The sequence below is a fragment of the Rhizobium sp. 10PS4 genome, assembly GCF_032464805.1.
GTDB lineage: Bacteria > Pseudomonadota > Alphaproteobacteria > Rhizobiales > Rhizobiaceae > Rhizobium > Rhizobium laguerreae.
Genome location: NZ_JAWDIW010000025.1, coordinates 1 through 45,838 on the forward strand (window position 1 = coordinate 1; position 45,838 = coordinate 45,838).

The window sequence follows — 45,838 nt, forward strand, 5'->3', positions numbered from 1 at the left end:
CACCGGGCTATTTAGTAATGCGACAGTTGGGCCAGTTAGAGATGCGACAGTCTCGCCTCTCGACGTACTGGTCAAAGCCAACGTTGGGAGCAAGGATGACGATCTTCAGCCTGGTCGAGACCATGAGCGGTCGGAGTCGTCATGTCCTTTATGATCACCATGTCGCAGAAAGAGTTGCATCGCCTCGAAGTCGTTCCCTCACAGCCGCCGGTACGCTTCGGGGCGCAAGAGCGCCTTTTGCTTTTATTTCCGGCGGCTTTCAAATTGGGGCTGGCAACTTACACCGGAAAGGAGAGGCGAAAACGGATCATTCCCTCCTCTGGGCATGAAACATCCGCTAAGCCCGCATGCAGCCGCATGATGGCATCGACGATCGCTAGACCCAGTCCGTGCGAAGACGAGCTGCCGCTGCGGGCCGCGTCTACCCGGTAAAAGCGGTCGAACAACCGGTCCAACTGGTCAGGTGACAGGCTCACTCCCTCGTTCTCGACCTCGATGATCGCCTTATCACCAGCACTGGCTGCCCGCAGCCGGACCGTTGTACCCTCCCGGCCATGACGAATGGCATTGACGACAAGATTGCCCACGGCCCGGCGAAAAAGGTCAACACTGACATTTGCAACGCCCGCAGCCTCGATACTGAAGCGCATATCGCGCTCTAATGCCAGGCCTTCGAAATAATCGGCAATCTTGTGAAGTTCACGGTCCATGTCGACCGCGACCTTATCGACCGGCTGTCGTCCCTCGTCCGCCCTTGCAAGGAAAAGCATATTCTCGCTCAAGCGGTTGAGGTGCTCGAACTCCTCGAGGTTCGATTCCAGCACGGACTTATATTCATCTACAGTCCTTGGCTGGGCAAGCGTGACCTGGGTCTGGCCGATAAGGACGCCAAGAGGTGTACGGATTTCGTGCGCGAGATCGGCGGAAAACTGCGACAAGCGTTGGTAACCGTCGGTAAGCCGGTCCAGCATCGCGTTAAACGCGCCGGCCAAGGCACGCAGCTCCGTTGGGGCGTGAAGGACATCCAGCCGCACATGCAGCTGCCCTGGATGAATCTCGGCAGCTCTAGTGGCCATATCCCGGACCGGCAGCAAGCCACGCCGCAAAAGGCCATAGGCGATCGCGGTTGCAACGATGACACCAGCAATGGTCGCCATCAGGAAACGGTCGCGGAACGTCGCCAGCATGGCCTGTTCGTCGGTCATCGGGTGTCCGGCCACAACCTCGATCGGTTCGTTCGTATCCAGTGCTTTCGTCTGCACCGAAGTCCAGTAGACCTCAATACCGGCGCGGGTGACTGTTCTGGCGGTGGACGACGCAGCGGCGGCGGGCGGAGGAAGTGAGATCCCGTCTGGATTGACCTCAATCATGACCTCTCCCGAGGGATGGCGGAAAGCAAGGACGTCGCGCTCGGCGCCAAGCATCTTTGCAATCAGCAACGGCCGCTCCTTCAATTCGCCGAGAGGATACATCTCGCTGACAAGCCGAGCATAATAGCTGGCCCGGCCCGAGACGATCGTCTCTATGCGCTGTTCCTGTGAGGAGCGCACCGAGTGATAGAAATAAATGCCAAGCGCACCAGTCAGAACGCAAAGGACTGAGACATAGGAGGCCATCAGCCGCAGGATGAGCGAGGATGATCTTTGACTGTTGCGGATCATGCATCGAGGCTCAGGCTGTATCCGACACTTCGGATCGTGGAAATCAGTTTTCGCCCGAAAGGCGCATCGACCTTCGCTCTTAGCCGCTTGACTGCGACGTCCACGACATTCGTATCGCTGTCAAAATTCATGTCCCAGACTTCAGAAGCGATCTGCGTGCGCGACAAGACCTCGCCTTGGCGCTTCATCAGCAGGTGGAGAAGCATGAATTCCTTGTTGGTGAGCGCAATTTCGACCCCGTCTCTCGTCACTTTGCGTCGCAGCACGTCCAGCCGCAGGTCCGCTACCTCGAAGACATCGCTTTCGCGCGTCAGGCCGCGACGCAGGATCGTACGGACGCGCAGTTCCAGTTCGACGAAAGAGAAGGGCTTCACCAGATAATCATCGGCTCCGAGCCGTAAGCCACGAATGCGATCGTTCACATCATCACGCGCAGACAGGAAGATGACGGGCAGATCGCGCTGTTCACGAATGCGGCGGATGATCTCCCAGCCGTCGATGCCCGGGAGCATGACATCGAGAAGGATCAGGTCATAGACCTGCTGCATCGCCAGATGCACACCATCGGTGCCGGTACGGGCCAGATCCACGGCGTAACCGCTCTCCCTCAGCCCCTTGCGGAGATAGTCACCGGTCTTTGGATCGTCCTCGATGATCAGGATTGCCATTTTTTCCCGCCCCCTGCCCCTCTATCTCAGATCATTGTCTTCTAGCAATTCACGCGGGGCAATTCGGTGAAGGATGAATGACGAAATTGTCATTCTGGCGTCACCGCAGAGAGCCGACCGCCGGTCTAGTTTCACTCCATCCCTTTCAACTGGTAGCGAGGTTCTTAAAACAATGCATCATTCCATGAAATCGACTTTCCGGTCGGCAGCACTAACGATCACACTGCTCACCACCTTGGCCGGCACTGCCAGCGCGGCAGATCCGGTGCGCGTTCGCGGCGCCATCACGGAGGTCACGGAGGATGCGATCCATGTCAAGGCGCGAGACGGCAAGGACGTTGCCGTGAAGCTTTCGGCCGGCACCATGGTCATATCCGTCGCGCTCACCGATCTGAGCGCGATCAAGGCCGACAGCTACATCGGCACGGCTGCCGCCCCGCAGCCGGATGGAACGCTGAAGGCTCTTGAGGTGCACATCTTTCCCGCCTCCATGCGTGGCGTCGGCGAGGGCTCCAGACCATGGGACGGCGCCAAGGACAGTTCGATGACCAATGGCGCGGTCGGCAGCATTCTCGGGACCGACGGCCGCACGCTGACGGTCAAGTATAAGAACGGCGAGAAGAAGGTCTTTGTGCCTGCCGATGTTCCGGTCGTCAGCCTCGAGCCGGGCGACCGCTCGCTCCTGGCAACCGGCGCGAAGCTTGTTCTGCTCGCCACAAAGGCCGAGGACGGCTCGCTGACGGCGGTATCCATCAGCGTCGGCGCTAACGGCATAGCGCCACCGATGTGAGGCGCAGGATGCGACAAGAAAAGAACGATCCACGGTCGGCAGGTCATCCTGTTGTGGTTCGCCTCACGCACTGGATCAACGTCTTTGCGATGGTGTGTATGGTGATGAGCGGAATGGGCATTTACAATGCCCATCCCATCCTACCCTTCCGCTTCCCGGAGGAAATGACGCTTGGCGGCTGGCTTGGCGGATCCACGGCCTGGCATTTCGCGGTGATGTGGCTCTTTGTCGGCAACGGCGTCGTCTATCTCGCCTTCGGCACGGCAAGCAATTATCTGCGTAAACGCATGCTGACATTGCGCCTCGGCGATCTCCTGCGCGATCTTGGGCTCGCACTGACTTTCAGCCTCCGGCATGAAGCTCACGGCTACAATGCCATTCAGAAGGTCATGTATCTTGGGGTTCTTCTTCTCGGCGTGTTGATGGTTGGGTCTGGATTGGTCCTCTGGAAGCCCATCCAGTTTGGCCTGTTAACGGCGCTCCTTGGCGGCTTCGACTCCGCCCGTATCGTGCATTTCACAGGTATGGCGGCTCTGTTGGGATTTCTCGTCATCCACGTCGCTATGGTTGCCCTTGTTCCGAAAACACTGCTGTCCATGACTGTTGGTGCGAGACTTTTGAAGAGAAGAAAGGAAAAGAGTGATGGCGGAGCAGCCTGAGCCGAAAAAAGTGGCACCCGCCACTCTATTGGGGCGCAAACAACAAAAGAGCGGAGTTGTGCTCGGTGACCATCGTCCTCAATTGGAAAATATCAGCCGACGCCTGTTCTTTCGCCAGGGCCTCTCCTTGGGCGCGCTGACGGTGCTGACGGGCTGCACTCTCCAGGACGACACAGCTGTCGACAAGGTACTTTGGGCGATGTCCCGCTGGAACGACCGGGTGCAGGCGCTCCTGTTCGACCGCAGTCGGCTCACACCGACCTACCGGCCAGAAGACATCACGGACCCGTTTCCGTTCAATGCTTTCTATCCCGAGGACAGCGCGCCGGAGATGGACCTCCTGGAATACAGGTTAGAAGTCTCCGGACTCGTCGACAAAAAAGCACCGTGGAGCCTTGATGATCTTCGCCGTTTGCCGCAGGTCTCCGAGATCACGCAGCATATCTGTATCGAGGGCTGGAGCGCGATCGGTGAGTGGAGCGGCGTTCCCCTGAGCGCCTTCCTCCGGCGTGTTGGTGCGGACATGACAGCCAAATATGTCGGCTTTAAATGCGCGGATCGCTACTATTCCAGCATCGACATGCCGACAGCGCTGCATCCGCAAACCATCCTGGCGCTCGACTTCGGCAAGAACCCGTTGCCGCTGAAATATGGCTCACCCATGAAGCTCAGGGTGCCGACCAAACTCGGATTCAAGAACCCCAAGCATATCGTTGAGGTGTTCGTTACCAATGACTATCCGGGCGGCTACTGGGAAGACCAGGGCTACAACTGGTTCAGCGGGCTTTGAAGAGCTGCCGCCCACCCGGGCGGCTCTAAACTTCCACAATCGACTGATAGGCTGTTGACTCGCGGTGCGATCCAGGATGTTCGATCGTATCATGCGATGTTCGCCTGCACGGCCGCCGGTTCCTGCATTAGCATCATGCCGCGCACTGTGCTCAACCTGATGCGCCATACTGCTTCCGTTGTCGAAAAGCCGTTGATAACAGCCGATACCCGTCTCGCTTGACGGCCTGGCTTTGCGACACCGGCCTTCGTTGAGTTCGGCGATACGCTCACCCAGTTCTCGGGCATCAAGGAAGAGGCTATGCGGCAGTCTGAGACAAACACGACCGTTGCCGCGGCCATTGTGCTGGCTATCGGCATGGGTTTGAGCCTTTTCCTCTCTTAAGCCTGCTGCAGGTATCGAACCGGCTCCGGCCTTTCCGGCTGAGGCTGTTCATGCGTCTCAGACGCCACCGTCATGAAAGCCTGAAGTGCCGCAGAAAGATATTCATCGCTCCGCGTCACGAAAACAGTCGGCGCTGTTCGCAGACTGTCGGGAAGCTGGTGTATCATGACTCGTCCGTCGGCCGCCGCCGCCTGAACCACACCGCGAGGCAACATGGCCACGCCGACACCGGCGGCAACGCAGCCGATGATTCCGTCCATAGTTCCGAGCTCCATCCAGCGCACATTCGTTACCCCACATGCAGCCAGGAACATGTCCATGCGTCGGCGATAGGAACAGCCCGATCGAAAGGCGAGGACCTTCAGGGCTGGGGATGCGGCCAACGCCTTCAGATCCGCAGGCTCGTGAATCCGCGGTGAGGAGATGACAACGAGCTCCTCTTCGATGATCGAAAGGCTTTGCAGTTCGGGATGAGCGATGGGGCCGGAGACGAACGCGCCATCCAGTTTGCGAGCGACGACCTCGCTGACGAGCTGTTCCGTCGGTGAAGCCTCCACCAGGACGTCGACCTCTGGATATTCTTCAGCATAACGGATCAGGATGGGCGGAAGGCGTAGCGCTGCAGTGGTCTCCATCGAGCCGATCCTGAGTAGACCGCTCGGCGTACCATGGTCTGTAACAACGCGCTTGGCTTCCTCCAGAAGCTCTCCGATGCGCTCGGCATAGGGAACGAGCTGAATGCCGGTGGCTGTCAGCGTAACCCCTCGCCTGGAGCGGTGAAAAAGCGGCGCGCCGATTTCTTCCTCAAGCGATTTTATTCGTGCGGTGACGTTGGATTGGACGGTGTGCAGCACACCGGCCGCCCCCCCAATACTGTTTGCCCTCACCACCGCCTGGAAAAACTTGAGATCGACGCTGTTCATCAGCCATCTCCTTTTCTGATGGAAAACATCTGATCTAATCGTTTGTCATTCGTCAAGCGTCACCATAGCGTCAAAGAAAATAACCGGGACATTCTGCAAACTGGGAGAAGTACGATGACGATACGGACGCGTCTGACAGAGTTTTTCAATATTGAGCACCCGATCATCCTGGCACCGATGACCCCGGCAGCGGGTGGCGCGCTTGCGTCCGCCGTCGCCGATGCCGGCGGTTTGGGTCTTTTGGGCGGCGGATATGCTGATCGTCCATGGTACAAGACGGAATCATCACTAATCACCAACGAACGCGTCGGCTGCGGGTTCATCACCTGGGCAGTTGAGTCCGACCTTGATCTGTTTGATCGTGCGCTCGCAGAGCGTCCTTCCGCGATGATGCTCTCCTTTTCAGATCCGGCGAAGCTCGCGGCACGGGTCAAGCAGGCAGGTGTCCCACTGATCTGCATGATCCACACGCTCGAACATGCCCGACGTGCAATAGACGTTGGCGCCGACGTTCTTGTCGTTCAAGGGACCGAGGCCGGCGGCCACGGTCTGGTCGCGCGTTCGACCATGCCCTTCGTTCCCTCGGTCGTGGATCTTGTGGCCAAGGTTGCGCCTTCCGTCATTGTCGTGGCCGCTGGCGGCATTGCCGACGGCAGGGGCCTTGCCGCTTCGCTGATGCTCGGAGCAGACGGGGTCCTGATGGGAACGAGGTTCTGGGCAACGCGCGAGTCGCTCATCCATCAGGCCGCCAAAGACAAGGTTGTCGCCGCTTCTGGCGACGAGACAATCCGTACTTCAGTTTACGACATCGTCCGTCAGAAGGCCTGGCCCGCTGGCTATACCGGCCGGCTGCTCAAAAACGGCTTCATCGACAAATGGCATGGCCGTGAGGAAGAGCTGCGCACGCTGCATTCCGAAGAATTGTCGAAGGTCGAGGCCGCTTGGGCCTCTGGGGACTACGACACGGCCAACGTAACCGTCGGCGAGGCGGTGGGCCTTATCAATGATCTGCCGTCGGCGAAGGACGTCGTCCGCCGAACAGTGCGAGAAGCAAGCGAAAGACTTGGCCTCTACGCATTCGATCAGCGCATCGCGAGCTGATCCACCACGGCCCAAAAGGGCCGACAGCATTCAAAAACAAAAAAGGGGACTGCAGCATGCAACAGCTACAGGAAAGGGACGATTCCGTCCGCAAACCAGGCATCTGGACCGTCGTTCTCGCATCGAGCGCCGGCACGGTCATTGAATGGTATGACTTCTACCTCTACGGAAGCCTGGCCATCTTTTTCTCGACACTCTTCTATCCAGCCAATGAGCCGACTGCAGCCGTTCTGATCAGCGTCGCGACCTTCGCCACGGGTTTTGTCGTTCGCCCGTTGGGAGCCCTGCTGTTCGGCAGCATCGGTGATCGCTTCGGACGCAAGAGCACGTTCTTGATGACGCTCATTTTGATGGGCGTTGCGACCGCGCTCGTCGGCATCTTGCCAACCTTTGAGACCGCAGGATATTTCGCGCCGATCGCGCTCGTCGTACTTCGGCTGATCCAGGGATTGGCAATCGGCGGTGAATACGGTGGGGCCGCCGTTTACGTTGCAGAATATGCACCGGCAAACCGGCGCGGTTTCTTCACGAGCTTTATCCAGACAACGGCAACCGTTGGCTTTTTTCTGGCGATTATCGTCGTGCTTACATGCCGGCTGTCGCTCGGCGAAGAGATCTTCAAGCAATGGGGCTGGAGAATCCCCTTCCTGCTATCATCGGTTTTGATCGTCCTGTCGCTTTATTTGCGCCTCAAGCTGAGCGAATCCCCGGTTTTCGAGGAGCTTCGCAAAGACGGAAAGACTGCAAAGAGCCCGATCCGCGAGAGTTTCGCCACCGGTCATGGTATGCGCTATGCAGCCTTTGCGCTGTTCGGGGCGACCGCCGGCCTGGGTTGCGTGTGGTATACCGGGCAATTCTACGCCCTCTATTTCCTGCAGAGCGTGCTGAAGCTGGACTTTCTGACAGCAAACCTTTGCCTCGCGGCTGCTTTGGTGATCGGAACGCCGCTCATCGTTTTCTTCGGCGCCTTGTCGGACCGGGTCGGCCGCCGCAAGTTGATTGTCACCGGCTTCATTCTCGCAGCCGTATTTTATGTTCCGATCTATCAGGGTATCGCCGCCGCCGTCGCTGCGCATAATTTCGTCCTGGTCACAGCGCTGATCGTCGCCCAACTCGTCTTCGTCGGCCTGGTCTACGGGCCGATGGCAGCCTTCCTCGTCGAGCTCTTCCCGGCGAAATTGCGTTACACCTCGCTCTCGCTTCCCTATCACATCGGAACAGGCGTGTTTGGCGGCTTTGTTCCTCTCATCAGCCTGTCGCTGGTTGCCTATACGGGCAACATCTATGCGGGCCTGGCCTATCCCATCGCGATCGCGATCATGAGCGCGGTCGTGAACCTGCTCTGCTTCCCCCGTGCCCTGTCTGTCGATACCCAACCCGCCACAGCCGCCTTCCCGGCGGAAGCAAACTAGATGCACGCGGGGAACGGCAGGCCGTTCCCCGCTCTCCTTCCCCCCCGAGGATGAGCCATGCCGCTGATAAAAATCAATCTTATGAAGGGCCGATCGCCAAACGATCATGAGAGGATACTCAACTGCATCCATGAGGCGGTCGTCAGCGCTTTTAATGTGCCGAAGGCAGATCGTTACCAGATTCTGTATGAGCACGAGCGAACCCATGTCCGTGCAGAGGACACTGGCCTCGGAATTTCTCGGAGTGACAGGCTGATTATTATCGAGGTGATCTCGCGAGCACGGTCCGCCGAAGACAAGCAGGCCTTCTATCGTTTCGTTACCTCGGGGCTTTCGAATGCGTGTGCGATCGACCCTGCAGATGTCCTAGTCAGCATCGTGGAGAATGGCGACGCGGATTGGTCCTTCGGCCTTGGTCGAGCTCAATTCATAACCGGCGAACTTCGCTGAATCAGGCATCCGCGGCGGTGAAAAGGACATCAACGCCCAATGCCAATCCGATACGACCGCGCCATCAACTTTGACCGGCCGACCGCAAATTCAAACAAGAAAGAGAGCAGCTATGAAACAGCTATACCGAACCGTTGCCGCGTCACTGGGAGTGCTGATGACAACCTTTTTAGTTTCGGCGCAGGCCACGGAGACCATCGTCAAACTTAAAGTCGGAGGCCAGACAATCGTAGCGACGATGGTTACGCCGGATGATGTTGCCAAGCCCCCTGTCGTCCTGATGCTTCATGGCTTCACCGGCAGCCGCAACGAATGGAGTTCGGACGCAGTGAAGGAAGGCCTGTTCGGGCGCGCTGCGCCGGTGCTCGCGAAGAACGGCATCGCTTCGCTTCGGATTGATTTTCGCGGCAGCGGTGAGAGTGACGGCAAATTCGAAGACATGACCGTTGAAACCGAGATAACGGACGCACAAGCGGCGCTCAACTTCCTATCGACGAATGACAGCGTCGATGGCAAACGTATTTCATTGATGGGAATGAGCCTGGGCGGCGCGGTCACGACCGCGGTCGCCGGCCGGACGAAAACGCCTTTAAAGTCTGTCGTGCTCTGGAACCCCGGTATCAATCTTCCCGCGGCGTTCATTTCGATCTTCGGCGAGAAACAAATGGCTGAAGCTGTGAAAGCTGGCGATAACGTCTATCCGGCGAAGCGCCTCGGCGATGGCAAGGATATCCCGTTGAAAGGCCGCTTCTTCGAGAGCCTATACGCGGTGCAGCCTGCCGGCGAGATCTCGCGCTACAAGGGTCCGCTGTTCCTGGCGGTTGGCACGCGCGATAGCATCGTCTTTCCCCAGCCCGTTCTCGCCAAGTCGCTGCTATCTTATCACGATGGCCCGGAGGAACTGTGGACTGAATCGGTTGATCACGGTTTCGGCGTCGAACGGAGTGCTGAGACGGTGGACAAGCTGATTTCAGCGACGGTCGCCTTCCTGAAGTCCAACGGCCAATGACCGTGGGGGGCGGATGGCCGGCATCGCTCGACGCATAGACGAAGATCGCTGGCCTGAAGCGATATACCTCCACTTATCCGACGATGACGTGCGGCACGAAACGCGATAGATTGGCGGTTATGCGCGAGCGGTCCTCGCGGACGGCAAGACCGCAGGCGCGATCACCAACGATCCAGCTGCCGAGCACGGCGAAGCCGCCATCGCTTTCGAAAAGCGGGGCATAAGCCTGGACGATAAAGCCTTCCTCACCATAATCGCCGGGGGCGGAAATCAATTCCCGGCCATCTCGGAATATCGTGACGTTCTCGCCTTCTCGCGACAGCAACGGTTTGCGCACATAGTCCGTCAAGGTCGAGGCCGCCGGGTCGTCGGTGAAATAGCTGGGCAGCAGGTTGGGATGATTGGGGTGGCGCTGCCAGAGCAGAGGCAGAAGCCCCTTGTTGGAGAGCACGGACTTCCAGGCGGGCTCGATGAAAACATCGCCCGAGCGCACGAGTTGACGGGCGAACGGTTCGCGCAGCATGAACTCCCAGGGGTACAGCTTGAAGCAGCGGTCGATCACCCGATCCTGGAGGTCGGTGTAGCGACCCTGCGCATCGATGCCGATCTCGCGTATGTCCAGAAGCTCGACGCGATGGCCGGCCTGCACTGCACAGTCCATCAGATAGACCGTCGTGCCGCGATCCTCCTCATTGTCGGTCATCGCTGCGAAGTGGAAAATCGGCTCCTTGGAAAATTGCTCGAACGCCTCGACGAGGCTTTCCTGCAAGGAATTATACTGGTCGGCATCATTGGGCAGGATACCCAAAGCCACCTGGTCGGTCAGCCAATTGAACTGGAAATAGGCTGTCTCGAACACCGAAGTGGGGGTATCGGCGTTGTATTCGAGCAGTTTGGCCGGACCAGTGCCGTCGTAAGCAAGATCGAACCGGCCGTAGAGGTGCCGGTCGCGGCGCTGCCAGGAACGCTGCACCACATCGCGCAGGTCCTCCGGAATGGCTAGCCTGTCGAGCGTCTCTTCGCTTCTGACGATATCGCCGACCATATCCATGCACATGTCGTGCAGTTCCTGGCTCGGCCCTTCGATCTGCATCTCGATCTCATCGAGCGTGAACGTATAGGCGGCATCGTCGAGCCAATAGGGCTCGCCATACATGACGTGAAACCCGAAGCCGACGGCGCGCGCCTTGTCAAGCCAATCAGGACGCGCCGGAAGTGTGATGCGCTTCATGTCAGCCGCCGAAACTGAAGGACGAACGGCCCCCGAAGCCTTGACGGGCAACGGTGCGAGTATTGACGTTGACCGGCTTGACAGTCTGGCGCGAGGGCGCGATCGCGGTGTCGTTGCCGCCCGAGCGAACAGTCGTTGTCACCGTTTGCCCCGAGCGATTGCGATAAATCGGTGTCGAGCCGTAGGAGCCACTCTCCTCCTGGCGCCGGCGATAATTGTAATAGTCGCCGATGTTGTTGAGTGTGGAAGACAGCACGTAGCCTGTCAGGAACGGCACGAAAAAGCTGCCGCCTCCGCCGGTATTGTTGGGGACGGCACTGGCCGATTGTTCAGTGCACTGGCCGGTGCCGTATTCGGCCTCGCAGGCGGCCATGCCGTTGAAACGCGGCGCAGCCGCGAGATGGGCGCGCATGGCATCCTGATAGCCGGCCTGGCAGACCTGCCGGTCCATGCCGGAAGTCACGCATTGGTCGACCGAGGTGAACATCGTCTCCGAAGGAGTCTGATCGCCGCAACCCGACAGCGCCAGGGTCGAGGCGGCGATGGTACCGAGGGCCAGGAAAGGTCGCTTGTGCCCGCTCTTACGTCTGCGCATCATTCCCTCCCCTCAATAGGTCATGCAGGCGGCGTTGAGAATACCGATGACCAGCGCGATGCCGCCGCCCCATATGCCCGCGGCGATATCGCCGGCAGTGATCTTTTCATGCAGATCCGTCATGGTGAAATTCGCAATATAGTAAGCCAGGATCTGCGCCAGAATGCCGACCACCGCCCATATGATGTAGTCGACGATGCTGACCGAATTGGCTGCGGCCGAAGCCAGAGGCAGGCTGAAACCAACAAGCGCGCCCAAGAATGCCGTGACGGCGGCAAGATTGCCTGCGCGAATAAGTTGGACTTCCTTCTGCGGCGTCAGGAATGTGTAGATCACCGCGAAAACGCCGTAGGCGGCAAGACCGACGGCGAAATAGCCGAGGAAGGCAGGCAGACCCGCCACATAATCGAGCATTGAAAAAGTCCTCCGTTGAAATTGATAGGATCCCCTCAGACGCGGCGAACATCGGCCGGAGCGAGTCCGTAGCCGATCAGAAATTCCACCGAACTGCCCGCCTGGCTCTGTCCGAGATCGAGGTCGCGTTCGACATTGATCAAAAGCATTTCGCGCGTCGAGCCAAGCGGGCGATAATAAAGCATGCAGGTCTGGTGAATGGAGCGCTGCGCCTCACCGTCGTCGACCTTCTCGACAAACTCCGCCAATGGGGTGCGTTCCGGGCCTTCGCCCCAGAAGCGGCTATAGAGGATGCCGTCGGCATCGTAGGTTGGCTGGCCGATCAGGCCGTCCTGCCCGGTCCAGCGGTTCCATTCGCCCTGCCCGGCAGGCACGACGCTGTCCCAGGGCTGATAAAAGCTGATGTCGTCGACATCACCCGGCTGGCCCGACGTCGACATCACCTGAATCATCCGATGGTCTTCATCGTAGTAGCGCGACAGAACCGTCGCGGCATCGAGCGAAACCTCACCGTAGGCGGCAATGATGAACGGGCCACTCCGTGGCAGCGGCATCGCCGGCTGGCCGGCCAAAGCCTCGGCTTCGAGGGAGAGGAAATCGATCTCCAACGCCCCGCCGATGGCGGCGCTCAACGGGCCAAGTTCTTTGGGTAAGGGCCTTTCGTTCTTGTCTCTGCCGAACCACCCGATCATGATACGTCTCCCATTCGAGCCCAAGCGAAGGCAGCGGGATCTAGCCGCATTCCGCTGATGTAGTAAAGGGTCTCGCCGCCCCGAAGCGGCGTCTCGTCTCGGCAATTGAGGTCGGTCACGCCCTGGCTCAGCATGCCCACCAGCGTCACATTGTGCTGACGTTTGAGGCTTAAAAACACGTCCCCATAGAGTAGCGGGGTTTGCAAGGGCGGTACCGGCAGGGAAAAGGCCGTGTCGGTGGAGGCGGCCGACAGCAGCCGTGCGGCGATTTCCGAAGAGCCCGGATCACGGGCGGAACGCGACAGCAGCTCCTCGGCGAGCGAGCCCACTGCCTCGACGCGCGGCCGGCGTTGTTTGACCATCTGTGCCGTGCGGTCGTCGGCGAAATAGGCCACGATATGGGCATTGGGGGCGTGGTCTTCGGCAATCAGCACGGCGGCCAGCGTCTCGTCGTCATTTGCTCCGCGCGCGATGATCGCGCGCGCCTTCGCCACTCCGGCCCGCACCAGAGCGTCGGCATCGGCAAGCCGCTCGGTTCTGATATAGTCGGCGTAATTGCTGGCGGGATTTTCCGGCAGGTCCTTGGCAACCAGAACACTCATCGGTTCATTGGCCTGTCGTTCGGCGTACAGCAGCCGCAGCGTCTGATATGTCTGCCCCTCTTGCCAGCCCAGGACGATGATATGGCCGGCGCGTTCGCTGTAATCACCCAATCCACGCATGCGGTTCCTCCAGATCGTACCGATAGTTGTCAACAACTTGCCAAGAACAGCGGTGAAGATGGCAATGCCGCCGGGAAGAACGAACAGGACGGCAATTAATCGGCCGAGCCCCGATTTTGGAGAAAGATCGCCATAGCCGACAGTCGTTGCCGTCACCATATAGTAATAAAGAAAGTCGACCGGACTGCCGACGAGATCGCTTTCGCCGGCCAGCATGAAGAGCAGGTAAGAAGCGATCAGGTGGATTACGAGGATAACAAAAAGGGCTGACCAGGCCAATTCGCTGAGCGAGAGATATACACGCCGCATCAATGAAGCGATAAATGGCAAGCGATTCGCCCCCGTTCCTAACGCGTACCCTAGCGAAATTTATTTAGCGCACCAGATCTTTAAGTTGCAAACCGATTACCCAAATATTTTGACGTTCCAACCGATGGAGGACTTTTTGGAGACCTGGAACCTCACCACCTTAACGCGCCTGTTCGCCGCCGATCCCGACGCCCTGGGCGATGTGGATGTAGCCGTACCCGAACAAGGCGACGTCATATGTGTGACTCTTAGGGAAAAAGGCGATCTCGACGTCTTCGTCGCAGTGAGCGGGGAGCGCGACATCCTTGTCAGCGCAGTTCTGGTGCCCTGCAAGGACGTGCCCAATCGAGAAGCCTTCGAACGAATGGTGCTGAAGACCCACAAGTTCGTGCCGCTCTCCAGCTTCGGCATCACCACGATCGACGGTGAGGAATGGTATGAATTGTTCGGCTCGCTGTCAGCACGCTCGCCGGCCGAGACGGTGGTCGAGGAAGTCGCGATTCTGGCTGCCAATGCCGTCGATGCGGCGCACATGATTGAAGAATGGAAAAGCGGGGAGATTGCAGCGTGAGCACCTGGGGAAAGATTTTCACCGCCATTCGCGGCGGCATCAACGAGGCAGCGGAAGCGGCGGCCGACAGCCAGTCCATGCGCATTCTTGATCAAGAAATCCGCGACGCCGAACAGTCGCTGCGTGCGGCGCGATCCGATCTGGCCGGCATTATGGCGGCCAACAAGAGCGTGATGCGCCGACTTGACGAAAACCGCGCCAAGGAGACCAAGGATACCGACAGCGCTCGCGCCGCGATCTCCGCGGGCCGCACGGATCTGGCTCAGGGTCTCGCTCAGCGTATCGCCAGTATCCGTGGCGAAGTGCAGCGCGATCAGGAAGAGCTTGATCGGCTGCTGCCCCGCCAGCAGCAGATGCTGCGCACGATCCAGGAGACCGAAGCGCGCATTGCTCAGATGAAGCGTGAGGTGGAGAATGTCAAAGCCAACGAGTCGCTGCTGCGCGCTCAGTCGGCGATTGCCCATAGCCAGTCGGGCATCAATACCCGTCTCGGTAGCGCCGTCGAAAGTCTCGAACGCATCAAGAAACGCCAGGAAATCACTGCCGGCCGCATCGAAGCCGGTGCTGAACTGGCCGCGCTGGAAAATGGCAACGACCTCGATCGTCAACTGCGCGAAGCCGGCATCGGCGGTTCGAGCCACTCGGCCGACGACGTTCTTGCACAGCTGATGGCACCGAAACATTCAGTCGAGCCCATCTTGCTGCCAGCGCCGACCAGCAAAAAAGACTGACAATCCCAGGAGCGGCAGCCCTGCCTGCCATTCCCGCGCGCTTACGGAATTGGAGCGCCGCGACCCAGCCTCTTAAAGCGGTGGGGATCGCGGCATTTCAATCCGCTGCAAGCTGCCCTTGGCAGGCAGTGCCATCGCCGCCTGCCCGCTTGTTTGGCGCCGGCAGCGAGAAAAGGCACGGTTCCGCGGCCGATACGCCGGATACGCCCGTCAGATCTTGAAATTCATCGCGACACATGACATATAAAAAGCGACAGATGACGTAGGAGAAAGATCATGGCCGTCGCAGCAAAAGCACCTGCTTCAGCGGCAGGCGGTGGTGAACTGCAAAAAATAGAGGCATTGCTCGGCGGCTCGCGCATTCTGTCGCGCAGCCTGACCAATGCTCTCGACGCCCATGAGCTACTCCTGCACGGCCTGCCTGCAACGGCGCTGGATCATCTTGTAGGTACTCTCGTCGTCCTCGGCAAGAACGAGTCCCTCGAAAAGGCGGTGGGCATGAGCTTGCGCACCTGGCAGCGGCGGAAGGATACGCCTTCCAAGCCGCTCAGCCAGGAACAGAGCGGCCGCGCGTGGAAATTCGCCGAGATTCTCGCAAAGGCAACGGATATCTTCGGATCGCAGGCGGAAGCCGAACAATGGCTGGAGCGTCCGGCGGTCGGACTTGAGCAGCGCCGCCCGATCGATCTTCTCGGGACGCCCGCCGGCGTCGAGCTTGTCGAAGATCATCTCGATCGCATGGAATACGGCGTCTATGCATGACCCTTTTGCCGATCGCGCTCGGCGGGGCCGAGCTGGTCGCGTGGCGGCTCGATCAGGCCGTCCATGCGCCGACTTGGGATAGCGGAGAAGGCGCCTATCGGGTTGGCGGCCGCTGGAACAGCAAGGGGGTTCGCGCGGTCTACTGCTCGCTCGATCCCGCGACGGCGATCCTTGAAGTCGCGGTCCACAAGGGGTTTCGGGCTCTCGACACGGTGGCGCATATAATGACAGCAGCCGTCATTGCCGATGCCGGCGATATCCATGTTGTCGATCCGGGAAGCGTGCCCAATCCCAACTGGCTGCGCCCGGGCATTCCCAGCGCCGGGCAGCAAGCCTTCGGAGACGATTTGCTTCGACAGCATCGTTTCGTGGCGATCCCCAGCGCGGTCTCGCGGCATAGCTGGAACCTGATTTTTCTGGCAGGCGGCGCAACGGGCGCCTATGCGCTGAAGTTCCAGGAGAAGTTTGCCCTCGATACACGGCTGCATCCACCCACGTCATGAACGTCTTGGAGCCACGGGGATAGTTGGAAGGGACCGAATCTCAATGTCAAATATTGACATCGCGACCCGGATACAGAACAATTTCAGGAATTTGATAAGGAGGGTGCTACATGACCAGCAGCCTGCATGTAAGCTTGCCCGATGAAATGCGCGCCTTCGTCGATATGCGCGCCAACGGGAAGAGCCAGTACACGACGCCGAGCGAATATGTACGCGCCCTTATTCGCGAAGATATGGCACGCGAAGAAGATCGCCGCTATGCCATCCGCTCGCTGCTGCGGGCGGAAGAGGAATTCCGGCGCGGAGAGACGCTGCCCCTTTCTGCTCTGGATGCTATCGATGCGGAGCTGGATGAAGAACTGCGCTAGTGGCTCCTCGCGTTCTCATCCTGCCGACCGCCCTTGATAACTACCGTCTGGCAGTCCGCGAAACGGCGCGAAAATGGTCCACCGAACAGGCGAAAGCCTATGGCCGCTTGCTGCGGGCGCGATTTGAAGGCATCCCCGAAGCCTATGTCCGCGTAAGGATAAAGAAAGACGAGCGCGCCGGGAATTCGCTCTTCCGGCTCCACAAGATAGAGCACCATTACGCCGTATACATCGTCGTTGACGACTCAACCTTCATCATTGCCGCGGTCTTGCATGAGCGGATGGATATTCCCGCACAGCTGAGGACAATCGAACGATTGTCCGACAGAGAGTATGAAGCGTTGATGGGACATCCTCGGCCGAAGTCCTGAGGACGGTCGGCCGCGATCACCGGCGGCGCGGCGGCAGATCGAGCAGCAAGCCGCGTTAGATAGGCGAGAGGCGTCCGGTTGCCGGAGCGGATAATCGATGCGCAAACGCAGCACGCCATAAAAATGCTCGATCCGCCAAGTCGGCTATTCTCACGGCCTCCTAAAGCGTGTCGCGATCTTTCAGATTCGCTTGTCGCGCTTTAGCTCTTTGTTTTTACGCATGTCGTTGTCGCAAAACCGCTGCACACTTTTGCGCGACATGCTTTAGTTGACACCGAGAAATTGCTTCAACTCCGCTGTCTGCGGATTGGCAAAGACGTCCTCCGGCGGGCCGGCTTCGTGGACTCGGCCCTGGTGCATGAAGACGACGCGGTTGCAGACGTCGCGGGCGAACTTCATCTCGTGCGTCACCATCAGGAGGGTCATTCCCTCGGCGGCGAGTTCGCGCACGACGGCCAGAACTTCGGCGACCAGTTCCGGATCGAGCGCGGAGGTGATTTCGTCGCAGAGAAGTGCTGTCGGTTGCATGGCCAGCGCGCGGGCGATGGCGACACGCTGCTGCTGGCCGCCCGAGAGCTCGTCCGGATAGGCGTCGAACCTGTGACCCAGCCCTACCCGCTCCAGCATCTTGCGGGCGGTGGCCTCGGCTTCGGCTTTCGGGGTCTTCTTGACCACGGTCTGCGACAGCATGACGTTGCCGCCGACGGTCAGGTGCGGAAAGAGGTTGAACTGCTGAAAGATCATGCCGACCTTGAGGCGCAGTGCCTTCAGATGGACTTCGTCATCAAGGAGCTGCGCGCCGGCCACGGAGATGGAGCCGTCAGTGATGGTCTCCAGGCCGTTGATGCAGCGAAGCAGTGTCGATTTGCCCGAACCGCTCTTGCCGATGATGGCGATGACCTCGCCGGCCTCCACATCGAGATTGATGCCTTTCAGCACCTCGGTGGTGCCAAAGCTCTTGCGGACTTCAGTGATTTCGATGAGCGACATTGAGCTTCCTTTCCAGGATCTGGCTGCTTTTTGACAAAGGCCAGCAAAGGGCGAAGTAGATGAGAGCGACGAGCCCGTAGACGGTGAAGGGCTGGAAAGTGGCATTGGTGACGACCGTGCCGGCTTTCGACAATTCGACGAAACCGATGATCGAGGTCAGCGCCGTTCCCTTGACGATTTGAACGGAGAAACCGACCGTCGGCGGTATGGCGACCCTCAGCGCCTGCGGGAGGATGACGTAGCGCATCTGCTGCAACCGGCCCATGCCGAGGCTGGCGGAGGCTTCCCATTGACCCCGCGCGACCGCTTCGACGCAGCCTCGCCAGATTTCGGCGAGAAAGGCGGCACTCCACAGGGTGAGCGCCAATCCCGCAGCAAGCCAGGCCGGTACGTCGATCCCGAAGAGGCCGAGACCGAAAAATGCGATGAAGAGCTGCATCAGCAGCGGCGTGCCCTGGAAGAGCTCGATGTAATATTTCGCGAGTGCCTTGAATGCCTTGCGCTTGCTGATGCGCAGGAACAGCAGCCCCAGTCCGACTGCGCCGCCGCCGATGAACGAGACGAGCGAAAGCAGGATCGTCCAGCGGGTGGCGAGCAGCAGGTTGCGCAGGATGTCCCAGAGTGTGAACTCGATCATCGTGCTGCTCTCCTCGGGAAAATGAACCCGCCGACCATCCCCAGCAGCTGCCGGAGCAGGATCGCCAGCACAAGATAGATGGCTGTCGAAACGATGTAGGCCTCGAAGGCGCGGAAGGTTCGCGATTGTATGAAGTTTGCGGCAAAGGTCAGATCCTCGGCGGCGATCTGCGAGACGACCGATGAGCCGAGCATGACGATGACCACTTGCGACGACAGCGCCGGCCAGATGCGCTGCAGGGATGGCACGAGAACGACATGCCGGAAGGTTTCGAAGCGCGTCATGGCAAGGCTCTCGCCTGCCTCGAACTGGCCTTTCGGGGTTGCCTGGATGCCCGCGCGGATGATTTCGCAGCTATAGGCGCCGAGGTTGACGACCATCGCGAGGTTCGCAGCCGTCAGCTCGGAAAGCTGGAGGCCGAGCGACGGCAGGCCGAAAAAGATGAAAAAGAGCTGGATCAGGAACGGCGTGTTGCGGATCAGCTCGACATAGGTCGCCACGACAGGCTTCAGCCAGGTCGGGCCGAGTGCACGCACCCAGGCACAGAAGGTGCCGAGCGATATGCCGAGCACTCCGCCGATCGCGATAAGCTCCAGCGTGACCAATATGCCCTTGATGATCTCAGGATAATATTCAAGCAGCCAGCCGAATTCGAAATGGTAACTCAAGGAATTGTCCCCTCTTGTGGCGACGGAGCGTCATGTCATCCCGCTCGCGGGCGCGGGATGACATCCGTGAGACCGGTCCTTAGAGATCCGACGGAAGATCGGCGCCGAGCCACTTCTGCGATATGGCGTTCAGCGCGCCATCGGTTTTTGCGGCGGCGACAATGCCGTTCACCTTCTCCAGAAGAGCTGCCTGTTCCTTGTTGAGACCGATGTAGCAGGGCGAGTTCTTGATAAGGAATTTCATCTCAGGGCGCTTGGGAGGATTTTTGGCGAGGATCGCAGCGGCCACGACGTTGCCGGTAGCGATGGTGTCGACCTGGCCGGACAGAAAGGCCGAGATGGTGCCATTATTGTCCTCGTAGCGCTTGATCGTCGCGTCGGCCGGCGCGATCTTCGTCAGCTCGAGATCCTCCACGGCGCCGCGCGTGACGCCGATGCTCTTGCCGGCGAGATCTTCCACCTTGGCGATCGAAAGATCGGCCGGTGCGAACACGCCGTTGAAGAAGGGTGCGTAGGCGGTGGTGAAATCGATCACCTTTTCGCGCTCCGCATTCTTTCCGAGGCTTGATATGACCAGATCGACTTTGTTCGTCTGCAGATAGGGAACGCGGTTGGCGCTGGTGACCGGCACGAGTTCGGTCTTGACGCCCAGCTTTTCGGCAATGAGATTGGCCACATCGATATCGTAGCCCATCGGCGCCATATCGGTACCGACGCTGCCGAAGGGCGGGAAATCCTGCGGGACTGCGACCCGCAGCGTACCGCGCGCCGTGATGTCGGCGAGAGCGTCGGCATAAGACGCGGAGCCGAAGCCGAAGGTTGCAGCCAGGGTCGCCATGGCGAAGAAGACTCGTCTTGTCAGCATAGTTTAATTGCTCCTTTGGATGTGTGGTTTCTGGGGTCTGACAGTTTGGGCGGAGGATACGGTCTTGGGAGGAAGTGACAGGGAACTGCGCAGTTCCGAGAGCGGGTCCGGGCGTGTGGTGAGGTCGAGGCCCGTTTCCACTTCGTCCAGATGTTCGATGGAGAGTTCTGCGGCTCTGACGAAATCGCCCGCTTGCATGGCCCCGAAGATCCGGCAATGCCCGTCATGGGACTGTGCGGCATGAAATTCAGACTGATAGAGCATCGAAATGAGGATCGTCCGCGCGGTGAGATCGCGGAGGATGTCGACGATGATGGCGTTACCGCTCAATTCTGCGATGCGGATGTGGAAATCGCCCATCAAATAGGTCAGGCGCTGGCGGTCGCCCGCAGCCATTGCGCTTTTTTCCTCGTTCAAATGCGCGTCGAGCGCTTCGCGTCCCTCGTCCGTCAATACGCGCATGCTGCGCAGCAATCCGGCCTCGATGACGCGCCGTGCCTCATAGACTGCGGTCGCCTCTTCAGCGGACGGCTCGACAACAAACCAGCCTCGTCTCGGACTGACATGCACGATGCCGCGTGTTTCCAGGCGCATCATGGCTTCGCGGACGCGGGTTCGAGACACACCGAAGAGCGCCGCCAGCTGGTTTTCGCTGAGACGCGTCCCAGGCCGAATTTTAGCTGAAAGAATCCCGGAAACGATCGTTTCCTCGATGGTCTTCTGCGTGCTCTCAGATGTGTGGCTATCTTGCATACAAGACAGGAAAGCAAAGCTCGTGCCAAAATCCTGCGTACAGGATTTCCAAGATGTCTCGGATCCCTCCCGCTGGAATTTGCACACTGGAAATGCAGACTGAGCGCAAATTGAGCGAGTCCGCAATTCCTTGGAAACTCCTCAGCGTCGGTCGCGCCGGGCAAAGCCCTTCCCTATCGAAAAGTTGCTTGCCGCTAGACCGCTTCGGCTTATATAGTCATAATAGTCATAATAGTCATAATAGTCACTATAGTCAGGATAGAGCGAATGCAGCCATCACGACCAGAGGATAAAAGTTGGACCGTCGCCAGTGCGAAGGCCAAGCTGTCTGAGGTTATCGAACGCGCACAAGCAACGCCGCAAACGATCATGCGCAACGGTAAACCGAGCGTCGTCGTCGTTTCGGCCGAGGAATGGCAGCGGAAGACCGCGCGCAAGGGCACCCTTGCAGAGTTTCTGATGCAATCGCCGCTGCGTGGCGCCGATCTGGACCTCGAACGACAGCGCGACGAACCGCGTGATCTCCAGCTGTGAGACTTCTGCTGGACACCAATGTGCTTTCCGAGGTGACAAGGCCGCGTCCCGATGCACGTGTCCTACAATGGCTGGACAGTCTCGACGAGGATCGCTCATTCATCAGCATCGTATCGATCGCGGAGATCCGGCGTGGTGTTGCATTGATGGAAAGCGGGCGGAAGCGCGACGCGCTGGCTGAATGGCTTGCCCAGGATCTGCCGCAGCGCTTCGAGCAGCGCGTCATTCCCGTGGACCAGCCGGTTGCGATAGCCTGGGGCGACTTGACGGGGCTCGCAGAGCGAAGCGGACGCGGCTTGTCGTCAATGGACGGCCTGATTGCCGCCACCGCGATTGCTCACGATCTCACTCTCGCCACGCGCAATATAAAGGATTTCGAGGGCTTGGGGATCGAACTTGTCGACCCTTGGACCGAGCGCCCGTGACGATCCGCAGAGCGGACGGTCATGGGATCTTTCTTTTCGCCTAATTGAAACTCGAGGTTTTGAGGAATTCCGCCAGTCGTTCGGTCTTCGGATGCACGAACATGTGCTTCGGATCGCCCTCTTCGCAGATAATGCCCTGGTTCATGAAGATGACGCGTGACGAAACGTCATAGGCGAAGCGCATCTCGTGGGTGACGAGCAGCATGGTCATGCCGTCGGCGGCAAGCCCCTTGATGACCTGGAGCACTTCGCCCACCAGCTCAGGGTCGAGCGCGGAGGTCACTTCATCGAAGAGCATCAGTCTCGGCGACATGGCGATGGCGCGGGCGATCGCGACGCGCTGCTGCTGACCACCGGAAAGCTGCCCGGGATAATGGTTCGAGCGGGCGGAAAGGCCAACACGATCGAGCCATTTTTCCGCGATGGCGCGGGCATCCGGCTTCGCCATTTTCTTCACCTTGACGAGGCCGAGCATGACGTTTTCAGCGGCACTCATATGCGGGAAGAGATTGAACTGCTGGAACGCCATGCCGGTCAGCGCGCGCTGGCGCGCAATCTCCTTCTCGCTCTTGCGGCGCCGCGTCGCGCCTTCGGCGCGGTAGCCGATCTCCTCGCCATCGAGGCTGATCGTGCCGCCCTGGAATTCCTCGAGCATATTGATGCAGCGCAGCAAGGTGGTCTTTCCGGAGCCAGACGAGCCGATGATGGAAATGACTTCGCCCTCCTCAACGGCGCAATCGACGCCCTTGAGGACTTCGTGGATGCCGTAAGTCTTGCGCAGACCCTGGATGTCGAGAATGGTCTTGGCCATCGGGGGAACTCCTCAGGACGGCAGGGCGGTCTTGCGCTCGACATATTTGCCGAAGTGCTCGATGCCGTAGTTGATGATGAAATAGAGACCACCGGCCAGGAAATAGAACTGGAGGCTCATGAAATTGCGGGAGATGATCTCCTGCGTGCGCAGGAGAAGCTCGGCGACGCCGATGACGGAGAGCAGCGTCGAGGCCTTCACCATTTCGGCCGCCGTATTCACCCAGGCCGGCAGGCACTGGCGCATGGCCTGCGGCCACAACACCGAGGTGAAGGTCTGGGTAAAGGTCAGGCCGATCGCCTTAGCGGCTTCGGTCTGCCCCTTCGGGATCGCCTGAAGTGCCCCGCGCACGATTTCGCCGACATGGGAGGAGCAGAAGATGGCAAGGGCGAGCACGCCGGCCGAGAACGGTCCGAGATCGAGGCCAACAGCGGCGGAGACATAGTAGCTCGCCAGCACCAGCACGAGCACCGGCGTGCCGCGGATGATATCCGTATAGGCGCGCACGGCCAGACGCAAAACAACGCCGCCATAGACGAGCGCCAAACCGACGAAAACGCCGAGTATGGAACCCGCGAGGATGGCCAGCAGGGAGATCGACACGGTCACGCCGATGCCGTTCATGATGACGTATCGGGCGATCCAGAGTTGTTCGAGAAAGGTGTGGGACATCAGGTCTATCTCGGCAGGGCCAGACGGCGCTCGACGAAGCGCATCATGGCGGCGATGAGGAAACAGGTCGCGACATAGAGCGCGGATGTCACCATCCAGGTCTCTATGACACGGAAGCTCTCGACATTGATCTTGCGGGCGGCAAAGGTCAGTTCCGGCACGGCGATGGCGGCGGCAAGCGAGGTGTCCTTGAAGAGCGAGATGATCGTCGAGGACAGCGATGGCAGCACGTTGCGCAGCATCAGCGGAGCGATGATGGAGCTGCGGATCTGCATCCCCGTAAGGCCGATGGCAAGCCCCGCTTCCGTCAACCCTCTCGGAATAGACAGCAGCCCGGCGCGGAACACCTCGGCCAGATAGGCGCCGGAATAAAGCGACAGAACCAAGACGAAGCTTTTTATCTTGTCGAGGCGCACGCCCATCTGCGGCAGCGCGAAAAAGACGAAAAGCACTAGGACGAGAATCGGCAGGTTGCGAATGACAGTGACATAGACCCGTGCCGGCACGACTGCAAAACGGCTCTTGGAGGTCAGCGCGAAGGCCACGACAAGGCCGATCGCGGCCCCGATCAGGATCGAGATCACCGCAAGGCCGAGACTGAGCGCGAGCCCGCTCAAAAGAAAATCGAAGTTGCGCCAGACGGCAGCGAAATTCAACGTGTAACCCATACGGGCCGCCCTTTCAGACCAGAGCATGATGCCGAAAAGTGCGAGCGGTTTTCGGCATCATGCTCTCACTCTTTAAATGCAGAGCGGGAAATATGTCCCGCTCTGCATGGCTGTTACTTGAACTCGACCGGGAAGCCGATCTGCGGCGGCGTCAGATCTTTGCCGAACCAGGTCTTGAAGGACTTGGCGTAAAAGTCGAATTCAACGCCGGTCATGGCTTCGTGCAGGGCGGTGTTGACGAAATTCAGCCAGTCCTGATCGCCGCGCTTGACGCCGCAGGCGTAGGTCTGCGGGTTCCAGCCGTAGCCGGCATCTTTATAGCGGCCCGGGTTCTGCGTCATGTACCAGGCGAGCGACGACTGGTCCGTGGCGACTGCATCGGCGCGTCCCGATTCCAGCGCCTGATAGATCAGGTCGACGGAATCGTATTGGTCGACGGTCGCCTCCGGCAAGGCCGCATGCACCATCGCCTCGGCGTAGACGTTCTGGAGAACCGAGATGGTGACGGAGGAGCCGGCCGCCTTGAGGGTGGCGTAGTCGGCATATTTGCCATCCGCCTTGAGCATCAGGCCGACACCCTCGCGATAATAAGGAATGGTGAAGGCAACCTGCTGGGCGCGTTCGCCGGTAACGGTCATGAACTGGCAGGTGATGTCGACTTTGTCGGTGGTGATGTTCGGGATGCGGGCGTCGGAGGACTGGTTCACATACTCGATCTTCTCAGGATCGCCGAAGAGCGCCTTGGCGATGATGTGGCCCATGTCGACGTCGAATCCCTGAAGCTTGTCGTCGGCGCTCTTGAAGTGCCAAGGCGCATTGGTGCTGCCCGTGCCGAGGACGAGATGGCCGCGGGCCAGCACTTCATCGAGCTTGCTGCCTTCGGCCAGCGCAGGCGTGGACAACAGAGCGGCGACAGCCAGCGACATCACGCCGGTGCGAAAGGAAATGGTCATGGCGTTCCCCTTATGGATTGTTCCTATTGTTCCAGTATACTGGACGCATGTCTGTTTTACTGGAATAATGCTATGAAGTGCCATCAGGGATGAATTGTCAATGGGTCATGCTGAAAAAACGCGCAGTGGTACGCGTGGCGATTTTTTCGGCAGTGCAGCATTGTTCTGTTGTTTAGAGGCTCAACATCATGCCCTTCCCGCTCAGCGCCCTCAGGCCATGCCGAGGGCGAAAGATGCGGTCTTCAGAGTGGCCGGCCTTATGCGTTTGCGTTTTCGGTCGCAGCGCGGATCAGTGAGGCAGCCGCCTCGCCCGCGGCTTCCATATAGGTCGGGTCGCGATGCAACAGAACGACGCCGAACGAGCCATCGAGCAGCAGGACGATCTGCCGGGCGAGTTGCGGCGCTTCCGCCTTGATTCCGGCCGCCTCGAACGTCACCCGTAGCCAGGCCTCGACCCTCTTCTTGTGTTCAATCCCGACTCTCATGGCTGGATGGCCAGGCATATTGGCGAGTTCCGCAGAAGTGCGCAGGAAGCCGCAGCCCTTCCATTTCCGATGGCGGGCCGCGCGGGCAAGATTGCGAAAGATGCCTAGCACCGTTTGAACAGAGCGAGGTTGGGCTGGTCGCGCGCCTCCAGAGGGGCGAAGTACGAACGACTTTCAGAGCCGTCGGTGCGGCAGGGTGACGATCCGCCCGCGCAAACGAAGACCTGGATCTCGGCGCATCGTTGAAACGGAACTGTTCGAGAAGCTCGAAGAGCGCGGCAGTGATGTCAGTTGCAATCTTGATGACCTTGACCAGCTTGCGATGATCGGACGGGTCGTGACGACGCGCGCCTCCGACGTGACATCGTTAGGATCGAGCCCCTTCGCCTCGAGCATGAAGGAACAGATGATCGTCGGCCAGGAATTCGCTGGCCGTGGTCGTCGCCTTCGAGATATCGGATCTTGTCCTGCTTGCAGTAGGTTGCATAGTCGTCGACGACGGACTCGACATGGCCTGCAGCGGAACGGTCGCGTCACATTGCTGTCGAAGTTGATGGCTTCGGCGACTAGCCAGTCATCATCGAGGCTGTTGAAATAGCTTCGAGTCCGAGCATCGCTTTCCAGGATTTTTCGAATGCGCTTTAGGCGGCGCCGACGCCTGCGGCAAAGATGGCAATGCAGCGGCGAAGATGGGCAAACAGTTGAGCCCGATCGGGCCAGGCCCGCGCGCGCCCTTCCGGCGGACCCATGCCGCCGAGGATCATATCCATCAGCATCCGGGCTCCGCTCGCCGTATCGTCCAGCGTCAATCTGCCTTCCGACCGGCGTTCGCTCAGCCAGTCGGCGAGATGCTGGCGGCTGGCAAGCATGCCTTCGCGCTGCAGGATATCGACAAGTTCCGGAAATTGCGCCGCTTCGCGAAAGACGAGCTGCAGGAAGCCGGTGCGATCGACATCCTTGTCCTCGTCCATATCGATCATGAAGATACGTTCGAGGCTCGCGGCGATCGAGATATCTTCAACAGGCCTGGGCAGATCGAGCATCAGGCGTCGATGCGCGCCGACCACGGCAGCAAACAACTCTTCCTTGCTCTCAAACAGCTTATAGAGCGTCTGCTTCGAAACGCCCGCCTCGGAGGCGACGATCGCGGTCGTGCTTCCGGCGTAACCGTATTTGACGAAAACGCGCCCGGCGACTTCAACGATATGCGCCCGCTTGTCCTCGTCGCTGGAAACTTTCGGCCGGCCCCGCTTGCGCGGCTCAGCCGCAGGCTCGTCGACACAATCCATGATGGTCTAGACCGCTCTGCCGAAATGCGTAGCGACGACCTGAGAACGTAGACTACGATTTCTGAGGGATAGTGTTCTCGGTTGTGGCATTAGTGATTTAGCTAATCAGTTCCGCAATGTGCATTGCGTCCCCGCCTCCCTAGCGATGGAGCGCTTATGACGACCATTTCCACTGCAACATCAGTCACTTCCTATTCCTATAGCAAGCGCCCGACATCCGCGTCCCAGGACATCTTATCCTCTAATACGGTTTCGTCGGCAAAAGCAACCAAAAGCGGGCTGCTCGACGGAGAGACGTCGAGCAGCGCCGATCCGATATGACGTTGATATCGAGAAAGATCAAAGTTCGATGCCCTTGTGTGCCCGCCTGTCCTCTTTGATAATTGATTCAAGGTCGATATCCGTGGCACTTTGCTGCAGAAGACGAGCATAGAAGGTCGTGGCTGCCTCGCGGCCGGCTTCCCGTATTTCATACGATTCCAGAGCCCGCTCAACGATGTCAGCTGTTGAGCGATTTTCGCGCCGGGCAAGCCGATGCGCAAGATCGCGTGCCTTCGCACTGCGCGCGGAAAGTCGAGGTTCAGCCATGTCGGTCTCCTTTCACCTGTATACAGCATCAGTCAGCCATCAACATGGCAACTGATGGCTTGATACCACAAGTATTCAGGGTCCTGATTTTGTTCCGATGTCTAAAAGAATTAACCATATCTCAGTGGTCTTACGAAATAATGCCATACGTAGATCAGGCATCTCGAAGCAGAGAGGCCAAAAGTTATTTGGAGACAGTCTTGGCACTTACCATTGCTCGTAGTCTAGTGGCGTTTGGTGTCGCCGTTTCAGCCGGCCTTTTCATGTCGATCGGTTTGCAGCAATCGGCGCTCGAACGGCTGAAAGTCAACGGGCCGGTTTACGAGCAGGTCGTCTACGGCAAGGATTTGATCGCCGATATTCTGCCGCCGCCACTGTTTGTGGTCGAATCCTACATGCTGTCCTTCGAGGCGAGCAAATTTCCGGAGCTCACAGAAACCAATCTTGCCAAGATCGCAAATCTCAAGGCCGCTTACGACGACCGCCGCGCCTATTGGAAAACCACCCGCCTGCCGCAGGCTTTGAAGGACGAACTTGAAAACGATGTCATCGCCAAGGGCGATACATTCTGGGGGGTGATGAACCGTGAGATCATCCCGGCCCTGAATGCCAAGGATGAAGACAAGGCGCATGGTGCGATCGAGCAGCTGCGCGTCGCCTTTCATTCGCACCAGGACGCGGTCGAGAAACTCGTTGCCAATTCCGACGCCTTCCTGAAGGGCGAGGAGCGTAATGCAGCCTCGGAGATCGTCACCTGGACGATCTATGCGGGTGCTGCGGGCCTCGGATCGTTCGGGCTGTTGCTGGTGGGGCTTTATCTCCTGCGTCACCGAGCAATCGTGCCGCTTGATGGCATGAAGGCCTATATGGGCAACCTTGCCGAAGGCGACTTTTCGACCGAAGTTCCCTACGCCAACCGGTCCGACGAGATCGGAGCCATGTCCAAGGCCGTGGCGGTATTCCGCCGCAACGCGCTCGAGCGGCAGCAGGCGCAGAGGCGCGAGACCGCACTACGCGATGCGGAATTTGAGCGCGAACGCAGCCAGCTGGCCGAAAGGGCAGCCGAGGAGCAGATCCGCGAAACGGTGATCGATCGGCTGACATACGGCCTGGAACAGCTATCGACCGGCAATCTCGATTGCCGGATCACGACGCCGTTCGCCACCGCCTACGAGACTTTGCGCGCCAAGTTCAACGACAGTATGGACGCGCTTTGCGCGTCGATGGCGGAGATCGCCCAGACCTCCAAGCAAGTGGGCAGTTCCTCGGCCGGCATCACCGATGCAGCCGACAGCCTTGCCTCGCGCACGGAACAGCAGGCCGCGATGCTCGAAGAGGCCACAGCCGCGCTCGATGAAATGAATGTCAAAGCCAAAGACGCCTCCGACCATGCCGGCAGGGCGACAGGCATGATGGCTCAGACCCGCACCAGCGCCGAACATTCGGCGGCCGTCGTTCGCGAAGCAATCGCCGCCATGGAAAGGATCGAAGGCTCGTCCTCTCAGATTGGCGCCATCGTCAATGTCATCGATGAAATCGCCTTCCAGACCAATCTTCTGGCGCTCAATGCCGGGGTTGAAGCCGCTCGTGCGGGCGAAGCAGGCAAGGGTTTCGCCGTGGTGGCGCAGGAAGTGCGCGAGCTCGCCTTGCGCTCGGCCAACGCCGCCAAGGAGATCAGAGCACTGATTTCCACCTCCTCGTCCCAGGTCTCCACCGGGGTGCAGCTTGTCAACCGCACCGGCAAGGCGCTGCTGGAAATCGAAGGGCAGGTCGAGCAAGTTGCCGGCCTGATCGCCCGCATCGTTTCGGTGTCCTCCGAGCAGGCGGTGGCGATCGGCGAGATCAACGCCTCCGTCAACGCGCTTGATCAGGTCACGCAACGCAACGCAGCCATGGCCGTCGAAACCGCCTCAGCCTGCCGGGCGCTCGGCAGCCAAACGCAGACGCTGGAAGGGGTCGTCAACCGCTTTCAGGTCGATGCGGGAGCCAGCACGTCCAGATCACAGAAAGCTGCTTGAGGTGTGATCAGCAGTCTGATCCCGCCTCTGCCTGTCCGATCACCTAGAGCATGATGCCGAAAAGTGTGCGCGGTTTTCGGCATCATGCTCTAACCATTTAATTTAGAACAGGATTCAGATCTTAGGTCGACCCGGCCTAAAATCATCCTGTTCTAGCCGTCAACGATCGCCACGACGGCAACGCAGTCACCAGCCTTGACCAGCCCTGGGAAATGCCGGGCACAGAGAATGCCGTTCATGCCGGCGCGGATCTCGCGGGGGGCCACCCCGGTCCGCCCGGTCGGATAGATGCGAGCAATGACCGCATCGTCGGTGACGGCTTCACCGAGATCGATGACAGGTTCGATCAGCCCGCCCTCCTCTGCGAAAGAGAAGCAGCGACCGTCCGGCATGTCGAGCCAGGTCGTCGGACCGGGATCGACTGCGCCCGCGACGATCCCGGCGTGGCGCAGCACGTTCATGGTGCCGCGCTTGGCAATCGCCGCACTTTTGGCCGTGGCGGTGCCGCCGCCGCCGAGTTCCGTGGTGATGAAGATCTTGCCCATCTCTTCGGCAGCGGTGTCGTACATGCCGACCGCATCGATCTCCAGCATCTTCATCGAATAGGGAGCGGCAAACGCCCTGACGAATTCGAAGGCTTTTTCCTGCTGTTGCTTGTTCGGCAGGATGTGGGCTGCGCAGAACGGCAGAAAATCGAGCGTCTTGCCGCCGGAATGGAAGTCGAGAACGAGATCCGCCATCGGCAAAAGCACGCGGCTGAAATAGTCGGCGATCTTCTCGGTCACCGTGCCGTCCGGCCGGCCCGGGAAGCTGCGGTTCATGTTGCCCCTGTCGATCGGCGAGGTCCTGGTTCCCGCCAGGAATGCCGGATAATTCATGGCCGGCACGATGATGATAGTGCCCCTCACCTCTTCGGCCTTCAGCGAGCGGGCAAGATCGAAGAGTGCGATCGGTCCTTCATACTCGTCGCCGTGATTGCCGCCGGTCAAAAGGGCCGTTGGTCCCTTGCCGTTTCGGACGACCGTTATCGGCACCATCACCGATCCCCAGGCGGAATCGTCGCGGCTGTAAGGCAGGCGCAGGAATCCGTGCTGGATGCCCTCGGCGGCGAAATTGACCGTCGCGCTGATCGGCGACGGCCGCAAGCCAATCTCTGTCATGACAGCCTCAATCCTTGACCATCAGTCTGCGCGGCACGTTCGCGAAACACTCGACGCCGCTGTCGGTGATGAGGATGCTCTCGGTCGTCTCGAAACCCATGTCGTCGAGCCAGAGACCGGTCATGAAATGGAAGGTCATGCCGGGCTTCAGTTCCGTCCGGTCGCCCGGCCGCAGGCTCATGGTGCGCTCGCCCCAGTCCGGCGGATAGGAAAGGCCGATCGGATAGCCGGTGCGGTTATCCTTGACGATGCCGTATTTCTTCAGCACCGCAAAGAAGGCGTTGGCGATATCCTCGCAGGTATTGCCGGGTCTGGCGACGGCAAGACCGGCTTCCATGCCCTCCAGCGTCGCCTTTTCGGCATCGAGAAAGGCCTGTGTCGGTTTGCCGAGGAAGACGGTGCGCGACAGTGGCAGATGATAGCGGTTGTAGCAGCCGGCGATCTCGAAGAATGTGCCCTCGCCCTTCTTCATCGGCCGGTCGTCCCAGGTCAGGTGCGGTGCGGACGCTTCGACGCCGGACGGCAGCAGCGGCACGATCGCCGGATAATCGCCGCCGATGCCGTCGACGCCACGGGTGCCCGCATCGTAGATTTCCGCGACCAGATCACACTTGCGCATACCGACCTCGATCTTGTCGAAGATGCGGGCGTGCATCGCTTCGACGATACGGGCGGCATTCCGCATATAGCCGATCTCGGTCTCGCTCTTGACGGCTCGCTGCCAGTTGACGAGGGCGGTCGCGTCGACGAAACGCGCATTCGGCAAGTGCTTCTGCAGCGCCGCAAAGGCCGCCGCCGAAAACCAGTAATTGTCCATCTCGACGCCGATCGTGAGCTTGCCGAAGTCGCGCTCGATCAGGATGCCCGAGAGGTAGTCCATGGGGTGGCGCTCGGTCGACTGCACATAGTGATCGGGATAACCGACGATGTTGTCGTGCTTCAGATAGGTAGTGAACTTGGCGCCATTGGCATCCTGGCCGCGGCCGAACCAGATCGGCTCGCCCTGCGGCGGCACGATCACCGCCTGGTGCACGTAGAAGGACCAGCCGTCATAGCCGGTCAGCCAGGCCATGTTCGACGGGTCGCTGACAACAAGCAGGTCTACGCCCTTCGTCTCCATGGCACGCCGTGTCTTTTCCAGCCGCGCGGCATATTCGCCGAGCGAGAATTTGAGTTTGGGCTGGGTCATGTTTCTTCCCTTCTTTTCCGGCGCCGCGCCGGTCAGCTTTCGAACGTGGTCCCGGCATTTGCCGCGCCGGCACGGGCAAAGGCGAGCGTGGCGATGGCGGTGTCCTGGATGCCGGTCCCGGTCAGGTCCGCAATGGTGATTTGGTCGTTGCGCGTCCGCCCCGGCGTCCGACCGGCGACGATCTGGCCGAGCTCGGCAAAGACCGCATCGCCTGCGACCAGGCCGGCATCGATTGCGTGATGCAATTCGCCGAGGCGCCGCGTCTGCTTCAAGCTGTCGGCGACATAGACGTCGGCACCTGCGATGGCGGTCGGATCGATCTCATTCTTGTGCTCAGCATCCGAGCCCATGGCCGTCAGATGCTGTCCGGGTTCCAGCCACCCGGCCTCGATGATCGGGATTTCCGCCGGCGTGGTGGTGACGATGAGATCAGCGCCGCTCACCGCACCTTTGGCGTCCGATGTGGCGGTGATGGGAAAGCCGAGCTTTGCCGCCAGTTCCGCTGCCACGCTTTGCGCCTTGGCGGCATCGCGCGCCCAAATCCTCGCTTCGCGGATCGGCCGGACCAGCGTCAGTGCTTCGAGCTGCAGCCGCGCCTGCATGCCTGCACCGAAGATCGCGGCCACGGACGCATTTTCCCGCGACAGATGTTTTGCCGCCACAGCGCCGGCTGCTGCGGTGCGCACGTCGGTGAGATGGCCGTTGTCCAGCAGCAGCGCTTGCACCAGTCCGGTTCGGCTCGACAGCAGCACCATCATGCCGTTGGTGCTCGGCAGGCCGATCTTGGGATTGTCGAAGAAGCCGGGGCTGATCTTGATCGCGAAGCCCTCGATGCCGGGCACATAGGCGGTCTTTACATCGACTTCGCCCCGATATTCCGGAATGTCGAGTCGCAGGATCGGCGGCATGGCGACGGCCTTGGTCGCAAGCGCTGCGAAAGCGGCCTCGATGCAGGCGACAGCATCTCGGTCAAGCCCGATGATTTTTCTCAGTTCCGCTTCCGTCAGAATGATCATTCGGCTCATGGGCCCTCCTCGCGATAGAGCGGCTGAGTCCCGTTGATCACCCGAAGATGCTGTTCCATGTCGACATTCTGCCCGGACAGGATCGCGACGATAGGACCGTTCCCCACAATCTTCCCGGCACGAAGCGCTGCAATGCCGACCGCGCCAGCGCCTTCCACAACCTGGCGTTCGCAGGCATAGGCATGGCGCATGCCCGCGGCGATTTCCGCCTCCGTCAGCAGGATGATCTCGTCGAGAAGGTCGCGGCACATGGCAAAGGTCACGCGATTGTCGAGGCCGATGCCGCCGCCGAGCGAGTCGGCAAGGCTCGCCACTTCCTCCACCTGCACCGGCCGTCCGGCATCGAGGCTCGCCTTCATCGCGGCGCCCTTCTCCATCGTCAGGCCGATCACTTTGGTCGTCGGACTGATGCCTTTGACCGCGGCGGCAACGCCGGCCGCAAGGCCGCCGCCCGAAAGCGGCACCAGCACGGTGGCCGCCTCCGGCAAGGCTTCGATGATTTCGAGCCCCATCGTCCCCTGCCCGGCTACGACATCAGGATGGTCGAAGGGCGGCACCATCACCAGCCCCTCCTCGCGAACCAGCCGGTCGACCTCCTGCTGCGCCTCGTCCTGCGATGATCCAACGATGCGGACATCGGCCCCGAGGCGGCGGATTTCCGATACCTTGTTCTCCGGCACCAGCCGCGACATACAGATGGTCGCAACGGCGCCTTCCGCCTTTGCCGCATAGGCAAGCGCCCGGCCGTGATTTCCGGTCGAGGCCGCGACGACACCACGCGAGCGCTCGGCCGGCGACAAGGACAGCATCGCATTGGTCGCGCCGCGCAGCTTGAAGCTGCCGGTCGTCTGGTGATGCTCAAGCTTGAGATGGACCGGCGCGCCGGCCAATTCGCCAAGTGAAGCGGACTGCACCATCGGTGTGGCGAGCACACGGCCGGCAATCCGGCGCGCCGCTGCGCGGATATCCTCCAGCGAAACGGGCAAGGTGCTCACCATGATCTCAGCCTTCCCGATAGGGCTTGGTCATCAATTGACCGAGTTCGGGCCGCGCCCGATCATCGCCGCAAAGCCGCAGGCAAGCCCAGGCCGTCGCAAGATTGCTGGTAACGACCGGCTTGCCGATCGCAGCCTCGATCCGGGCCGCGACCTCTGCTGCCCGCACGGCCGTACAGGAGATAAACAGCGCATCGGACTGCGGCGCCAGCGCTTCGCGTGCGAAGGCGACGATCTCGTCCGGTGCGATCCGCGCCATTTCGCGGTCATCGGTGAGGCCGAGACAGGTGAAGCGGTCGATCGCAAAGCCGAGATCGGCGAAATAGTCCGCCATCGGCCGGCTGGTCTCGATCGTATAGGGCGTCAGCACCGAAATCCGTCTGGCGCCCAGCGCCTTCAGGCCGGTCACGGCGGCAGCCGTCGGCGTCACGACGGGCACGCCGGGCTTGGCCGCATGGATCGCCGCCTCGATGTTCCGGTCGCCGATCACCACCGAGGCGGAGGTGCAGGAATAGACGATCGCATCGAGCGCCTCGTCCGGCAGGATCAGTGCCGCGCCTTCCGTCAGCGACGGCTGCATCTTCAGGAGATTTTCCGGCGTGACCGGATTGGCATAGTGGATGCGGCTGACATAGACGCCGAGGCGATCGCCGGCGACCATACGCCGGAAGTCGACTTCCGTCGTATGGTCCGTCGCGAGGATGACCAGGCCGATGCGCTTTTCCAGCGGCCGGTCCTCCAGCCGCGGCGGCCGGCCGGCAGCGATGATCTCGATCTCTACGGTCATGGTCAGTCGTCCATCCTGGCGTAGCGTTCCTCGAGCCAGCGCAAACCCACCACCGAGATCAGGCTGATGACGAGGAAGAAGACGCCGACCAGCGTCATCGGCTCGATGTAGCGGTAGTTGCTATTGGCGATGCTCTTTGCCTGGTTCATGAGTTCGAGCACGGTGATCGCCGAAAGCAGCGGCGTTTCCTTGAACATGGCGATGAAGTAATTTGCGAGCGCCGGGATCATCGGCGGGATCGCCTGCGGTAGGATCACGTGGATCCAGGCCTGGCGCGTCGACAGATTGGTGGCCTTGGCCGCCTCCCATTGTCCGCGCGGCACGTTCTCGATGCCGGCGCGATAGACTTCGGCGGTATAGGTCGCATAGTGAATGCCCATGCCGATGACGCCGGCGACCAGCGGCGCCAGCCGGATGCCGATATCCGGCAGCACGTAGAAGATGAAGTAGAGCTGCACCAGCAGCGGCGTGCCGCGGATGAATTCCGAGATCAAAGCGACGGTCCTGGAAATGCCGGCGACCGGTGAGCGCCGCGCAATGGCGAGCCCCAGGCCGACGATCATGGCGACGGCAGCGCCGAGGATGGTCGCGAGAAGGGTGATCTTGAACCCTTCGAGAAGGGTCGGCATGATCTGCCAAACGAAATCCCAATCCCATTCCATCTGATCAGGTCCTTATGCCGTCGAGGCTGCGCGCCATCCGCCGCTCCAGCCAGCGCATCGTCGCGGAGATCGCCGAGGCCATGAGAAAATAGAGGATGAGGATCGTCGCGAAGGGCACCAGCGTATTGCCGGTCTGTGCCCGCACCACCTGGGCCTGGAACGTCATATCCGTCAGCGAGATCAGCGAGACGACCGCCGTGCCCTTCAGGAGTTCGATCGCATTATTACAGAAGGTCGGCAGCATTAGCGGCAGCGCCTGCGGCAGGATGACGTGGCGCATGCGCTGGTATCGCGAAAGGTTGAGCGCGATACAGGCTTCCGACTGTTCGCGCCCGACGGCCTTGACGGCGCCGCGCACCACTTCCGCCGCATAGGCGCCGACATTCAGCCCGAGCGCCAGCACGCCCGCCTGCAGCGGCGTCAGGGTCAAACCCGCAAAAGGCAGCACGAAATAGACCCAGAAGAGCTGGACGAAGATCGAGGTGCCGCGGAAGAACTCGATATAAGCCGTCGCCAGAGCCCGCACGGCGAAGAAGCGCGATAGGCGGCCGAGGCCCGCCAGGAAGGCCATCACCAGCGCCAGCGCAGACCCCATGATCGTCAGTTCGAGCGTCACCAGGGCGCCCTCAAGGATCAGTGTCAGATAGCCGGACCATCCCGACATCGGCAGCTCACTTCTCTTCTCTGGAGATCGTTCGAGGACGATCCGGCCATGCCCATGGCATGGCCGGCTGCTTACCCTTTATTACTTCGCCGCGGTGCAGAGCTTTTCGCGGCTCGTCGACATCGCCGCCTTGGCCGAGAAGCCGTAGGGCTCGATGATCTTGGCGAATTCGCCGGATTCCTTCAGCTTCTTCAGCTCGACATCGAAGGCGTCGCGAAGGGCAACGTCCTGCTTGCGGAAGGCCGCGCCATCGCAATAGACCGGCGCATTGACCACGGGAGCGACGGTTTCGAGGTTCGGGTCGTTTGCCTTGGCCATCAGATCGTGGATCGACAGAACCGGCAGCGAGTAAACGTCGATGCGGCCGTCCTGCAGCATCTTGATGCCGCTCTGGCCATCCGGAACGACGATGACGCGATCACGCGGCACGCCGGCCTCGAGCGCCAGCTTCTCCTCGGTGCCGCCGCCCGGCGCGCCGATCTTGGCGTCCGGATTGTCGGCGATGTCCTTGTAGCTCGTCAGCTTCAGCGGATTGCCCTTCTTGAGAGCGAAAGCTTCGGCATCGCAAAGGATCGGTTCGGAATAGGCGACGGCGTTGCACCGCTCGGGCTTCATGAAGAGGCCTGCGGTGATCGCGTCGTGGCGGCCGGCCTGCAGGCCGGGGATCATCGCGCCATATTCCGAGATCGAGGCGACCACTTCCTTGATGCCCAGCTTTTCGAAGATTGCGCGCGCCACATCGGGTGCGGCGCCGGACACCTTGCCGTCGGCGCCGACGGCGGTGAACGGCGGCTCGTTGGCGATGGCGATACGCGCAAAGCCTTGCTCCTTCAGCTGCTCGAGCTTGTCATCGGCGGCGGAGGCCGGGGCGGCCGTCATGACCAGAAGCACCGACAGGCTGGCGGCGCTCAAAAGAAATCCTGTTTTCATCGTTCCCAACTCCTCTGATTTTCCTTGAGTTTTGTTCTTGCGGGCAATGTCTGAGTTCAGACGCGGTGCCCCGCCGCAATGATCTTGCGCAGGAAAGTCTGCGTCCTCTCCTGCGTCGGATTGCGAAAGATGTCGCCCGGCTTGCCTTCCTCGACGATCTTGCCGCGGTCGAAGAACAGCACACGGTCGGCGAAATCATGGGCGAAGCCCATCTCATGCGTGACGAGAAGCATGGTCATGTCGGTCCCGGAGGCGAGCCGCCGCATGACGTTCAGCACCTCCTCGACCAGTTCCGGGTCGAGCGCCGACGTCACCTCGTCGAACAGCATGATCTTCGGCGACAGCGCCAGCGCCCTGGCAATGGCGACGCGCTGCTTTTGTCCGCCGGAAAGCTGCGCCGGAACGCTCTTTGCCTTGTCGGCCAGGCCGACCATATCGAGAAGCTCCATCGCCCGCTTTTCCGCCGCGGGCCGCTTGATGCCCTTCGTCAGCATCGGCGCCAGCGTCACGTTGTCGAGCACGCATTTATGCGGGAACAGATTGAAATGCTGAAAGACCATGCCGATCTTTTCGCGCATCCGATGCAGATGCCGTTCATCGGCCGGCACCAGCCCGCTGCTATCAGGCATATGGTAGAGCTGTTCGCCGTCGACCTCGATATGGCCGCCGCTGATCGTCTCCAGCGTCATCAGAATGCGCAGGATCGTCGTCTTACCGGAGCCGGACGGCCCGATCAGCGCCAGCTTCTCGCCCGGCATGACATTCATCGACAGGCCGTCGAGCACGGTCAGCGGGCCGTATTTCTTGACGATATTGTCGATGCGGATGATGGGCGGAAGCATTCATGTCTCTCCCTGTTGAGACAAGCAATGTCTAACGATGACGGTCCATCAAAATCATGTCAATTCGTAAAATAATATCATGACAATTATTCTGCACACGCTCAAATACAAGGCAGCGGCATCAGATCGCAAGCAGCAGCTCTTCCGGATTGCCTTGCGCCAATGAGGCGACGATGCCGAGCCCGGTCCGCAACTCACTTTCCGTCGTCGAACCAAGCGAGATACGCACGGCCGGCGTCCAGCCCTGATCGGCGGTGTGGAACGATTTGCCGGGCGCGATCGCCACGCCGCGCAACCTTGCCTGCGATACGAAACCGTCCTCCGTATGATTGCCGGAGAGCGGCAGCCAGACGTGCAGGCTTTGCGGATGCGCCCGGTACGGCAGGCCGGCCAGCATCTCCGCCGCGATCGCGTGCCGGCTCAAAAGGGCACGGCGCTGCCAGTTGACCAGCTCCATCGCCGTGCCGTCGCTGACCCAGCGGGTGGCGATCTCGGCCATGGCAGGCGTCGCCATCCAGTTGGAGACAAGATGCCGGTTGGCGACGGCGGCGACATAGCGGTCGGGCGCGGTGAGATAACCGATCCGCAGGCCGGGAACAGTAATTTTCGTGAAGCTCGTGACGTAGAGTGTCCGCTCCGGCGCAAACGCGGCCATCGGCGGCGCACGACCCTCGACCATCGGGCCGAGAATATCGTTTTCGATGATCGCGATATCATGTTTGGCAGCGACGGTGGCAAGCGCCTGCCTACGCTCCGCGCTCATCAGCGCAGCCATCGGATTGATCACCGAGGGCTGCAGGAAAATGGCCCGGATCGGTCCCTTTCGGCAGGCTTCGTCCAGCGCTTCGGGGATCATGCCCTCCGCGTCGATCGCCAGTCCTTCGAGGTGCAGACCGAGATAGGTGGAGAGTGGAACGAGCGTATGGTGGCTGATCGCTTCGGTCGCAACCGTCGAGCCGGGCGGGGCGACGCTCATCAGCGCCACCGTCATGCCCGATGTGGCACCGTTCGTCACGCTGATGTTCAGCGGCGATACCTCCAGCCCGCAGCGCGCCAGCCATTCGGTGGCGACCGCGCGGTGGCGCGGAAACACCATGTTCGGTCTGAACGAAAGGGCCGAGCTGGAAGGCAGGTTTTCCGAAAGCCAGCCGAAGGCCTGCCGCAGCCTTTCCAAATGGATCTGCTCGCACACCGGCTTCAGGATCGAAAGATCGATCACCTCGCCCAGCCGTTCCGGCAGATAGGGCGGTTCCGGCTCGCGCGGCCTGGTCTGGACGAAGCTGCCGCGTCCGATCTCGCCTGATATCAGCCCCCGGCGGATCAGCTCGTCATAGGCGCGGCTGACCGTCTGCACGGAAAGATGCAGATCGTCCGCCAGCTTGCGATGCGGCGGCAATTGTGTGCCGTCGGAGAGCTTGCCGTCCGTGATCGCGCTTGCGATCTGTTCGGCAAGCGAGAGATAGGCCGGCCGGCGAAGTTGCGAGGGATCGGGGCGCCACTTTGTCATGATTTCAACACTGCTGAAAATCAGTTCAATTGACAATGCCAAAATGCGCTCCCATTGTCTTTTCCCTGCGTTTGAAATGATTTCTTTCTAAAGAAAGCACCATGAAGCTCGACGCCATCGACCTGCGCATTCTCGACGCCGTCCAGCGCGACGGCCGCATCACCAAACTGGCGCTGGCCGAAAAGGCCGGGCTGTCGCCGACGCCGTGCTGGATGCGGCTGCGCAAGCTCGAAAAGGCGGGTGTTATCACCGGCTATCACGCGCGCATCGCGCCGCGGCGGATCGCGCCGGTCGCCAGCGTGATGATGGAAGTGACGCTCGCCAACCATCGCCAGGCGGATTTCGAGCGCTTCGAGCGCGCCGTGACCGCGATCCCGGAGATTGTCGCCTGCTGGTCGGTCGGCGGCGGCGTCGATTACATCCTGAAGATCATCGCGCCCGATATCGATGCCTATCAGCGGCTGGTCGACGGGCTTCTCGACCGCGAACTCGGCATCGACCGCTACTTCACCTACATCGTCACCAAGACGGTGAAGGAGGACACAGTCCTTTCGGTCTCTTCCTTCACTGCCACCGATGAAGAACCGAGCGCGTCGTAGACAATCTCTCTGCCAGGCGGCCATCCTTTAGACCATCTCTCTCTTTTCGCATTCGCCAACAGACAATCTCTCGCCCGCTCCCGTGGAAGACTTGCGTCAACCGCCACGAGGAGAATGGATATGACCGCCGTTTTTGCCCGCCCCGCCTATCATGACGCGCTGTCGCGGCTCGCCGACCGTCATCTCCTGCGCGATCTCGCCTATGTCGGCGGCCGGTGGATCGCCGGCAAATTAGGGAAAAGTTTTGAGGTCACCGATCCCGCCTCTTCGGCGACGCTGGCCTGGGTTGCAAGCCTTGACGCCGATGAGACGGCGCTGGCGATCGATGCAGCGTCGGACGCATTCGCCGGCTGGCGCGCGATGCTGCCGCAGAGCCGCGCGGCGATCCTGCGCAAATGGTTTGAGCTGATGCTTGCCGCCAAGGAGGATCTGGCGCTGATCATGACGCTCGAACAGGGCAAGCCGCTGGCTGAATCGCGTGGCGAGATCGATTACGCCGCCTCCTTCGTCGAATGGTATGCCGAGGAAGGCAAGCGGCTGAACGCCGAGAGCGTCACCAGCCATCTGCCCGGCGCGGAAATGATCGTCAGGCGCGAGGCGCTCGGCGTCGTCGGCATCGTCACGCCCTGGAATTTCCCCTCTGCCATGCTCACCCGAAAGGCTGCCGCAGCGCTGGCCGCCGGCTGCACGGTCGTCGCCCACCCCTCCTCCGAGACGCCGCTTTCGGCACTGGCCCTTGCCGAGCTCGGCGAGCGTGCCGGCATTCCCGCCGGCGTCTTCAACGTTGTCACCGGCAATGCCGCAACGATCGTCGGACGGATGTGCGCCGATGTCCGCGTGCGCGCCATGAGCTTTACCGGCTCCACCGGGATCGGACGGCTGATCGCCGCCCAGTGCGCGCCGACCCTGAAGCGGCTGGTGATGGAACTCGGCGGCCACGCTCCGCTGATCATCTTCGACGACGCCGATATCGAAAAGGCGGTCGAGATCGCCGTCAACGCCAAATTTGCAACCTCCGGCCAGGACTGCCTTGCCGCCAACCGGATCTTCGTCCAGCGGCGGATCGCCGATGGCTTTGCCAAGGCCTTCGCAGACCGCATTGCCGAACTGAAAGTTGGTCCAGGGCTCGAGGATGGCGCCGAGATCGGACCGCTGATGCATGAACGCGCCGTCGCCAAGGTCGAGGGACAGGTCGCCGACGCGCTGGCGCATGGCGCACGGCTCGTCACCGGTGGCAGGCGCCACAAGGCCGGCCGGCTTTTCTACGAGCCGACGTTGCTGACCGATATGCCGGCGGATGCGCTGATCATGCGCGAAGAGACCTTCGGGCCTGTTGCGGCGGTTACCACTTTCGACACGGAAGACGAGATTATCTCTCGCGCCAACGATACCGAATACGGCCTCGTCGCCTATATCGTCACGGAGAACGGCGCCCGCCAGATGCGCCTCGGCCGCGCACTGGAATACGGCATGGTGGCGGTCAACCGGGTGAAGATCACCGGCGCTCCCATTCCCTTCGGCGGCTGGAAGCAGTCCGGCCTCGGCCGCGAGGGTTCACGCCATGGGCTCGAGGCCTTCACCGAGCTCAAATATATCTGCATCGACACGGCCGCCTGACCCCATTTTCAAGCAAGCCCCCATTTCAAGAAAGAGGCTACGACATGCTCGACAGAAGCAACGAACTCACCGCCTGGGACCGCGATCACTTCTTCCACCCCTCGACCCATATGGGCGGACATGCCCGCGGCGAGACGCCGACCCGTGTCGTCGCCGGCGGCGAAGGCGTCTACATCACCGACACGACAGGACGCAAAAGCCTCGACGCCTTTGCCGGTCTCTATTGCGTCAATGTCGGCTACGGTCGCCAGAAGATCGCCGACGCGATCGCCGAACAGGCGAAGAACCTCGCCTATTACCATGCCTATGTCGGCCACGGCACGGAAGCCTCGATTACGCTGTCGAAGATGATCATCGACCGCGCGCCCGCCGGCATGAGCCGCGTCTATTTCGGTCTCTCCGGCTCGGATGCCAACGAGACCAACATCAAGCTCATCTGGTACTACAACAACATCCTCGGCCGTCCGGAAAAGAAGAAGATCATCTCACGCTGGCGCGGTTACCACGGCTCCGGCGTCATGACTGGCAGCCTCACCGGCCTGGCGCTCTTCCATAATGCCTTCGATCTGCCGCGGGCGCCGGTGCTGCACACCGAAGCACCCTATTATTTTCGCCGCCCCGACCGGTCGATGAGCGAGGAGCAGTTCTCGCAATATTGCGCCGACAAGCTCGAGGAGATGATCATCGCCGAAGGCCCGGAAACGATCGCCGCCTTCATCGGCGAACCCATCCTCGGCACCGGCGGTATCGTACCGCCGCCGAAAAGCTACTGGCAGAAGATCCAGGCCGTGCTCGACAAATATGACATCCTGCTCGTCGCCGATGAAGTCGTCACCGGCTTCGGCCGTCTCGGCACGATGTTCGGCTCGGACCATTACGGCATGACGCCGGACCTGATCACCATCGCCAAGGGCCTGACCTCGGCCTACGCTCCTCTTTCCGGCACGATCGTGTCGAACAAGATGTGGCAAGTTCTGGTGCAGGGTTCCGATCAGCTGGGCGCGATCGGGCACGGCTGGACCTATTCCGCCCATCCGATCTGTGCCGCCGCAGGCATTGCCAACCTCGAACTGATCGACGAGCTCGGCATTGTCGAGAATGCCGGCGCGACCGGCGCCTATTTCCGTTCGGAACTCGCAAAGGCCGTCGGCGGCCACCGCAACGTCGGCGAAGTCCGCGGCGACGGGCTGATGGCGGCCGTCGAATTCGTCGAGGACAAGGACGACCGCACGTTCTTCGATGCCGGCCGCAAGATCGGCCCGCAGGTCGCCTCCGCCGTCCTCGAACGCGGTGTCATCGGCCGCGCCATGCCGCAGGGCGACATCCTCGGCTTCGCCCCGCCGCTTTGCCTGACACGCGAGGAGGCCGATATCGTGGTCAAGGCCGCGGCGGATGCGATCGAAACCGTCTTCAAGAACATCTGAGGGAGAAGAGCGGCATGACGATCCCGGAAAAGATGGCTGCGGTATTGCTCACCGGCCATGGCGGTTTGGACAAGCTCGTCTACAGCATGGACGTGGCTGTTCCGAGACCCACGGACGGCGAGGTTCTGATCCGCGTCACGGCCTGCGGCATGAACAATACCGACGTCTGGGTCCGCCAAGGCGCCTACGGCACCGAGGACGATCCGTCGGCCGTCTCCACATGGCGCAGGCAAGGCAATACGCTGACATTCCCGCGCATTCAGGGCACCGATGCGGTCGGCCATATCGTCGGCGTCGGCGCCGGCGTTGATCCGGCGCGCATCGGCGAACGCGTCATGGTCGACTTCTCGATCTATAACCGGGACGACGACAGCCTCGCCGACATCGATTACATGGGCCATGGCCGCGACGGCGGTTATGCCGAATACATGGCACTGCCGGCCGAGAACGCCCATGTCGTCGCAACCGATCTGACCGACGTCGAACTCGCCACCTTCTGCTGCGCCTATCTGACCGGCGAGCGCATGCTGGAACGGGCAAGGCTTGTCGCCGGTGAACGCGTCCTCGTGACCGGCGCCTCGGGCGGCGTCGGCTCGGCGATCATCCAGCTCGCACGTGCCCGCGGCGCCATCCCGATCGCGGTCGCAGGCCCCGGCAAGGAGGCGGCGATGCTCGATATCGGCGCCGAGGCGGTGGTGACCCGCGGCAAGGGCGATCTGGTGGAAGCCGTCCATTCCGCCAGCCGTGGCCACCCGATCGATGTCGTCGCCGATCTCGTCGGCGGGCCGCTGTTCAACGATCTCCTGAAGATCCTGCGCCCCGAAGGCCGCTACACGACAGCCGGCGCCATCGCCGGTCCGGTCGTTCAGCTCGATTTGCGGACCATGTATCTGAAGCAGCTGGAGCTGCACGGCTCGAGCCAGGGAAGCCGCGCCGACTTCCGCCGGATCGTCGGCTATATCGAAAGCCGGAAAATCCGGCCTCTCGTCGGCGGCGTCTATCCGCTGTCGGAATTCCACCGCGCGCAGACCGACTTCATGGCGAAGAACTTCGTGGGCAAATTGGTCGTGGTTCCCGACGAGAGATGATCCTTGCTTTCGCGGGCGAACCTTATCGGGTTTGCCGCGTTTCACGGCCATGGAATATCATCATGGCACCGGGCTTTCGCTGCGTCGGAATATTTCGCAGCAATGCGATGACATCCTTCCCGCGCCCTCGCTGGAGGGGGCGGTACGGTCGTTTACGCCGAAAGGTCGCTGATGCCAGCCTCCGCCAGCACGAAACACCTGACGTCCATCGAACTTGGAAGAATTCGGCGCGCCGTCGGCATAGCGCGCCTGATGGATACCGCTGTCAGATTGCCTGTCATCGGCGTGCGGATCGGTGCAGACTCGATTCTCGGCCTTATCCCGGCCGTCGGCGACATTGCCGCATCCCTCATCGGTCTTTTCATCATCGATGAGGCAAGACGCCTCGGCATTCCCACCCACAAGCTCGCACGCATGGCCGTCAATCTCGGGATCGACGCCGCCGGCGGAACCGTTCCGCTACTTGGCGATATCTTCGACGTCTATTTCAAATCTCATCGCCGAAACGTCGGCATCATTCTCGACCACTTTGGGATCAGCGAAGATGAGCTGAATCGGCGCATCTGACCAAGCCGGCGTCCCTTTGCAACTTCCCTGTCGAGGAATTTGTACGAGGCCGTCGGCACCGGTTCCAAGGAGGCCGCGTAACCGGTGCCCTCGCCTTAAAAGACGAGCAACCTGCAGAGGTGGATCTGAACTGGAGCGCTTTCGCTTAAAGTTCAGTCAGAGCGCCGGCCGTCTTCACTGCGTGGTCAAGAACGAATTGCAACTTGGCGGCGTGGCCGAAACCCGGCTCATCTGGCTGCCCCTTTTGTACGGCGTTTGCAAATCGCTGGAAATTGATGATGACCGGTTCGACCTCGATCGTGCGCCAGATTGCCTTGTCCGCGTCGGGACCTTCACATGCCCTGAGCGTCGAACCTTCAGGCGTATGCACCACCTCCAGCGCGCCCTTGTCTCCATGCAGGCGCAGGCGCAATTCGTTCAGATGGCCAGTCGCCCAGCGCGTTGCGTGAATGACGCCAGCGGCACCGTTTTCGAGTTCAGCCATCATCAGGAAACTGTCATTTGCATCGAGATCATACTCGCCGATCCGATTTCCGGGGCTCTTGTCGAACACCTTGAGATGCGATGCGGCCGCCTTGACGTCACTTCCGGCGGCAAAAACCGCGAAGTCGAGAATATGGATACCGACATCGCCCAGCACGCCATTGGAGCCGTGCTTTGTCGACAGTCGCCAAAGCCATTGCGATTCCTTGGTCCAGTCGCCCCACGCCTTTGAGACCAGCCAGCTCTGGAGATAAGACGCTTCGAAGTGGCGGATCGCGCCGATGCGTCCGTCCAGCACCATCTTACGCGCTGCTTGCAGCGGCGCTACATTACGATAGGTAAGGTTTACCATCGTGACCTTGCCGGACGCAGCGGCGGCGTCGGCCATCTCTTTGGCTTCGCGGTAGTTAACCGCAAGCGGCTTCTCGCAGAGGACATGCTTTCCGGCGCCGAGTATCTTCATTGTCGTGGAATAATGCGCGCGATCCGGCGTGACATTGGTCACGGCGTCAAACTCTCCCCAGGCAAGCGCGTCATCAAGCGACGTGAAAGTAAGTGGGATACCATGCCTGAGCGCGAAGGCCCGAAGCCGGACCTCGTCCGTATCGACAGCAGCAACGATTTTTACGTCGGCGATTTCGGAAAAATTCATGGCATGGGTGTTTGCCCATCCTCCGGTTCCGAGAATGATCAAGCGCATTTTTGTCCTCATGGTCGTTTATCGAACTGTTAGCAGCAAAATCGATCGTCTTTCACAAGCACCAGACACCCTTGCCGATAGCGCCCGTCTGTCATGGTCTCCACGCCCAAGGAAGGCGTTTCAATTT

General features: G+C 60.6%; 51 protein-coding genes and 2 pseudogenes. 21 read left to right on the forward strand and 32 right to left on the reverse strand.

The features are described 5' to 3' along the window. Positions 1-278 precede the first annotated feature (278 nt). Together RWJ89_RS32340 and RWJ89_RS32345 are read right to left on the reverse strand one after the other, a co-directional pair. Entirely contained in the window at positions 279-1,661 is a 1,383-nt protein-coding gene (locus tag RWJ89_RS32340; protein ID WP_316031991.1) for a heavy metal sensor histidine kinase, read from the reverse strand. After that, the gene (locus RWJ89_RS32345) at positions 1,658-2,329 is read right to left on the reverse strand and encodes a heavy metal response regulator transcription factor (protein WP_017956552.1); all 672 of its coding nucleotides are present in this window, start codon (positions 2,327-2,329) and stop codon (positions 1,658-1,660) included. Before RWJ89_RS32345 ends, RWJ89_RS32340 begins: the two co-directional genes overlap by 4 nt. Positions 2,330-2,513: 184 nt before the next feature. Between RWJ89_RS32345 and RWJ89_RS32350 the strand changes: the two genes are divergently transcribed. The 3 genes from RWJ89_RS32350 to RWJ89_RS32360 all read left to right on the forward strand — a co-directional run bounded on the left by RWJ89_RS32350 (position 2,514) and on the right by RWJ89_RS32360 (position 4,568). Beyond that, positions 2,514-3,119, forward strand: coding sequence for a hypothetical protein (locus tag RWJ89_RS32350; RefSeq protein WP_165503755.1), 606 nt, complete (start codon positions 2,514-2,516; stop codon positions 3,117-3,119). Positions 3,120-3,127: 8 nt separating this feature from the next. Continuing rightward, positions 3,128-3,778 carry a cytochrome b/b6 domain-containing protein gene (locus RWJ89_RS32355; protein ID WP_316031992.1) on the forward strand — a complete coding sequence of 217 codons (651 nt, stop codon included), beginning with the start codon at positions 3,128-3,130 and terminating at the stop codon, positions 3,776-3,778. Positions 3,779-3,860: 82 nt separating this feature from the next. Then, positions 3,861-4,568 (forward strand): molybdopterin-dependent oxidoreductase, encoded by a 708-nt coding sequence (locus RWJ89_RS32360; RefSeq protein ID WP_316032011.1) that lies wholly within the window; start codon positions 3,861-3,863, stop codon positions 4,566-4,568. 380 nt (positions 4,569-4,948) lie between these two features. Here RWJ89_RS32360 and RWJ89_RS32365 read toward each other — a convergent pair whose 3' ends face one another. Continuing rightward, on the reverse strand, positions 4,949-5,875 hold the full coding sequence (locus RWJ89_RS32365; protein WP_131620127.1) for a LysR family transcriptional regulator: 927 nt from the start codon (positions 5,873-5,875) through the stop codon (positions 4,949-4,951). A 42-nt stretch (positions 5,876-5,917) separates the two neighbouring features. Between RWJ89_RS32365 and RWJ89_RS32370 the strand changes: the two genes are divergently transcribed. The 4 genes from RWJ89_RS32370 (at position 5,918) to RWJ89_RS32385 (ending at position 9,847) form a co-directional block, all read left to right on the forward strand. Beyond that, on the forward strand, positions 5,918-6,976 hold the full coding sequence (locus tag RWJ89_RS32370; protein ID WP_316031993.1) for an NAD(P)H-dependent flavin oxidoreductase: 1,059 nt from the start codon (positions 5,918-5,920) through the stop codon (positions 6,974-6,976). Between the two features lie 56 nt (positions 6,977-7,032). Beyond that, on the forward strand, positions 7,033-8,388 hold the full coding sequence (locus RWJ89_RS32375) for an MFS transporter (protein WP_316031994.1): 1,356 nt from the start codon (positions 7,033-7,035) through the stop codon (positions 8,386-8,388). A gap of 57 nt (positions 8,389-8,445) precedes the next feature. Continuing rightward, the gene (locus RWJ89_RS32380) at positions 8,446-8,838 is read left to right on the forward strand and encodes a tautomerase family protein (RefSeq protein ID WP_316031995.1); all 393 of its coding nucleotides are present in this window, start codon (positions 8,446-8,448) and stop codon (positions 8,836-8,838) included. A 112-nt stretch (positions 8,839-8,950) separates the two neighbouring features. Continuing rightward, positions 8,951-9,847 (forward strand): alpha/beta hydrolase family protein, encoded by an 897-nt coding sequence (locus RWJ89_RS32385; protein ID WP_316031996.1) that lies wholly within the window; start codon positions 8,951-8,953, stop codon positions 9,845-9,847. A 73-nt stretch (positions 9,848-9,920) separates the two neighbouring features. On the opposite strand, the gene RWJ89_RS32390 is transcribed toward RWJ89_RS32385, so the two are convergent. The 5 genes from RWJ89_RS32390 to RWJ89_RS32410 are packed head-to-tail and all read right to left on the reverse strand — an operon-like array spanning position 9,921 to position 13,831. Then, the gene (locus tag RWJ89_RS32390) at positions 9,921-11,078 is read right to left on the reverse strand and encodes a glutathionylspermidine synthase family protein (RefSeq protein ID WP_316031997.1); all 1,158 of its coding nucleotides are present in this window, start codon (positions 11,076-11,078) and stop codon (positions 9,921-9,923) included. A gap of 1 nt (position 11,079) precedes the next feature. Beyond that, positions 11,080-11,673, reverse strand: coding sequence for a DUF1190 domain-containing protein (locus RWJ89_RS32395; protein WP_316031998.1), 594 nt, complete (start codon positions 11,671-11,673; stop codon positions 11,080-11,082). 12 nt (positions 11,674-11,685) lie between these two features. Then, the gene (locus RWJ89_RS32400) at positions 11,686-12,087 is read right to left on the reverse strand and encodes a DUF350 domain-containing protein (RefSeq protein WP_003550237.1); all 402 of its coding nucleotides are present in this window, start codon (positions 12,085-12,087) and stop codon (positions 11,686-11,688) included. A 35-nt stretch (positions 12,088-12,122) separates the two neighbouring features. After that, positions 12,123-12,779 (reverse strand): YjfK family protein, encoded by a 657-nt coding sequence (locus RWJ89_RS32405; RefSeq protein WP_077977028.1) that lies wholly within the window; start codon positions 12,777-12,779, stop codon positions 12,123-12,125. Then, on the reverse strand, positions 12,776-13,831 hold the full coding sequence (locus RWJ89_RS32410) for an ion channel (RefSeq protein WP_316031999.1): 1,056 nt from the start codon (positions 13,829-13,831) through the stop codon (positions 12,776-12,778). Before RWJ89_RS32410 ends, RWJ89_RS32405 begins: the two co-directional genes overlap by 4 nt. 103 nt (positions 13,832-13,934) lie before the next feature. Here RWJ89_RS32410 and RWJ89_RS32415 point away from each other — a divergent pair, with 103 nt between their 5' ends. The 6 genes from RWJ89_RS32415 (at position 13,935) to RWJ89_RS32440 (ending at position 17,116) form a co-directional block, all read left to right on the forward strand. After that, positions 13,935-14,381, forward strand: a complete 447-nt coding sequence (locus tag RWJ89_RS32415; protein ID WP_316032012.1) for a YjfI family protein — start codon at positions 13,935-13,937, stop codon at positions 14,379-14,381. Further along, complete coding sequence (locus RWJ89_RS32420) at positions 14,378-15,112, forward strand: PspA/IM30 family protein (protein WP_316032000.1); 735 nt, start codon at positions 14,378-14,380, stop codon at positions 15,110-15,112. The genes RWJ89_RS32415 and RWJ89_RS32420 overlap by 4 nt, the downstream gene beginning before the upstream one ends. A 276-nt stretch (positions 15,113-15,388) precedes the next feature. Beyond that, entirely contained in the window at positions 15,389-15,874 is a 486-nt protein-coding gene (gene parS / locus RWJ89_RS32425) for a type II RES/Xre toxin-antitoxin system antitoxin (protein WP_077977025.1), read from the forward strand. Next, on the forward strand, positions 15,871-16,377 hold the full coding sequence (locus tag RWJ89_RS32430) for an RES family NAD+ phosphorylase (protein ID WP_168287606.1): 507 nt from the start codon (positions 15,871-15,873) through the stop codon (positions 16,375-16,377). Before parS ends, RWJ89_RS32430 begins: the two co-directional genes overlap by 4 nt. A 110-nt stretch (positions 16,378-16,487) precedes the next feature. Further along, on the forward strand, positions 16,488-16,745 hold the full coding sequence (locus RWJ89_RS32435) for a ribbon-helix-helix domain-containing protein (RefSeq protein ID WP_131641202.1): 258 nt from the start codon (positions 16,488-16,490) through the stop codon (positions 16,743-16,745). After that, entirely contained in the window at positions 16,745-17,116 is a 372-nt protein-coding gene (locus RWJ89_RS32440) for a type II toxin-antitoxin system RelE/ParE family toxin (RefSeq protein ID WP_316032001.1), read from the forward strand. The genes RWJ89_RS32435 and RWJ89_RS32440 overlap by 1 nt, the downstream gene beginning before the upstream one ends. Positions 17,117-17,380: 264 nt before the next feature. Here the strand turns inward: RWJ89_RS32440 and RWJ89_RS32445 are convergent, their stop codons facing one another. From RWJ89_RS32445 to RWJ89_RS32465, 5 genes are all read right to left on the reverse strand, one after another. After that, on the reverse strand, positions 17,381-18,106 hold the full coding sequence (locus RWJ89_RS32445; RefSeq protein ID WP_077977022.1) for an amino acid ABC transporter ATP-binding protein: 726 nt from the start codon (positions 18,104-18,106) through the stop codon (positions 17,381-17,383). After that, the gene (locus tag RWJ89_RS32450) at positions 18,084-18,743 is read right to left on the reverse strand and encodes an amino acid ABC transporter permease (RefSeq protein ID WP_017956570.1); all 660 of its coding nucleotides are present in this window, start codon (positions 18,741-18,743) and stop codon (positions 18,084-18,086) included. The genes RWJ89_RS32445 and RWJ89_RS32450 overlap by 23 nt, the downstream gene beginning before the upstream one ends. Next, complete coding sequence (locus tag RWJ89_RS32455; RefSeq protein WP_316032002.1) at positions 18,740-19,411, reverse strand: amino acid ABC transporter permease; 672 nt, start codon at positions 19,409-19,411, stop codon at positions 18,740-18,742. The genes RWJ89_RS32450 and RWJ89_RS32455 overlap by 4 nt, the downstream gene beginning before the upstream one ends. Before the next feature lie 79 nt (positions 19,412-19,490). Beyond that, positions 19,491-20,276 (reverse strand): transporter substrate-binding domain-containing protein, encoded by a 786-nt coding sequence (locus RWJ89_RS32460; RefSeq protein WP_020047053.1) that lies wholly within the window; start codon positions 20,274-20,276, stop codon positions 19,491-19,493. Between the two features lie 3 nt (positions 20,277-20,279). Further along, positions 20,280-21,029: a GntR family transcriptional regulator gene (locus RWJ89_RS32465; RefSeq protein ID WP_316032003.1), complete on the reverse strand. Its 750-nt coding sequence runs from the start codon at positions 21,027-21,029 to the stop codon at positions 20,280-20,282. Between the two features lie 267 nt (positions 21,030-21,296). On the opposite strand from RWJ89_RS32465, the gene RWJ89_RS32470 reads away from it, so the two are divergent. Together RWJ89_RS32470 and RWJ89_RS32475 are read left to right on the forward strand one after the other, a co-directional pair. Beyond that, positions 21,297-21,563 (forward strand): type II toxin-antitoxin system Phd/YefM family antitoxin, encoded by a 267-nt coding sequence (locus tag RWJ89_RS32470; RefSeq protein WP_017991284.1) that lies wholly within the window; start codon positions 21,297-21,299, stop codon positions 21,561-21,563. Next, the gene (locus RWJ89_RS32475) at positions 21,560-21,988 is read left to right on the forward strand and encodes a type II toxin-antitoxin system VapC family toxin (protein ID WP_316032004.1); all 429 of its coding nucleotides are present in this window, start codon (positions 21,560-21,562) and stop codon (positions 21,986-21,988) included. The genes RWJ89_RS32470 and RWJ89_RS32475 overlap by 4 nt, the downstream gene beginning before the upstream one ends. Positions 21,989-22,028: 40 nt before the next feature. Here RWJ89_RS32475 and RWJ89_RS32480 read toward each other — a convergent pair whose 3' ends face one another. The 8 genes and pseudogenes from RWJ89_RS32480 to RWJ89_RS32520 all read right to left on the reverse strand — a co-directional run bounded on the left by RWJ89_RS32480 (position 22,029) and on the right by RWJ89_RS32520 (position 27,454). Continuing rightward, entirely contained in the window at positions 22,029-22,799 is a 771-nt protein-coding gene (locus tag RWJ89_RS32480) for an amino acid ABC transporter ATP-binding protein (RefSeq protein ID WP_222274658.1), read from the reverse strand. A 12-nt stretch (positions 22,800-22,811) separates the two neighbouring features. Then, positions 22,812-23,471, reverse strand: coding sequence for an amino acid ABC transporter permease (locus RWJ89_RS32485; protein WP_011648868.1), 660 nt, complete (start codon positions 23,469-23,471; stop codon positions 22,812-22,814). A gap of 5 nt (positions 23,472-23,476) precedes the next feature. After that, complete coding sequence (locus RWJ89_RS32490) at positions 23,477-24,139, reverse strand: amino acid ABC transporter permease (protein ID WP_221946343.1); 663 nt, start codon at positions 24,137-24,139, stop codon at positions 23,477-23,479. A 113-nt stretch (positions 24,140-24,252) separates the two neighbouring features. Beyond that, on the reverse strand, positions 24,253-25,092 hold the full coding sequence (locus RWJ89_RS32495) for a transporter substrate-binding domain-containing protein (RefSeq protein WP_020047059.1): 840 nt from the start codon (positions 25,090-25,092) through the stop codon (positions 24,253-24,255). A gap of 257 nt (positions 25,093-25,349) precedes the next feature. Then, positions 25,350-25,735 (reverse strand): annotated as a pseudogene (locus tag RWJ89_RS32500) (TetR/AcrR family transcriptional regulator); the annotation flags it as partial. A 193-nt stretch (positions 25,736-25,928) separates the two neighbouring features. Then, positions 25,929-26,213 (reverse strand): annotated as a pseudogene (locus RWJ89_RS32505) (DUF1217 domain-containing protein); the annotation flags it as partial. Between the two features lie 5 nt (positions 26,214-26,218). Continuing rightward, complete coding sequence (locus RWJ89_RS32510; protein WP_131662820.1) at positions 26,219-26,866, reverse strand: TetR/AcrR family transcriptional regulator; 648 nt, start codon at positions 26,864-26,866, stop codon at positions 26,219-26,221. A 339-nt stretch (positions 26,867-27,205) separates the two neighbouring features. Then, complete coding sequence (locus tag RWJ89_RS32520; protein WP_316032005.1) at positions 27,206-27,454, reverse strand: plasmid stabilization protein; 249 nt, start codon at positions 27,452-27,454, stop codon at positions 27,206-27,208. 200 nt (positions 27,455-27,654) lie between these two features. Between RWJ89_RS32520 and RWJ89_RS32525 the strand changes: the two genes are divergently transcribed. Further along, positions 27,655-29,472: a methyl-accepting chemotaxis protein gene (locus tag RWJ89_RS32525; protein WP_316032006.1), complete on the forward strand. Its 1,818-nt coding sequence runs from the start codon at positions 27,655-27,657 to the stop codon at positions 29,470-29,472. Between the two features lie 152 nt (positions 29,473-29,624). On the opposite strand, the gene doeB is transcribed toward RWJ89_RS32525, so the two are convergent. The 10 genes from doeB to RWJ89_RS32575 all read right to left on the reverse strand — a co-directional run bounded on the left by doeB (position 29,625) and on the right by RWJ89_RS32575 (position 39,233). Then, positions 29,625-30,632: a N(2)-acetyl-L-2,4-diaminobutanoate deacetylase DoeB gene (gene doeB / locus RWJ89_RS32530; RefSeq protein WP_221946345.1), complete on the reverse strand. Its 1,008-nt coding sequence runs from the start codon at positions 30,630-30,632 to the stop codon at positions 29,625-29,627. Positions 30,633-30,639: 7 nt separating this feature from the next. Then, positions 30,640-31,821 carry an ectoine hydrolase DoeA gene (gene doeA, locus RWJ89_RS32535; RefSeq protein ID WP_221946346.1) on the reverse strand — a complete coding sequence of 394 codons (1,182 nt, stop codon included), beginning with the start codon at positions 31,819-31,821 and terminating at the stop codon, positions 30,640-30,642. Positions 31,822-31,853: 32 nt separating this feature from the next. Continuing rightward, positions 31,854-32,846 (reverse strand): ectoine utilization protein EutC, encoded by a 993-nt coding sequence (eutC, locus tag RWJ89_RS32540; protein WP_221946347.1) that lies wholly within the window; start codon positions 32,844-32,846, stop codon positions 31,854-31,856. Then, complete coding sequence (gene eutB, locus RWJ89_RS32545; protein WP_316032007.1) at positions 32,843-33,844, reverse strand: hydroxyectoine utilization dehydratase EutB; 1,002 nt, start codon at positions 33,842-33,844, stop codon at positions 32,843-32,845. Before eutB ends, eutC begins: the two co-directional genes overlap by 4 nt. Before the next feature lie 4 nt (positions 33,845-33,848). Beyond that, positions 33,849-34,628: an ectoine utilization protein EutA gene (gene eutA / locus RWJ89_RS32550; protein WP_168281544.1), complete on the reverse strand. Its 780-nt coding sequence runs from the start codon at positions 34,626-34,628 to the stop codon at positions 33,849-33,851. A 2-nt stretch (positions 34,629-34,630) separates the two neighbouring features. Next, positions 34,631-35,290 (reverse strand): ectoine/hydroxyectoine ABC transporter permease subunit EhuD, encoded by a 660-nt coding sequence (ehuD, locus tag RWJ89_RS32555; RefSeq protein ID WP_316032008.1) that lies wholly within the window; start codon positions 35,288-35,290, stop codon positions 34,631-34,633. Positions 35,291-35,294: 4 nt separating this feature from the next. After that, entirely contained in the window at positions 35,295-35,954 is a 660-nt protein-coding gene (gene ehuC / locus RWJ89_RS32560) for an ectoine/hydroxyectoine ABC transporter permease subunit EhuC (RefSeq protein ID WP_020047068.1), read from the reverse strand. 81 nt (positions 35,955-36,035) lie between these two features. Next, positions 36,036-36,884 (reverse strand): ectoine/hydroxyectoine ABC transporter substrate-binding protein EhuB, encoded by an 849-nt coding sequence (gene ehuB, locus RWJ89_RS32565; protein ID WP_168281545.1) that lies wholly within the window; start codon positions 36,882-36,884, stop codon positions 36,036-36,038. A gap of 56 nt (positions 36,885-36,940) precedes the next feature. Further along, the gene (gene ehuA, locus RWJ89_RS32570) at positions 36,941-37,726 is read right to left on the reverse strand and encodes an ectoine/hydroxyectoine ABC transporter ATP-binding protein EhuA (RefSeq protein ID WP_316032009.1); all 786 of its coding nucleotides are present in this window, start codon (positions 37,724-37,726) and stop codon (positions 36,941-36,943) included. Between the two features lie 121 nt (positions 37,727-37,847). Continuing rightward, a complete protein-coding gene (locus tag RWJ89_RS32575) occupies positions 37,848-39,233 on the reverse strand; it encodes a MocR-like ectoine utilization transcription factor EhuR (RefSeq protein ID WP_168281547.1) in 1,386 nt (461 codons plus the stop codon). A 101-nt stretch (positions 39,234-39,334) separates the two neighbouring features. Here RWJ89_RS32575 and RWJ89_RS32580 point away from each other — a divergent pair, with 101 nt between their 5' ends. From RWJ89_RS32580 to RWJ89_RS32600, 5 genes are all read left to right on the forward strand, one after another. Then, positions 39,335-39,832: an Lrp/AsnC family transcriptional regulator gene (locus RWJ89_RS32580; RefSeq protein ID WP_131662811.1), complete on the forward strand. Its 498-nt coding sequence runs from the start codon at positions 39,335-39,337 to the stop codon at positions 39,830-39,832. A 120-nt stretch (positions 39,833-39,952) separates the two neighbouring features. Next, positions 39,953-41,449: an NAD-dependent succinate-semialdehyde dehydrogenase gene (locus tag RWJ89_RS32585; RefSeq protein ID WP_168281549.1), complete on the forward strand. Its 1,497-nt coding sequence runs from the start codon at positions 39,953-39,955 to the stop codon at positions 41,447-41,449. A 44-nt stretch (positions 41,450-41,493) separates the two neighbouring features. Further along, positions 41,494-42,873, forward strand: a complete 1,380-nt coding sequence (locus RWJ89_RS32590; protein ID WP_168281551.1) for an aspartate aminotransferase family protein — start codon at positions 41,494-41,496, stop codon at positions 42,871-42,873. Positions 42,874-42,887: 14 nt separating this feature from the next. Next, positions 42,888-43,961 (forward strand): alcohol dehydrogenase family protein, encoded by a 1,074-nt coding sequence (locus tag RWJ89_RS32595; protein WP_131661101.1) that lies wholly within the window; start codon positions 42,888-42,890, stop codon positions 43,959-43,961. A 171-nt stretch (positions 43,962-44,132) separates the two neighbouring features. Next, entirely contained in the window at positions 44,133-44,528 is a 396-nt protein-coding gene (locus RWJ89_RS32600; protein ID WP_011648837.1) for a DUF4112 domain-containing protein, read from the forward strand. 145 nt (positions 44,529-44,673) lie between these two features. Here RWJ89_RS32600 and RWJ89_RS32605 read toward each other — a convergent pair whose 3' ends face one another. Continuing rightward, positions 44,674-45,711, reverse strand: coding sequence for a Gfo/Idh/MocA family protein (locus RWJ89_RS32605; protein WP_316032010.1), 1,038 nt, complete (start codon positions 45,709-45,711; stop codon positions 44,674-44,676). Positions 45,712-45,838: the final 127 nt, after the last annotated feature.

Bases quoted from the DNA above. Each gene is read 5' to 3' on its own strand.
- RWJ89_RS32340 (WP_316031991.1), bottom strand. From the start codon at position 1,661: ATGATCCGCAACAGTCAAAGATCATCCTCGCTCATCCTGCGGCTGATG.
- RWJ89_RS32345 (WP_017956552.1), bottom strand. From the start codon at position 2,329: ATGGCAATCCTGATCATCGAGGACGATCCAAAGACCGGTGACTATCTC.
- RWJ89_RS32350 (WP_165503755.1), top strand. From the start codon at position 2,514: ATGAAATCGACTTTCCGGTCGGCAGCACTAACGATCACACTGCTCACC.
- RWJ89_RS32355 (WP_316031992.1), top strand. From the start codon at position 3,128: ATGCGACAAGAAAAGAACGATCCACGGTCGGCAGGTCATCCTGTTGTG.
- RWJ89_RS32365 (WP_131620127.1), bottom strand. From the start codon at position 5,875: ATGAACAGCGTCGATCTCAAGTTTTTCCAGGCGGTGGTGAGGGCAAAC.
- RWJ89_RS32375 (WP_316031994.1), top strand. From the start codon at position 7,033: ATGCAACAGCTACAGGAAAGGGACGATTCCGTCCGCAAACCAGGCATC.
- RWJ89_RS32380 (WP_316031995.1), top strand. From the start codon at position 8,446: ATGCCGCTGATAAAAATCAATCTTATGAAGGGCCGATCGCCAAACGAT.
- RWJ89_RS32385 (WP_316031996.1), top strand. From the start codon at position 8,951: ATGAAACAGCTATACCGAACCGTTGCCGCGTCACTGGGAGTGCTGATG.
- RWJ89_RS32390 (WP_316031997.1), bottom strand. From the start codon at position 11,078: ATGAAGCGCATCACACTTCCGGCGCGTCCTGATTGGCTTGACAAGGCG.
- RWJ89_RS32395 (WP_316031998.1), bottom strand. From the start codon at position 11,673: ATGCGCAGACGTAAGAGCGGGCACAAGCGACCTTTCCTGGCCCTCGGT.
- RWJ89_RS32400 (WP_003550237.1), bottom strand. From the start codon at position 12,087: ATGCTCGATTATGTGGCGGGTCTGCCTGCCTTCCTCGGCTATTTCGCC.
- RWJ89_RS32405 (WP_077977028.1), bottom strand. From the start codon at position 12,779: ATGATCGGGTGGTTCGGCAGAGACAAGAACGAAAGGCCCTTACCCAAA.
- RWJ89_RS32415 (WP_316032012.1), top strand. From the start codon at position 13,935: ATGGAGGACTTTTTGGAGACCTGGAACCTCACCACCTTAACGCGCCTG.
- parS (WP_077977025.1), top strand. From the start codon at position 15,389: ATGGCCGTCGCAGCAAAAGCACCTGCTTCAGCGGCAGGCGGTGGTGAA.
- RWJ89_RS32430 (WP_168287606.1), top strand. From the start codon at position 15,871: ATGACCCTTTTGCCGATCGCGCTCGGCGGGGCCGAGCTGGTCGCGTGG.
- RWJ89_RS32435 (WP_131641202.1), top strand. From the start codon at position 16,488: ATGACCAGCAGCCTGCATGTAAGCTTGCCCGATGAAATGCGCGCCTTC.
- RWJ89_RS32445 (WP_077977022.1), bottom strand. From the start codon at position 18,106: ATGTCGCTCATCGAAATCACTGAAGTCCGCAAGAGCTTTGGCACCACC.
- RWJ89_RS32450 (WP_017956570.1), bottom strand. From the start codon at position 18,743: ATGATCGAGTTCACACTCTGGGACATCCTGCGCAACCTGCTGCTCGCC.
- RWJ89_RS32460 (WP_020047053.1), bottom strand. From the start codon at position 20,276: ATGCTGACAAGACGAGTCTTCTTCGCCATGGCGACCCTGGCTGCAACC.
- RWJ89_RS32465 (WP_316032003.1), bottom strand. From the start codon at position 21,029: ATGCAAGATAGCCACACATCTGAGAGCACGCAGAAGACCATCGAGGAA.
- RWJ89_RS32470 (WP_017991284.1), top strand. From the start codon at position 21,297: ATGCAGCCATCACGACCAGAGGATAAAAGTTGGACCGTCGCCAGTGCG.
- RWJ89_RS32480 (WP_222274658.1), bottom strand. From the start codon at position 22,799: ATGGCCAAGACCATTCTCGACATCCAGGGTCTGCGCAAGACTTACGGC.
- RWJ89_RS32485 (WP_011648868.1), bottom strand. From the start codon at position 23,471: ATGTCCCACACCTTTCTCGAACAACTCTGGATCGCCCGATACGTCATC.
- RWJ89_RS32490 (WP_221946343.1), bottom strand. From the start codon at position 24,139: ATGGGTTACACGTTGAATTTCGCTGCCGTCTGGCGCAACTTCGATTTT.
- RWJ89_RS32495 (WP_020047059.1), bottom strand. From the start codon at position 25,092: ATGACCATTTCCTTTCGCACCGGCGTGATGTCGCTGGCTGTCGCCGCT.
- RWJ89_RS32510 (WP_131662820.1), bottom strand. From the start codon at position 26,866: ATGGATTGTGTCGACGAGCCTGCGGCTGAGCCGCGCAAGCGGGGCCGG.
- RWJ89_RS32520 (WP_316032005.1), bottom strand. From the start codon at position 27,454: ATGGCTGAACCTCGACTTTCCGCGCGCAGTGCGAAGGCACGCGATCTT.
- doeB (WP_221946345.1), bottom strand. From the start codon at position 30,632: ATGACAGAGATTGGCTTGCGGCCGTCGCCGATCAGCGCGACGGTCAAT.
- doeA (WP_221946346.1), bottom strand. From the start codon at position 31,821: ATGACCCAGCCCAAACTCAAATTCTCGCTCGGCGAATATGCCGCGCGG.
- eutC (WP_221946347.1), bottom strand. From the start codon at position 32,846: ATGAGCCGAATGATCATTCTGACGGAAGCGGAACTGAGAAAAATCATC.
- eutB (WP_316032007.1), bottom strand. From the start codon at position 33,844: ATGGTGAGCACCTTGCCCGTTTCGCTGGAGGATATCCGCGCAGCGGCG.
- eutA (WP_168281544.1), bottom strand. From the start codon at position 34,628: ATGACCGTAGAGATCGAGATCATCGCTGCCGGCCGGCCGCCGCGGCTG.
- ehuD (WP_316032008.1), bottom strand. From the start codon at position 35,290: ATGGAATGGGATTGGGATTTCGTTTGGCAGATCATGCCGACCCTTCTC.
- ehuC (WP_020047068.1), bottom strand. From the start codon at position 35,954: ATGTCGGGATGGTCCGGCTATCTGACACTGATCCTTGAGGGCGCCCTG.
- ehuB (WP_168281545.1), bottom strand. From the start codon at position 36,884: ATGAAAACAGGATTTCTTTTGAGCGCCGCCAGCCTGTCGGTGCTTCTG.
- ehuA (WP_316032009.1), bottom strand. From the start codon at position 37,726: ATGCTTCCGCCCATCATCCGCATCGACAATATCGTCAAGAAATACGGC.
- RWJ89_RS32575 (WP_168281547.1), bottom strand. From the start codon at position 39,233: ATGACAAAGTGGCGCCCCGATCCCTCGCAACTTCGCCGGCCGGCCTAT.
- RWJ89_RS32580 (WP_131662811.1), top strand. From the start codon at position 39,335: ATGAAGCTCGACGCCATCGACCTGCGCATTCTCGACGCCGTCCAGCGC.
- RWJ89_RS32585 (WP_168281549.1), top strand. From the start codon at position 39,953: ATGACCGCCGTTTTTGCCCGCCCCGCCTATCATGACGCGCTGTCGCGG.
- RWJ89_RS32590 (WP_168281551.1), top strand. From the start codon at position 41,494: ATGCTCGACAGAAGCAACGAACTCACCGCCTGGGACCGCGATCACTTC.
- RWJ89_RS32595 (WP_131661101.1), top strand. From the start codon at position 42,888: ATGACGATCCCGGAAAAGATGGCTGCGGTATTGCTCACCGGCCATGGC.
- RWJ89_RS32600 (WP_011648837.1), top strand. From the start codon at position 44,133: ATGCCAGCCTCCGCCAGCACGAAACACCTGACGTCCATCGAACTTGGA.
- RWJ89_RS32605 (WP_316032010.1), bottom strand. From the start codon at position 45,711: ATGCGCTTGATCATTCTCGGAACCGGAGGATGGGCAAACACCCATGCC.